Here is a 57,671-nt window from a genome sequence, read left to right as displayed (position 1 = left end):
AAAATAGCCCAGAGTCCAGAAGGGAAACTTTATATGTTAACCGATGAACCTAATGGGAAAATCTTAAGAATAAAAAATAATCAATAACTATAACATAAATAAAAAAACAAATGAAAACCTATTTTTGGATAACACTATTTTTAGTAAGTTGTAATATCACGATTGCACAATCAGAAGATGATCAGATACGATCTTCGATTAATAAATATATAGAAGGATCTTCATATAATAAACCAGAAACAATTAAAGAAGCTTTTTATGATGAAGCTAATTTGTTCCTCAGTCATAAGGAGAAAAAACTATGGATCGTACCTATTAAAGAATATGCTTCCTGGTTTGAAAAAGGAGAACAAGGGAAATTTAATGGTAGGAAAGGTAAAATACTATCTGTAGACAGAGAAAATGATATTGCTATGGCAAAAGCCGAAATTTTGATAGAAGATAAAGATATGCGATATATTGATATTTTTCTTCTAAAAAAGATTGATGGAGAATGGAAAATTATTAGCAAAGCTGCTACTACCAAAAAATAAAAACGGTTAGTTAGTTGGTGTGATAAGTTTTGTTCTTACTTCCCGGTTCAGAAAATACCCAGTAACAATGGTTGCTAATATGTCTGCAATCGGGAAAGAAATCCAAACTCCTAATTCACCATAAAACTTAGGAAGAATCAAAATCAAAGGAATAAAAAAGAAACCTTGTCTTGATAACGTAAGTAATAAAGCAGGTATGGCTTTTCCTACTGCTTGGAAATAGGCTGCTCCTATAAGCTGAAGCGCAATAATAGGAGTAGCTGCAAATACCCATCGCATGGGTTCTGCAGTGTGAGATAATACATATTGATTTAGTGCTAATTCTTTGGGAGCTAGATTAGGGTTATTACTTAGAAATAAAGTTGTTATTTCTGCAGGAAAGATCATTAGTCCAATAAAAACTAAGGTAGCTAGAATTGCAGCATATTTGATTGCGGTATTAATAGATTCTCTAACACGAGGATAGTGTTGTGCACCATAATTATACCCAGCAATAGGTAAAAATCCCTGGGTTACTCCAAAAACAGGAAATAAGGCAAACATTAACATTCGACCAATAATAGCATATACAGCTACCAGGCCTTCTTGGCCAAGGTCGAATAAAATATTATTCATTAATAAATAGGTAATGCTTACTACAGCTTGTCTGGCTAGAGTTACCCCGCCAAGTGAAGCAATTTCTGAAACAATCTCTTTTTGTAGTCCAAGATGACGAAAGCTGATTTTTAATTCGGAGTTTTTGGAACTGAAAAACCAAAAAATATATAAAAAACAAGCAAGATACGAGCCTGTTGTCGCCCATGCAGCACCGTGCATTCCCATATCCATTACGTTAATAAAAAGATAGTCCATCAGTAGATTACCAACTGTGGGAATGATCATAGCTGTCATAGCAAATTTAGGTTTTCCTTCTGCTCTGATCACAGTATTACCCATCATAGCAAAACCAAGGATGGGTACACCATATAAAATAATAGTATAGTAGATTTTTGCGGGTTCAAAAATATCTCCTTTCCCACCAAATTTTGGAATAATTTCATCGACAAAAACCAACCCTAAAACGACCAAAGAAACCATAAAAATTAGAGAAAGAGTAATCTGGTTTCCAAAGGTCTTGAGTGCTTTTTCCTTATTATTAGCACCTAATGCTCTAGAAATTATACTAGAACCTCCTACGCCAATAGACATTCCTAATGCAGCAATAAAAAAGGATACGGGAAGTACTACATTAATAGCCGCAATGGCAATTGAACCAATCCAGTTACCTACAAAGATAGAATCAATTAGAATATTAAGGGACATCACCAATATTCCTATAGATGCAGGGACTGCTTGTTTTATTAGCAATTTCCCTACAGGTTCTATTCCCAAAGCTTCGGCTGTTATTTTTGCCATTATACCGTTTGGGTTTTAACAGTAACCCATTCATTTACCCAATTAGCAAGTAGATCTGCCCAATCATCACGATCATTAAGACAAGGAATGGTTGTGAATTCTTTACCGCCAACTTCATGAAAAATTTCTTCTCCTTCCATGGCAATTTCTTCTAAAGTTTCTAAACAATCTGATACAAAAGCAGGAGTTACAATAGCCATTTTTTTAATCCCTTCTTTCCCCATGCGCTCTATAGTACGATCAGTATACGGTTGTAACCATGGATCGAAGCCTAAGCGAGATTGAAAAGAGGTAGAATAGGTTCCTTCTTTTAAATTTAGCTTCTTAGCTACTTGTTGTGTGGTCGAATAACATTGATGTCGATAGCAAAACTCATGAGCTGGAGAAGGAGTATTGCAACATGATTTATCAATTTTACAATGTGATTTGGTAATGTCACTTTTGCGAATATGTCTTTCTGGTACCCCATGATAAGAAAATAGAAGATGTTCATAATCTAATTTTTCTAACTTTTCGGCTATACTTTTGGATAAAATTTCGAGGTATTCAGATTTGTTATAAAAAGCAGGAACATCAATAAGTTTCATGTTAGGAAAATGCTCTTTTTGTAATTTTTCGGCAAGAACCAAAATGGTCTCTGTAGTTGCCATAGCAAATTGAGGATAAAGCGGAATAATCATGACTTCATTTACACCTTTATCCTGTAATTCCTGTAATCCTTTTTTGATATTCATTGAGCCATAGCGCATCGCTAAGCCGATAGGGATTGAGGTACGATCTGCTACTTTTTTTTGTAATTTTTCTGATAGTACAATTAAAGGAGAGCCTTCATCCCACCATATTTTTTTATAAGCTGCAGCCGATTTTTTTGGCCTGGTATTTAAGATGATTCCTTTCACCAATAAAATTCGTGCCCATAACGGAACATCTATTACTCTGGGATCCATCAAAAATTCACCAAGATATTTTTTTACATCCTTTGGATCAGTACTGTCAGGTGATCCAAGATTAACAAGGAGAATTCCTTTACTCATAAATTTTGTTTTTGCACACACAAAAATACAAACTATAAAGAGGAATGATACTAAAAGTGATAAGACTTTTTGATAGTAGTATTATAGAATTAATACATAATCTAAGTTAGAAATCAAACAGAACTTAAAATACGTTAAATTCTGGCAAACTGAAAGTTGAGTAGTTTTATTTTAGTATTTTTAGATGATTAAAAAAAGCAAAGATGAAACGTATAGTTGTAGATGTCGAAAAAGACAAACTGCCCTTTATTCTGGAGTTGTTAGAACAGTTTGATTTTGTATCAGTTGTAGCAGATGCTTCTGATGAGGATCAAGGGATGTATGATTCGATAGTATCCTTACAAAAAGGAGTAGGGATTCCCAGAGGGGAATCATTCGATTAAATGAGTTTTAGTTTAAGCTCATCACATATTTTTTTGGAGTAGTGCCAAATTTCTTTTTAAATGCAGCTATAAAATGGCTTGCAGTACTATATCCTACTTTTAGACCTACCTCATTTACATTATGACTTCCCGAGGCTAGTAATTGTCGGGCCACCTCCATTTTATAATCAAACAAAAACGTATATACTGGTTCGCCATAAATTTGCTTAAATCCGTCTTTAAGTTTTTTAAGAGGTAATCCAATCTCATTTGATAACTCTTGAAGCGTAGGAGGTTCTGCCATGCGAGCGATAATAATTTCTTTAGCTTTTCGGATTTTTAATACATTTTCTTCATCTACCAGAAATGGACATTGTTCTACATCTGCATCCCCAGGTCTATTAAAATAGAGACTTAATAATTCATACGCCTTTCCTTTAAAGTATAACAGCTTAACTGACTTATGCAGGTTGTAGTTCATAATTTGATTCAATACCACAGCCATTGAAGGAGAGATCTTGGCATCGGTATAATACTTCTTATCACGGTTTCCTTCCCCAAGAAAAGGAATATAATCTGCCTCTTTAGAAAATAAAGAATGGAATTTTTTTATAGAAATGAGGATAGTGATCAACCAGGAATCTTTTTCCATTTCGAGATTCATGGGGAGATCGCGCTGTGGATTATAGAGGAGCAGTGAATTTTCTTCAGAAAGATTTATAGCATAGCTTCCGTTATTAAAGTTAAATTTAATACCTCCTTTAATACAGAAGTGAAACTGGATAAAACTACTGTCGATGTCTCTTACAACTCGTTGATTTTCATTAGTTTCGTTTTGAAATTTTAAAATATGAAAACCATCTTCGATTTGAGTTTCTTCTAGAATCCCTGGAGCGTTATTTTTTAGTTCAATTTCCATAGTTGTAAAATTTTATTTATTTAGAATGAGTCTAAACTGTCGACATAAGAATCTCTGTCACCTATACAAAAATAAGGGTTTTTACTCATTTTTACACAAATAATGTCTTAAACAACGTTTTCCGACACTTAAAGTTCTTCTGGCGTTATTTTTTCTGACATATCTAAAATACTTTTGTTATGGAATATTATAGAATTGACTGCATGGAGTCTCACTTAAGAGCGAAAGGAACGAATTTTTACACTATTGGACTTAGTTATAAAAAAGCTGATGCAGAGATCAGAGGTCATTTTAGTGTAAACGATGAAGCCAAAGAAGGAATACTAGAACAAGCAAAAAAAGAAGGTATTGAAGCTTTGCTTGTTACCTCTACTTGTAACCGAACCGAATTACACGGTTTTGCTCAACACCCATTTCAATTAATCAAATTACTTTGCGAACATACTCATGGAACTGTAGAAGAGTTCGAAAAAGTGGCATATGTGCATAAAAATAGTAAAGCAGTATCACATTTATTTAAAGTTGGTACAGGTTTGGATAGCCAGATATTAGGTGATTTTGAAATCATAAGTCAACTAAAAAAAAGTTTTAAAGCTTCTAAAAAAGTAGAAGTTACTAATCCTTTTCTTGAAAGACTTGTCAATGCCGTAATTCAGGCAAGCAAACGCATCAAGAATGAGACTGAGATTTCATCAGGAGCAACTTCAGTTTCTTTTGCCTCAGTTCAATATATTCTTAAGAATGTAGAAAACATTTCAGACAAGAAAATAGTGCTTTTCGGGACTGGTAAAATAGGTAGAAATACCTGTGAAAATTTGGTAAAACATACCAAGAATGACCATATCACATTAATTAACCGAACAAAGGATAAAGCAGAAAAAATAGCAGGAAAATTTAATCTTATTGTAAAGGATTACGCTAATATTCAGTCAGAAATAACAAATACAGATGTTCTTATTGTGGCTACGGGAGCACAGAATCCAACAATTTCTAAACAATTAATTCATTCACAGAAACCATTATTGATTTTAGATCTGTCTATTCCAAAAAATGTATCAGATGATGTGATTGAGTTACCAAATGTAACTTTGGTACATCTGGATCATTTGTCAAAAATGACAGATGACACATTGCAAAGAAGGAAACAATACATCCCACAAGCCGAAGTTATTATAGAAGAAGTAAAAACAGAATTTGATAGTTGGTTAGAAACCAGAAAATTTGCTCCTACTATTAAGGCACTTAAAAATAAATTATCGACATTAAAAGACGCAGAAATTAATCTACAACGAAAAAAGTATGCAGATTTTGATGAAGAACAAGCAGATATTATTAGCAGTCGAATCATTCAGAAAATCACAAATCATTTTGCCAATCATCTTAAAGATGATAATACTTCGGCAGATGAAAGCATAGAACTGATTCAGAAAGTATTTCAATTACAAAACAAATAGCTTTGGCAAGAACGATTCGTATAGGTACCAGAGATAGTGAATTAGCACTTTGGCAAGCTAATACCGTGCAAAAAAACTTAGAAGAATTAGGATATAAAACCCACTTGATTCCAGTTAAATCAACAGGTGATATTATATTAGATAAACCATTGTATGAATTAGGGATTACCGGAATTTTCACCAAAACACTGGATATAGCCATGTTACATGGTGATATTGATATTGCTGTGCATTCGATGAAGGATGTTCCAACAATTCTACCAAAAGGCATTGTAGAAGCTGCCATTTTAAAACGAGCTAATGTAAATGATATTCTGGCCCATAAAGGGTTGGATTTTTTAGAAAATAAAGGAACAATTGCTACCGGAAGCCTTCGAAGAAAAGCACAATGGTTACATAAATACCCAACACATACAGTAGTTGATCTACGCGGAAATGTAAATACACGAATGCAAAAACTGACTGATAGTGATTGGAATGGTGCCATATTTGCTGCTGCAGGATTAGAACGTATTAATCTAAAACCCGATAATTATGTTGATCTGGATTGGATGATTCCCGCTCCAGCACAGGGAGCTATGTTGGTTGTTGCTAAAGAAGAAGATGAGTATTGTCGAGAGGCTTTATCAAATTTAAATGATAAACCATCTGAAATATGTGTACATATCGAACGAGAATTTTTACGAGAATTAGAAGGAGGTTGTACTGCACCAATAGGAGCGCTAGCAAAAATTAATACCGATAGTATTCACTTTACAGGAGCTTTATTTAGCCTTGACGGAAATGATAAGATTGAAGTGCATAAAGAAATAAAAATAAGTGACGTGGAAAATCTGGGTAAGATATGCGCTCAGGAAATATTGAGTAACGGAGGACGTGAATTGATGAAAGAGATAAAAGCAGAAATAGGATAGATTGGATACTTCACCAACAATACTCTCAACCAAAAAGCTTTCTGCAGCCCAAAAAGAGTTGTTGCTAAATACAGGTCTTGGATTTGTCGAGTATGAAGCCATAACTATTAAGCTTTTAGAAATTAATATTGAGGATACAGTCCAGAATGCAATTTTTACAAGCAAGAATGCAGTGAAGGCAATTAAAAATTCTGGAATGGTTGTTTCAAACTGTTTTTGTGTAGGTGATAATACTAAAAAACTGTTACAAGAAAATGGCCTAAATGTGGTAGAAACTGCTCAAAATGCATCAGATTTAGCTAAAATCATTATTAAAAAGTATAAAAATGACTCTTTTTTGTTTTTTTGCGGAAACTTGAGAAGAGATGAGTTACCTAATCTTTTAGAGCAAAATAATGTTGAGGTAAAAGAGCAAATAGTATATAAAACACATTTAAAATTTAATAAATTTAACCGAACGTTTGATGGAATATTGTTTTTTAGTCCATCCGGAATCCAAAGTTATGTTTCGGAAAACAAAATAGAAGAAAGTGTTTCATTTTGTATAGGAAATACAACTGCTTCTGAAGCTAAAAAATATACAGACAATATTATTGTGGCTAATAAACCTACAGTCGAGAATGTAATTGTTCAAGCTGTAAAATATTTTAATAAAAAATAAATTATGATTTTGGATACAAACCAGAATCATTTTGAATACTAAATAATAAAGCGATTTTCGCTTTTGCGAAAATTCACAACAACATATGACAGCACTAAAAAACGATCTATTTCTTAAAGCATTAAAAGGAGAAACTGTAGAACGCCCACCAGTTTGGATGATGCGTCAGGCAGGACGATATTTACCAGAGTTTCGCGCACTAAAAGCAAAATATGATTTTTTTACGCGTTGCAGAACACCAGAACTGGCAGCAGAGATAACCGTACAACCTATAGATATCATTGGCCCCGATGCCGCAATCTTGTTTAGTGATATTTTGGTGATCCCGCAAGCAATGAATATCGAAGTCGAAATGAAAGACGGGGTTGGACCCTGGCTTCCTAATCCAATTCGATCTTTGGCAGATGTAGAACAAGTAATTGTTCCCGATGTTTATGAAGAATTAGGATATGTAATGGATGCAATTAAACTAACAAAAGAACGATTAGATAACCGTGTTCCTTTAATTGGTTTTGCCGGTTCTCCATGGACGATTTTATGTTATGCTGTACAAGGGCAAGGATCTAAGAATTTTGATAAAGCCAAAGAATTGTGTTTTGCACAACCAGAAGCAGCACACCAATTGTTACAAAAGATTACCGATACTACTATTGCATATCTTAAAGCAAAGGTAGCAGCAGGAGTTAATGCAGTCCAGATATTTGATAGCTGGGGAGGGATGCTATCACCAGTGGATTACCAGGAATTCTCATGGAAATATATTCAGCAGATCATAGATGCATTAAAAGAAGAAACCGAAGTAATCGTTTTTGGAAAAGGATGTTGGTTTGCATTACAGGAAATGGCGCAATCAGGAGCTGCTGCTCTTGGTGTAGACTGGACCTGTTCTGCACGTAATGCTCGTTATCTTACCGGAGGAAATATAACATTACAAGGTAACTTTGATCCTTCGAGATTATTATCTCCACCTGCAGAAATCAAAAAAATGGTCAAACAAATGATAGATGCTTTTGGTAAAGATCGTTATATCGCTAATTTGGGACATGGGATTTTACCTAATATTCCTGTAGAGAATGCTCAAGCCTTTGTAGATGCAGTAAAAGAATATCAAGGATAAGAATGAGCATTAGGAGTCTGTTAAGACGATTGAGTTTTAGGCAAATCCTTAGATTGACAGGGATAATGCTTCAGAATCCTTTACTGATCTATCCAACGTTAAAAGCTACAAGGAGAACCATGATTATTTGTGATTTGCACTATGGAAAAGCACATCATAAAAATGGAAAAGCTAATGCTTTTCGACATGCGTTATGGAATATATTGATTTGTCAGACTACTTTTAGAATAACCAAAAATAAAGAAAAATCTATTGCCTGGACACAAAAGATAACCGATCTACACGAAAAACTAGCTCCAAATAAACCAATAGAAACTGAAATGGATTTGCATAATAATGAGATCGGTAGAAAATATTTTTTGAACCTGGCCATGAGTTTCGAAGAAGAAATGATCTCTTTTTTAAAGGAAAATACCCAAAAAGCTAAGAAAGTAACAGATATCAAAGAAATACTGGATCATAAAGATAAATTGGTTTATCTTTTGGAGATGTAGAAATAAGTAAAAGATAACTCTTCACAGGTTTTTAAAAACCTGCGAGATCTATACTAGATTTTGAAATATTTCAAAAATTGAAACAAAAATGATAAAATGACTACTTATATAAAGGAGTAAATCAATCAAAAAACAGTGACCAATGCTTAAAAATATCATTAACGGGATCAAAGCTTATTTCGGGACATTCAAACTTATTTCAAAATTAGGATTATGGAAATTTTTTGCTGTACCTATTTTGATAAGTGTAATCACAGGATTATTTTTTGTGGCATTAGTATATTTCTTTTCAGATAATTTGGGCGCTTTAATTGCTCGGATTTGGGTTTGGGAATGGGGGTCAGAAACATTTGCTACCATTAGTACATATATTGGTGGTTTATTGATCCTGGTGATAGGGTTAATATTATATAAGCATATTGTAATGGCATTATCTGCACCATTTATGAGTCCGGTTTCAGAAAAAGTAGAAACACATCTTCTGGGAGAAACAGATCATGCGCATCGCGACACATCATTTAACCAACAATTATCAAGAGGTATCCGTATTAATGTGCGAAATCTATTTAGAGAATTACTATTTATGATTCCGTTGATTATTTTAAGTTTCATTCCGGTTATTGGTATTGTAGCAACAATACTAATCTTTCTGATACAAGCATATTATGTAGGTTTTGGTAATATGGATTATACTATGGAACGCCATTTTAATTATAAAGAAAGTATTCAGTTTGTAAGAAAAAATAGAGGAACTGCTATTGGTAACGGAATTGTGTTTGTACTCATGTTATTTATACCAATTATAGGATTTATTATCACCTTACCTATATCTGTGGTTGCAGCTTCTACCGAAACTGTGAAAATTTTGAAAGAAAAAGGATTAATTGAACTAAAAAACGCATCCGAGGAGGTTTCCAAAATCGAAGCGTAAGTAGGGTGGCTAATTTCTATTAGATTTCTAAAATCCAGTAAGAATATTTACATAATTATAATGAAAGATAAGTTTTATCAATACATACAAGACTTGCAAGATACCATAACCTCTAAATTAGAGAAAATAGATGGTAAAGCTGAGTTTCGAGAGGATCTATGGAAGCGCCCCGAAGGGGGTGGTGGAAGAACCCGGGTGATCGAAAACGGAAATGTATTCGAAAAAGGAGGTGTAAATATCTCTGGAGTTCATGGGGCACTTCCTAAAGCCATGCAGAGCTATTTTAATGTAGGTGATGTTGACTTTTTTGCCTGTGGTTTGTCATTAGTATTACATCCTAAAAATCCAATGGTGCCGACAGTACATGCTAATTGGCGTTATTTTGAAATGTATGATGCAAACGGAACTATTGTAGATAGTTGGTTTGGTGGAGGACAGGATTTAACGCCTTACTATCTATTTGATGAGGATGCAAAACACTTTCACCAGATATGTAAAAACTCTTGTGATGTCCATCATCCGGATTTTTATACTACCTACAAGAAGAAATGTGACGAGTATTTCTACAATGCACATCGTGGAGAAGGTCGTGGAGTAGGAGGTTTGTTTTTTGATTATTGTAAAGCAAATGATACGATGTCGATGCAAAACTGGTATGATTTTGTAACCGAAGTCGGGAATAGTTTTTTAGAAGCATATACTCCAATTGTAGAGAGAAGAAAAAACCTTCCGTATACCGAAAAGCAAAGAGATTGGCAGGAAATTCGACGTGGACGCTATGTAGAATTTAATTTGGTACACGATAAAGGAACTCTATTTGGACTAAAAACCAATGGAAGAATAGAAAGCATTTTAATGAGTCTTCCTCCTCATGTGCAGTGGCGATATGATTACCATCCAGAAGCGGGTAGTGAAGAAGCACGATTAGTAGAAGTACTAACAAACCCAATAGATTGGGTATAATACCACTTACAATAATTTATGTTGAAAATAATTAGAAGGATAGGTCTTATCATTAACTATAAGACATTTATCATTACTTTTCTAGCCCTGATATCCAGCTATGGATGTAGATATTTTGATTTTACGGCTAATTTCCCATTAACTTTAATTGCTACAGCTATTGTTTTTCCAATCGTTTTTTCTATTGGAGGCGCATATAAGCGTAGAGAAACTGCATTAGATGAATATGGTAGTATCAAAGCGCATGGCAGAGCATTGTATTTTGCAACAATACACTGGTTAGAAAATCCTCCAATAGCTCTTAAAGAAGATTTAAAAATTCATTTAGAGGGATTATTGAACGCCTGTAAGCATATGTTTACAAAGCCTGTAGCCGAATTAGAAAATCATGAAAAGGAGGTGTACAGAAATTTTACAGAACTATCTTCTTTTATAAAAGAAATGAGAAAACACGGATTACCCTCGGGAGAAGCTTCACGTTCAAATCAGTTTTTAAGTAAAATGATGATTTCTTTCGAAAAAATTAAACATATCTATCAATATCGTACTCCCAGAACACTAAGAACGTATAGTGATATTTTTATAGTCATTCTTCCAATATTATACGGGCCATACTTTGCTTATAAAGCACAAGAATACGCAATAGGATTAGAATTTGCAATGCCAATTTTGTATAGTGTTATTTTAGTAGCCTTGGATAATATTCAATCTCATTTAGAAAACCCCTTTGATCAACAAGGAGAAGATGATGTTAATTTTAACGTAGAAAAGTTTATTTCTAATTTAGAATAGAAAACGGGATAATAGGCCTGTTATCACAATACATAATGCCATATAATACTTACTTAAAAACCAAGAATAGAAATAAAAAACCAGTTAAAGTGCTTAAAAATTCGGCTGAATGACAATTATGTGGTTTTTTTTTATTAACTTGCAAGACAATCATTTAGGGCTTATCTATAATAATGTTATATTAATTAACACAAATGCCTTATGAAAAAAATTCTACTATTGCTAATCGTTATCCTTATTGTAGGGTGCGAATTTTTACCCAAAGAATCTAAATTTTCTAACTTCTCTAAGTTTTCTAAAAACACAATCGAATTTAGAAATAATACTATTGTGCTTACAAGTGGTTATTCTAAAACATCTCCTGAAGAATTTAAAAATAGATTGGATTCATTAGAAAATAAGCCGAAATTTAAAAAGGTTGCTTTACATGAATTGAAAAAAATAGAAGATAAAAAAGTAGATTTCGAACTATTTGTTGATGAGAACAATGTAGAGAATTATGTATTTATCTATACTTGTGATTTTTATCAGTTTGATGAGCATAGAGCTGCTAGAGTTGTAGCCGCGCTTAATGATCAATTGCAAGATGAATCTAATGTTCAGGAAGTAAAGTATAAAAGAATTCATGGTCGATTTTTCTTTACTCCAACTTCGAAAGTAGTTAAGCTTAAATATTTAAAAGCCTATAAAAAAGATAGAAAATTTCAGACAGAGTATATAGTTGCATCAAAATCCGGAGGAATTGGATTGTTGATTAGTAATCTGGAAGATATTGATTTTGAAAGCTCTATAAAACGATTTGCATCAAAATAAGATTGTAGATAGTAATATTTTTTATCTTTATTCTTTTCATAGATCATGCAAAGAGTAAAGATAATTTTTGTTGTTATTTTCATTGCGAGTTGTGCTCGTAGTGTAGAACCAACTGTAGAAAATATTAATAAAATATTTACGTCTAAAGATTTTACTTTTGAGTTTAATAGCCATACTGGAGATAAAAAATCTCTTAGTTTTAGGAATGATTATCTAGTTTATAAAAGTGATAAACCTACATATCGCAGAGAGATAAATTATGATGAGGTACTTTTGATCAATGACTTTATTCAAAAGATTGTTAATCATCATTCTAAAATATTAGATCCAGAAACATCATCACATTATATTATAAAAAACACAGCGTATAAAGTAGTAATCATACCAGATCAGGAAGATTACTACTTTGATGCTTTGCTTAAAACATTAAAACTTGATAAGGTAAAATAAGGAATAAACTTTTATTCAAAAAGTAATGAGAATGAGGTCTCCTTATTAGGTATAGAATGAACGGTTAGACTTCCCCCATGCATATGCATGATTTGTTTAGAAAGACTTAAACCAATGCCAGTACCCTCTTTTTTTGTAGTATAAAAAGGTATAAATATCTGACTCATGATATCTGGATGGATACCTGGGCCATTATCTTTAACTGTTATATATTTTTTTCCTTCGGGTGTAATTCCCAGAATAAACATAAGAGTTGCTCTTTCGGTCTCTTTTAAAGCCTGAATTGCATTTTTACACAAGTTTACCAATATCTGGGTAATTTGCTTTTCGTCTGCATAAATTTCGAGATCTTCTGTAGTATTAAGAATATCAAAAGAGATGATATTAAAATCAATTTCCTGGCTCATTAAAACTTTTACCTTCTCTAATAATTCATCTACCTTGATTATTTTCTTATCGGGTACAGGTACATTTAGAAAACTACGATACGATTGTACAAAACTCATTAAATCATTTCCCTGATTTTTGATTACTTCTAACCCTTTTGCAGTATTGTGAATTTTGTTTTCATCTATCTCTGTAACCGGTATGATTCCACTTTTGTCTTTATAATAACCCAAAATAGATTCTGATATTGAAGTAATAGGAGTGACAGAATTCATTATCTCATGAGTCAAAACCCTAATGAGTTTTATCCACGAATCTGTTTCTTTTTCGTCTAATTCGTTATGTATATCTTGTATGGTTATTAACCTTAGAACCTCATTGTTTAATACTATTTCTGAAGATTTAATAGCAAGTTGTATAGTCTCTCGCTCATTGGTGAGTTGAAAAAGTTTTCGTTCGAATGGTTTGATATTATTAAATAATTCATATAATTTTTTATCAACCTGTGCTAGTTGTTTTATATGATTTAGTGGGGTATAATTTAACAGTTTTTCGACTTTAGGATTATTAAAAAGAATATGCCCTTTATGATTAAAAGTTAAAATGCCAATTTCTGCTTGTTTTAGTATTTCCTGATAATACTGTTCTTGTCTTTGGTTTTTTAAGTGTACTTCTCGAATTACATCATTAAGACTATTAAGACTTTGATTTAATTCGTTAAGTGATTTTGGACCTCCTTTTTCTGGAAATCGAAGTGTAAAATCTTCATTCTTAATTGAATTAAAAAAATAGGCAATCTTTCTATTATTATGGTTTAGATATTTGATTAAAAATATGGTTTGTAACAAAAATAATAATAGAACTAGAAATGAAAAAACATATAATTCTTTAAAAAATGCAAAGGCTAACATTAGTGAGGTTAAGGAAAGCATTACGACTCTTAGGATTAGTTGTGTATAGAGATTTCTACTTACCATTAGTTTTATGATTTTTTTATTTTGTTATATAAAGTCTGTCTTGAAATACCAAGTTGATTCGCTGCAGCACTATAGTTTCCATTATGTTTGTCAAGTGCTTTAGCAATCATAAGTCGTTCCATTTCATCAAGAGTTTCTGGGCCTTTATCCAAAGAAATTCCTGGACTGGTACTTAATAAAAAATCTGTTGGTTTCAATACATTTCCTTCGCATAAAATTACTGCTCTTTCTATGGTATGTTGTAGTTCTCTTACATTTCCTGGCCAATGATATCCCATTAGTTTTTCTTCGGCGGTAGTATTTATTCGAAGAGATGGTTTACCATATTTTGATGCGAATTTTTTCAAGTAAAAATCTGCCAGTATCAAGATGTCATTATCTCGTTCTCGCAGTGGAGGTACTTCTATATGAATTGTATTAATTCTATATAATAAATCTTCGCGAAATATACCATCATCTACCATTTGATTAAGGTTACAATTAGTAGCACAAATCAGGCGTATGTTTACAGAAATAGATTTATTAGAACCAACCCTTACTACAGTTCTGTTTTGTATTGCAGATAATAGTTTTGCCTGAGTTTGTAGCGATAAGTTTCCGATTTCATCTAGAAACAAGGAGCCGTTATTTGCTGCTTCAAACTTTCCTGCTCGATCTTCTTTGGCATCTGTAAAAGCTCCTTTGGTATGACCAAAAAGCTCACTTTCAAACAATGTTTCTGATATAGAACCCATATCTACACCAATAAAAACTTCATCTTTACGAGGAGACATCCTATGTAATTCACGAGCTATTAGTTCTTTTCCTGTTCCATTTTCACCTGTGATCAAAACATTGACATCTGTTTTTGCTACTTTTCTAACTAAGTTCAAGACAGCGGTAAGTGCTTTAGAATTACCAATAATATAATTACTGTTCTGATTAATTACTCGTTTCAGATGATTTTCTTTCTGTTTTAGTTCTTGTACTTCTTTTCTGGATTTGCGAAGTAAAAAAGCTGACTTTATTGTAGCCAATAGCTTTTCATTATTCCAGGGCTTTAATATAAAATCGGTAGCTCCTTCTTTTAATGCTTTTACAGCAAGATCAACAGCACCATAAGCTGTCATCATAATTACCGAAGTATGAGGAGCTTTTTTCTTTATTTCTCTTAGCCAAAATAAACCTTCATTTCCTGTATTTACACCAGCAGAAAAATTCATGTCTAATGCAACAATATCAAAATCACTTAAATTTTGTAATGAAGAGATTTGATTTGGATTAGAAATCGTCTTAATATGTTTGTACTCAAACTGCAATAAGATTTCTAGTGCGCTTAAGACACTCTTATTATCATCGATGATTAAAATTTTTCCATCCTGCATCATTTGATATTTATGTTAACATAGTAAAACTACAAATTTGAAATAGGACTTATATAAGAGTGTAAAATTATTTGACACTATTTGTATAATAATTTTACATTTCTAAAATTCAATTTTGATTTTTATATATTTAAGTATTTGATATACAATTGTTTATGTTTTTGGCATGAGATTAGGTTAGGGTTTGGTATCAAAATATTATTTAAGTGTTTAATAAATGATAAATTCTAAAAACAAAATCTTATATTTTCTCTTGATCTTGATATCAAATACGATGTATTCTCAAGAATCATGGTCATTAGATGATTGTGTAGCCTATGCTGTAGGCCATAATCTACAGCTCAAGGATTTTAAATACAACCAAGATGCTAACAAAGAAACATATCGGCAGTCGGTAAGAAATTTGTTGCCAAATATTAATGCATTTTCAGACTATAATATTAGATATGGAAGATCGGTAGATCCTAATAATAACAATATTGTAAACACGGATTTTTTCTCAAATAATTATAGGTTGAATGCAGAGATTGATTTGTTTAGAGGTTTTCAAAAATTAAATACGATAAAAGCTTCGAAGTTTTTGCATAAAGCAGCAAATGAAGAAGTGCTGCATCAAAAATATCTATTAGCATTTAGAGTGATGTCTGCTTTTTATGATATTCAGTTTATGGAAGGGCTTTTAACCATTTCTAAAGAACAAGAAGGGGTATCTGATACTAATTATAAACTTGTAAAAAGACAAGTAGAACTTGGCCAAAAAGCAAAAGCTGATTTGTATGAAGCAGAATCTGCTTTATTAGCTGATCAATTATTGGTTACTCAAAATGAGAATAATGTAGCAGCGGCAAAACTTAAACTTATACAAGAAATGAACTTAGAAGATGTCACTACTATTTCTATTCAATCTTCTCTTATAGAAGCTGATGAGAATGTAGACATTCTTCGAGCAAATAAAGATTCTATTTACAGTAATGCCACAACTTTTGTTCCTATCATAAAAGCACAGGAGTTAAAAGCAAAAGCAGCCAAAAAGCGATTAGCCATAGCCAGAGGGGGCTTGTACCCCTCTCTGTCTTTTTTTGCTGGGTATCAAACGGGATATTATGAAACTAATGTCAATGAAAATACAGGAGAAGTTATCTCTTTTAAAAACCAGATTAAGGATAATGTCTCAAAATATGTTGGAGTTTCGCTTAGCATTCCTATCAGCAACGGATGGTCAAATCGTTCGCGTGTAAAACAACAAAAGGTAGAAATGATGAGGGCAGACAATAATTTTGATATTCAAAAACAAGAAATGTTTAAATTGATTCAACAACTTGTTCAAGAGGGAGATGCATTACGTACAGAATACCTACAGAGTTCACAAAAAATGAAAGCACAGGTTTTAACTTTTGAGATAGCACAAAAGAAATATGAAAAAGGATTGATAAGTGCTATAGAACTCAACCAATCTAAAAACTTATTAGCGAACTCACAAAACGAAAACCTACAGGTGCAATTACGTTTAAAAGTAAATGAAAGTACATTGGATTTTTATAACGGATTACCTGTTTTTAATATAAATAGAGCACAATAAAATGGATATAAAAATTGAAAAGAAAAAAGGATTAAGACCTAAACATTATGGATACATTGTTATAGGTATAGTGTTGTTTTTTGTAGGTTGGAAAATGGTATCCGGAAATTCGGCAGCTACATTTAGAACAGAAAAAGAAAAATTGTCGATAGCAGAAGTTTCTTTTGGGAAATTTGATGATTATATTACCATTAATGGTGCAGTAGCTCCAATAAGTACAATTTACATGGATGCTTATGAAGGAGGTAGAGTAACAGAAAAGCTTATTGAAGAAGGAGCGATGGTAAAAAAAGGAGATATTATATTAAAGCTTGAAAACAGTGCTCTTTATGAACAGATTTTGGCGAGTGAAAGTAATTTAGCTCTGAAACAGAATGACCTTCGTTCGACAAAGTTGACTTTTGATTCTAGACAAGTAGAAGGTCAAAAAGACTTAGTGAGTTCAGAATATGAATTACAAAAATTGAAGCGAAATTATGAACAGAGTAAGGCTCTCTTTGAAGATGAATTGATTTCTCGGGAAGAATATTTAATTTCAAAAGAAAACTATGAGCTATCCAAAAAACGACATGAAATAATTAAACTACAAACAGAACAAGATAAATCCCTTCGAGCTACTTCTTTGTCGGGATTAGATACCGATCTGGAGCGTATGCAAAAAACACTTTCTATGGTGTATGAACGTCTGGATCATTTAAATGTAAGGGCTCCAGCCGATGGTCAATTAGGATTTCTGGATGCAGAAATAGGGCAAAATATAAGACAAGGACAACGAATAGGGCAGATAAATGTTTTAACAGATTATAAAATAGAAGCAACAATAGACGAACATTATATCGATAGGGTAAAAAGAGATTTGGTTGCAGTGTTGGATCGTAATGGTACAGAGTATCAACTTCGTCTTCGTAAAGTATATCCCGAAGTACGTAACGGGAAGTTTAAAGTAGATCTGGTTTTTGCAGATCAAAAACCCGAAACCATACGAACTGGGCAGAGCTATAATATAAAACTGCAGCTAGGAGCATCAAATGATGCACTTTTACTACCTCGGGGAAGTTTTTTCCAGAGTACAGGAGGTCAATGGATTTTTGTTGTAGATGCTTCGGGTGAAGTAGCATGGAAAAGAGCCATACGTATAGGAAAACAAAACTCAAGATATTATGAGTTACTAGAAGGATTAGAAGCAGGAGAAAAAGTAATTACTTCAAACTATGATAGTTTTGGAGACGCCGAAAAAATAATTTTAAAATAAATAGCATTTAGAAAATAAAAATCAATCAAAAAATGATACAGATAGAGAACATAAAAAAGAGTTTTAGAACCGAGGAAGTCGAAACTCTGGCATTAAATAATGTAAATCTAAAAGTTGAAGCAGGAGAATTTGTGGCCATAATGGGACCATCGGGTTGTGGGAAATCTACTTTACTCAACATCATTGGTATGTTGGATAATCCTAATGAAGGGTATTATCACTTTAACGGTCATGAAGTAGGCGGATTAAAAGAAAATCAACGTACCAAAATTAGAAAAGGAAATCTTGGATTTGTATTTCAGAGCTTTAATTTGATTGATGAACTTACCGTTTTTGAAAACGTAGAGCTTCCTCTGATTTACCTTAATATAAAAAAGAGCGAGCGGGAGCAAAAAGTAAGACAGGTGCTGGAGCGAATGAAAATCGCACATCGCGAAAAGCATTTCCCACAGCAATTATCAGGAGGACAACAACAGCGAGTAGCTATTGCCAGAGCTGTAGTAACTAATGCTAAGTTAATTCTGGCAGATGAGCCAACAGGAAATCTGGACTCTAAAAATGGTATCGAAGTGATGAACTTACTTACCGAACTTAACCAGGAAGGAACTACCATTGTTATGGTAACACACTCAGACAGAGATTCTCATTATGCTCACAGGGTTATTAATCTGTTTGATGGACAAATTGTGACCGAAAGCCAAAATAAGCCTTTCAAGGTCAATGTGTAATACGCATCAAATAAACTTATTAAAATTAAAGTCATGATAAAATATTTGTACCACTTAGCAATCGCAATATTATTTTTTTGTATCAATCTATGTCAAGGTCAATCAGAAACTATTGCCGTAAAACACTTTGATAAAGTAATTATAAGTCCGCATATCCAAGTAACCTTTGTTCAGGGAGAGAAAGAAAACGTTATGATCAAAAATGCACGTTTGCCGCAAGAAAAGATCAATATCGAAGTTTCAGGAAACACACTTCGTATGTATTTGGATGGAGCTAAAACAACAACCAAAACAGTGAAAACAAACGAAAATGGGTGGGAAAGAAAGAAACCTATTTATAAAGGAACCATGGTAACTGCTGTCATAACATATACCCAGCTCAGAGAACTTTCAATACGAGGAGAAGAAATTATTGAATGTAAAAGTCCAATAGAAAGAGATGATTTTAGATTAAAAATCTATGGAGAATCTAAAATGACAATGAATTCAGTAAAAGTAAACTCATTACGTGTTTCTATTTATGGAGAAAGTTACCTGGAAATTAAAGAGGGTAGTGTAAACGATCAAAAATATACAGTGTATGGTGAAGGAGAGGTAAATACTTTGGGAATGAATAATGAAAATACTAAGATCACTGCATATGGCGAAAGTAATTTTAGAGTAAGAGTTTCAGATCATTTAAAAGTTACTGCTTACGGAGAGGCAACTGTGGCTTATAACGGAAACCCCTCTATAAATAAAGGAATAATTTTAGGAGAAGCAATCATTCAAAAAATGAACTAAGAATTCATCATTCTAATCAAATCCTGAAAATCAAAAAACGACAGTTATGTTTAAAAATCATTTAAAAATTGCCTGGAGAACTCTTCGTAAACGAAAAGTATTTACCTCTATCAATATTTTGGGATTGACCCTTGGTTTTGGATGTGCTATTTTAATTTTTTTATTTGTAACCCACCACCTTCAATATGATAATTTTCATAACAATTCAGATCGAATTTACAGAGTAGTAACTGAAGAGCATCGAGATGATGTTGATTATGAGTCAAGTGTGCCTCCTGGTTTTGCCGGTAGTTTTGAAACAGATTATGATTATGCAGAAAAAGTTTCCAAAATAACGATAAGAGAGCATTGGCAGGTTAATGGTACAGATCATAGATCCAATCAGAGTTTTCACGAAGATATAGTTTTTGCTCAATCTGATTTTTTCGAGATATTAAATTTCCCATTAGTCGAAAAATTAGGAGATCATACGCTGGAAGAACCAAATACAGCTTATATCACTGAAAGCTTTTCTAAAAAAATGTTTGGTAACGAAAGTGCTTTGGGGAAAACATTTGTTTTAGAAAATGAAGAAACTATTCAAGTAATAGGGATATTAAAAGAATTGCCAAAAACAACGGTAATTCAAGGAACAATCTTTCCTTCATTTAAAACTTTAAAGAGTTATGATAACTTTTTATCCAGTAATTCCTGGGGAGGAATTAGTGATGCATTAAAATGTTTTGTGTTACTTCGTCCTAATCAGAATATTGCTGAGATCGAAAATACATTGATCTCATTGGTATCAAAACATCGTCCTAAAAGTAAAAATGTACATCGCTACAAACTACAAGCATTAAGTGACATCCATTTTAATAATAAATATGGAGGAATCAACGTAAGTTTACTTTGGATTTTTGGGTTAATAGGGTTTTTTATCATCGCAGTAGCTTGCATTAATTTTATCAATATTTCTACAGCGCAAGCCTTTACTCGTTCTAAGGAAATAGGGATTAGAAAAGTACTGGGAAGTTTCAGACAACATCTTTTTTGGCAATTCATTTCAGAGACATTTATTATCAGTTTTTTTGCGATGATACTAGGTTTAGTATTTGCTATATTGGTATTGCCAGCATTTAATGAACTTTTTGAATTAGATCTTTCTATATCCTCTTTACTTAATGTTAAAGTAGTTGGATTTGTATTGATGTTGCTGATAGGTGTTTCAATTTTTGCAGGCAGTTATCCCGGAATTATACTGGCACGTATCCTTCCAACTTTGGCGTTAAAAGGAAAACTTACCCAGAAAGATACTGGTGGAAAATTAACTCGAAAAGTATTGGTGACTTCTCAGTTTGCAATTTCTATCATATTTATTGTCGCAACAATTATTATCAGAGAACAAATTAACTATGCAGTAAATGCAGATTTAGGCTTTGATACAGAATCAATAGTAATTGTAGAAATTCCTGAAGATATAGAAACCGTAAAATTAGAAGGTTTAAAAGAACGAATCAATAATCTTTCTGGGGTAAAAAATAATACGGCTTGTTTAACGAGTCCCGGAGCCTCAAGTAATTATTGGGGTACAGGAGTACGATATAATAATAGACCTGAACTTGAAGAATTCTCGATTTCAGCAAAATTAGCGGATAAAGATTACCTTAATACATTTAATCTTAAACTGGTTGCTGGGCGTAATTTTTACCGCACTGATTCGATCTCAGAAGTCGTGGTAAACGAAAAACTTGCTCAGAAATTAGGTCTTGCAAATTCCCAAGAATTAATAGGTAAGCAAGTAGAGTTTAATGGGGCTACAATTAAAGCATCAATTGTAGGAGTAGTTGCCGATTTTCATGATAAGAATTTTCATGAAACAAAGAACCCTATATTCATTGCTCCACAATCTAATGCATATAACGAATTAGCAATTAAAGTTTATAGCCAAAATGCTAAAACTACTTTAGAAGGAATTGAAAGGCTTTGGAAAGAGATTTTTCCAAAATATATCTATGAGTTTGATTTTATGGATGAGCGTGTAGCCCAACAATATCAGGAAGAACAACGCTTTTTACTAATGTCAAAATTATTTTCAGGATTAGCTATTTTTATTAGTTGCCTGGGACTTTATGGATTGATTTCCTTTTTCGTGGCACAAAAAACAAGAGAAATAGGGATTAGAAAAGTATTAGGAGGAAATGTAAGCGATATTTTGTTATTGGTTACACAAGATTTTTTTAAACTTATTTTAATTGCCGGGGCAATTGCTTCTCCTTTAGCATGGTATTTCATGAATAATTGGCTACAAAACTATACATATCGTATAGAAATAAATTGGGGGGTATTTGTCTTATCAATAGCAGGATTACTAGTTATCACTTTAGTTACAATAAGCTATCAGGCTATTAAAGCCGCAACAGCCAATCCGATAAAAAGCTTGCGAACAGAATAAATCATCAAAAAACGACAGGTATGTTAAAAAACTATCTAAAAATCGCTTGGCGAAATTTACTCAGAAATAAGAGTTTCTCGGTATTGAATATTGTTGGACTATCCATAGGTTTGGCTGTTACCGCACTCATTGTAATCTGGATTAATTTTGAAATTGGTATTGATCAATTTCATGATAATAAAGACCGTACTTATCAGGTGTATAATCAATATCCGGTAGATGGTGAAATATGGACTTGGAATTCTACTCCTAAAATTATGGCATCTGTCATAGAAAAAGATTATCCCGAAGTAGAACATATTACAAGAGTAAATTGGGATTCTGAATTTTTATTTGCAAAAGGTAATAAAAGAATAAACGGCATAGGTAAAATTGTTGATCCTGATTTTTTAAAGATATTTAGTTTTCCACTATTAGAGGGTAGTATAGAAACCGTTTTGGATGATGTTAATTCTGTGATTATTACCGAATCTTTTGCCAAAAAAGTATTTGGTGATGAGCAAGCAGTAGGTAAAACGGTTAAGGTAGATAATGCTGATAGTTTTATGGTTACAGGTATTCTAAAGGATTTACCTTCAAATACAGCCTTTGAATTTGATTTTTTAATGCCTTGGGCTTATTTAAAACAACGTGGCTCAGACGATAAATATTGGGGTAATAATTCTGTAGCTACCTATGTGATGCTTAAAAAAGGAGTGGATTACACCTTATTCTCAAAAAAGATAAAAAATTTGAGAAAAAAATATGATAAAGATTCTCCAGAAATGGTCACTTATTTATACCCATTTACACGTTCCTGGTTGTATTCAAATTTCGAAAATGGTGAAGAGATAGGGGGTAGAATCGATATAATTCGAATGTTTGGTATCATAGCTATTATTATTTTGATAATAGCATGTATCAACTTTATGAACCTGAGTACAGCACGCAGCGAAAAACGAGCAAAAGAAGTAGGGGTACGTAAAGTAGTTGGAGCAAGAAGATTAACTCTTGTATGTCAGTTTTTGGGAGAGTCTGTACTGATATCATTCATTGCAGCAGTATTAGCGTTCATATTGGTTTTGGTTGTATTGCCCACCTTTAGCACATTAGTAGAAAAGCCATTATCATTAGATTTGACTAATATTTGGTTCTGGGGATCGACTTTAGGAGTAATATGTTTTACAGGCCTTTTGGCAGGTAGTTATCCCGCATTGTTTCTTTCTGGATTTATGCCTTCTACAGTATTAAAAGGGACTTTTATAAAGTCAAATACAGCCGTTACTCCAAGAAAAATTTTAGTAATTCTTCAATTTTCTGCTGCCATTATACTAATCACCTCTAGTATTATTGTTTCACAACAGCTGAAAAAAGTTCAAGACAGGCAAATGGGTTATGCAAAAAACAATCTGATTTACTCGGTAATACAAGGTGATACAGAAAAAAATTATTCTCTTATAAAAGAAGAACTTCTTGCATCCAATGCTGTTACTTCTATCACAAGAACTAGTTCACCTGTGACAGAGGGTTGGAGTAATAGCTGGAATTTTGAATGGAAGGGGAAAAATGAAGAAAACAAGACTCTTGTTCAAAGATTCTCATCAGATGAGAATATTCAGGAAACTTTAGGAATTGAACTTGTTATTGGGCGTGACTTTGATTTACATAAGTATCCAACAGATTCTACCGCAGCACTCATTAATGAATCTGCAGTAGCACTTATGAATTTTGATGAACCTATTGGTCAGATTGTTAAGGATAATGGAATAGAATGGCACATTGTAGGGGTTGTAAAAGATTTTGTATTGCAATCTCCTTTTCAAAAGATTCAACCAATGGTTATAGAAGGGACTAAGGCTGGGTTTAGTGTAATGCATATAAAACTGAATAAAACTAGCAGTACCTCAGAAAGTCTTGCTATGGTAGAAACTATTTTTAAGAAGTACAATCCAGAATACCCTTTTGAATACGAATTTGTAGACCAGCAATATGCTAAAAAGTTCAATAGCGAGAAAAGAACAGGTCAGCTTGTAAGTATGTTTACATTACTCACTATTTTCATTTCTTGCTTAGGCTTATTTGGTCTTGCCAGTTATATGGCAGAAAACAGAATTAAAGAGATCGGAATTCGTAAAGTTTTAGGAGCATCAGTTAGAAGTATCACTACACTTCTTTCATTAGATTTCATAAAACTAGTTTTAGTTTCTATCGTTTTGGCTGTACCTATTTCCTGGTATTTCATAAATGATTGGTTAGAGGGTTTTGACTACAGAGTAAACATCTCGTGGCAGACATTTGTTTTAGCCGGAATTTTAGCTCTTGTAATAGCATTTGTAACGGTGAGCTATCAAGCTATTAAAGCCGCGACAACCAATCCAATCAAAAGCTTGCGAACAGAATAAATCATCATCAAAAAACCACAGTTATGCTAAAAAATCACTTAAAAATAGCCTGGAGAAGTCTAAAAAAGCAACCTTTTTTTACTTTCCTAAATACATTTGGTCTTGCTATTGGTATGGTAGGAGGACTACTGATTTCATTGTATATCTACGATGAATTGAGTTTTGATAAGATGTTTGCAGATGCTGATCGTATTTATAGGATAAATGTTGATGTAAAATTTGGAGGAAATGCCGAAGAATATGCAGAAGTATCTGCTCCTATGGCCGAAGCCATGAAAAGAGATTATCCACAAGTAGAACTGGCCACCCGATTTAGGAATTTGGGGAGTATGTTTGTAAGAAAAAGTGATACCCAGTTAAATGTAAAAGAAGTTGGAGCAGCTTATGTAGATACAACTTTTTTCGAGATGTTTGGCCTTGATCTGTTGGTAGGAAACCCCAAGACAGCCCTAAAAGAACCTAATACTTTGATCCTAACCAAAACAGCAGCAGAAAAACACTTTGGGATAAATGAAGCTTTAGGGCAAAATGTGATATTAGATAATAGGGATACATATACAGTAGTAGGTGTTATAGATGATATGCCAAAGAACTCTTTCATTAGAAACCACAATGTTTTTATTGCAATGGCAGGAAATGAAGATGCTGCCTCTACCGAATGGGGAAACCATAATTATCCAACTTTTATTAAACTGAGATCGGGAGCAGATATCAAAGATTTTGATACTTTTTTAGAATCTGCATTAAGAGATTATGTAATTCCTGGAGTACAAAAGTATGCACCAGGGATAACAGAAGAACAATTTTTGGCTTCTGGGAATTATCTTAATTTTAGTACTATAGCCTTAACAGATATTCATCTATATTCTAGTAGATATCCAGAATTAAGTGCAAATGGCGATATTCAAAACGTTTATATTCTTTCTTTTATCGCATTATTTTTGATCATTCTGGCAAGTGTTAATTTCATGAACCTATCCACTGCGCACTCTCTTAAGAGGGCAAAAGAAGTAGGGGTTCGTAAAACATTAGGTTCTAATAAATCAGAGCTTATCAGACAGTTTTTGATAGAATCTGGTTTGATTTCTTTTATGTCATTAGTACTAGCCATTATAGCGGCTTCAATTGCAGTTCCTTTTTTTAATGAACTTGCGGGAAAAGAAATTTCCATACCATTTACCAATCCTTTTTTCTGGTTAATTTTGGTGGCTTCGGTACTATTATTAAGTCTTTTTTCGGGTAGTTATCCTGCATTCTTTATGTCAAAATTCAAGCCTATCCAAGCATTGAAAGGTATAACCGAAAATGGTATTGGAGGAGGAAAAATCAGAAATTCCTTGGTTGTTTTTCAGTTTGCTATTTCTGTGTTTTTGATTATAAGTACTCTAGTTGTTTTTCAACAATTAAAATTTATTCAAAACAAGGATTTGGGATTTATAAAAGATCAGGTTTTAATTATAAATGATGTGTATGCTGCCGAAAACAAAATAGCATCTTTTAAAGAAGAAGTACAGCAATTAGCTCAGGTAAAAAAGACATCGGTAAGTGGCTTTTTACCAACACCTTCATTTCGAAGTAATAGTACATTTTATAGAGAAGGGTTAAAAGATGATCATGAAAAAGCAATCAATATGAATGATTGGGATGTTGATTTTGATTATGTATCAACTCTAAATTTAGAAATCATTGCAGGACGTGATTTTAATCGACAATTTAGTACAGATTCAACAGCTATGATCTTGAACGAATCTGCTGTAGCTATCTTAGGAGTAAGACCAGAAGAAGCACTTGGTATGCGATTATCATCGGATTATGATGGAGGTGATGTTATATTTAGAACTGTAGTGGGAGTTGTTAAGGATTTTCATTATGAATCTTTAAGAAGAGATATTGATGCGTTGAGTCTTTCGTTGAACAATAGTCTTGGATCAATGGCAGTAAAGCTTAATGCCGGAGATTTCTCTAATACTATAGCGCAAATTGAAACTATCTGGAATAGAATATCTCCAGGTCAGCCTTTCGATTACTATTTCATGGACGAATCTTTCAATACCACCTATCAGGCAGAACAACGATTAGGGCGAATTTTTATCATATTTACCATTCTATCGATCCTAATTGCTTGCCTTGGGTTATTTGGCCTGGCTGCATTTAATGCAGAAAAACGAACCAAGGAGATAGGTGTTAGAAAGGTGATGGGAGCGAGTGTAAGTCAGATTACATATAGACTTACCATTGATTTTCTTAAACTCGTTGGGATAGCAATATTGGTATCTCTACCATTAGGATGGTTTGCTATGAGTAAATGGTTAGAAGATTTTTCATACCGAATAGAAATTAGTTGGTGGGTATTGATCCTTGCAGCTTTTCTCGCCGTTGGGATTTCGATATTGACTGTGAGCTATCAAAGTATTAAAGCAGCAATTGCCAACCCGGTAAAAAGTTTACGAACAGAATAAATCATCATCAAAAAACGACAGTTATGCTAAAAAATCATTTAAAAATAGCTTGGAGAAATCTCACAAAAAATAAACTTCAGACATGTATAAACCTACTGGGTTTAACTGTGGGTACTGTTTGCTGTTTAAGTATAATAGTATATGTATTTGCTCAATTGGGTTATGATACACATCATGAAGATGCTGAATCTCTTTATAGAATAAGAACTGTAATTACTGGTAACGGTAATGGTGGTGCTGATTTTAATGCAGCTACAAGTTCTCCTCCCATAGCTTTTGCCTTAAAAGAAGATTTTCCAGAAGTAACAGAAGCTTGTCGTATAGTATATTTTGGTGAGGGTAATGATGCGTTATTGAGAGTTCAGGATAGTAAAGAAAGCTATTATGAGTCTCGTGGTTATTTGGCAGATCCTACTTTTTTTAACCTATTTGGCTATTCTTTTAAAGAGGGTAATGCTACAGGTGCACTAACAGACCCTAATACTGTTGTCCTTTCTTCTACATTAGCCAAAAAATTATTCGGAGCTGGAGAAGCCTTACACAAAAATCTGGTTTTAGGCAGTGGTGAGAATGAATTAATTTTGACTATAACAGGAGTTTTTGAGGATAATTCTGCAAAATCTCACCTTAATCCAAATTATATTTTAAGCATGAATTCTCCTGGATTGGGAGAGTTTGTAAGAAATGAACAAAATTTTGCAACCCAGAATTTTGTACATAGTTATGTAAAACTTCTTCCTGGGTCTAATGAGAAGCAACTGCAAGAAAAATTACCTGCATTTTTGCAAAATCGTGGTGCACAAAATTTGGCAGCAGTAGGTTTTGATAAAGCCTTACTATTGCAAAAGGTTAAAGATATTCACCTTTACTCTAAGGGGATCTCTAATCAGATTGATACCGTTTCGAATATTCAATATCTATATTTACTACTTATTCTTGCTCTATTTATCCAGGTAGTAGCATGTATTAACTTCATTAATCTTAGTACGGCACGGGCAAATAAACGTGCCAAAGAAATTGGGGTGAGAAAAGCAGTAGGTGCAAATAGAGGATCCCTAATACGTCAATTTTTAGGAGAATCAATATTACTATCTCTATTTGCTTTGGTGGTAAGTATTCCTATTACAGCTTTAGTATTACCTTTTGTGAATATACTTACCAAGGGAAATATAGACTATACTGCTTTATTTGATTTGAAAATTTTAATGCCTTTACTGGCATTAAGTATACTTAGCGGGTTATTCGCTGGAGCATATCCAGCTTTGATCTTATCTGCTATCAAACCGGTTAAGGTACTTAAAGGCACTATTAATGTATCAAGTGGGAGTGGAAACTTCCGTAAAGCATTAGTTGTCTTTCAGTTTATTGTATCTATTGCCTTAATAGCAGCAGTAATAATAGTGAATAAGCAAGTAGAGTATTCACAAACCAAAGATATGGGATTTGATAAAGAAAATCTTATTGCAATTCGTTTAGGAACCGATGAAGCGATAGGAAAATTTGATGCATTACGATCTCAAGTATCAACAGTATCGGGAGTTACCGATGTTGCAGGTAGTAATCACTATCCATCAGAATATATAATGAATGATTTAGGACTACATCTCCCAGGAGAAAACCCTGTAAATCAGACATTGGTTAAATACAATGGTGTTAGTGATAATTATTTTGAAACTGTAGGAACACCTCTGCTTGTTGGTCGTGATTTACGTACTAATGATAGTACTCAGGTTATCGTTAATAAAGCTACTATTGATGCTTTTAATATTGATATAGATAATGCATTAAGTTCTAAATTGATACAAACGTATGAAGGAGAAACTTCGGTATATGAGATTGTAGGAGTTGTAGCCGATTACCATTTTGCCTCTCTAAAAGAATCAATAGCTCCTATCATGCTTTTCAATGATAATGAACCAGGATGGCTTATCGTTAAAACAGAAACTACAGATTTTAAAACCTTGCTAGCTAATCTTGATCGTAGCTGGACATCAATAAACCCTAGTACACCCTTTGTATACACTTTTGTTGATAAAGAAGTTGGAAAATTATTTGTTGAAGAAAAAAGACTAAGTCGAATATCAATTGTATTTACTTGCTTGGCTATTTTAATTAGTTGTTTAGGTTTATTTGGATTGATTTCTTTTATGGCAGAGCAGAAGAAAAAAGAAATAGGAATTCGAAAAGTATTAGGTGCCAGCGTAGGAACTGTGATCAATATGCTTACCAAAGATTTTGTAAAACTGGTACTCATAGCTTTACTTATAGCTACTCCTCTTGCATATTACTATATGGAAGACTGGTTACAGGGTTTTGCATACAGAATTTCGATTAGTTGGTGGGTTTTTGCCTTAGCTGGCGCTATTACTATGGGTATTACAATATTAACTGTATGCGTACAGGCATTTAAAGCAGCAACCGCTAACCCGGTAAAAAGTTTGCGAACAGAATAAATAATCAAAAAAACGATAGTTATGTTTAAAAACTATATCAAAATCGCTTGGCGAAATCTAAAAAGAAACAAAGGATATTCGGCCGTAAATATCGGTGGACTTACCATAGGTTTATCGGCTGTGATTTTCATGCTTTTTTATATCAATTATGAAAATAGTTATGATGTATTTCATACTGATTATGATAGGGTTTTTAGTGTAGAAAGAACATATGTTAGTGATATCCAAAGTGATATTTGGGATAATACACCGTACTCATTATCAGATGAATTACAAAACTCTATTCCAGAAATTACTAATGCCACAAGTATAAGAACTACCGCAAACTATCTAAGTGTTAATGATGCAATGTATCATGAGAAGAATGGACTATTTGCAGATAATGAGTTTTTAAAACTTTTTAGCCTAAAGTTCGTTGAAGGTGATCAACACAGCTCACTAGAAAATCCAATGAGTATAGTGCTTTCAGAATCATTAGCCAAAAAACTTTCTCCTGATAATAATAGTATAGGAAAAACAGTACGTATTGATAAAAAATATGATTGTGTAGTTACTGGCATATTTGCTGACTATCCTGATAATTCTCATTTAAGGGTTGATTATCTACTTTCTTTTAGCTCGTATGAGACTATTACAAAAAATAAACTCGATGCTGGGTGGGGTGTAAATAATGCATCTGTTTATGTTCAATTAGACAATAATGCAGAAATTGACAAGGTATCAGAAAAAGTAAAAGGATTTTTAACAAATCACCTTACGTTAGAAGATGGAATTCAAGAACTACTTAGTTTAAGACCCATCAGAGATATTTATATGAAAACTTCTAAAGTAAGGGGAGGCGGGGGAAATAGAAGTGAGATTACTATACTATATCTTTTTCTTGCAGTTGTAATTTTCACTGCTTTAATCACCTTGCTAAATTATGTAAATTCATCTACTGCCCAAGTTATGAAGAGAGAATTAGAAATAGGAATCAAAAAGGTTATGGGTAGTACAAAAAGTGATTTAAGATATCAGTTTATTACCGAATCATTGGTTATGGTATCTATTTCTTTTATTATTGCTATAGGTCTGGTACTATTGTTTCTACCACTCTTTAATAAAATTGTCGGAAAGAATTTATCTATTGTTTTTAGTCAGGATTGGCCATTTTTTATATATGCTGCGCTTGGTTCACTTTTTGCAGGTATTTTGGCTGGTCTATACCCTGTTTTCTTTCTTACGTCCTTAAAAATCTCCTCTTTTCTTCAAGGTAATTCATCTATTAAACGGCGTACAGGTTTAAGAAAAACTCTAGTTGTTTTTCAATTGGTTTTAGTGATACCGTTGGTATTTACTTCAATACTTATTATAGAACAGTTTAAATATATAGAGCAACGAGATATTGGGTTTGTAAAAGAAGATTTATTGGTATCGCAGATAGAAGTTACAAACGTTGAAGACAGGGAGGTAATTAAAACGATAGGAGAGCAATTACTACAAAACCCTAATATTCTTAATTATTCTATATCAGATTCAGCTCCATTTGGTGGAGGGAGTCACCAAAGTATGGACTGGGAAGGGAATACATCTAATGGTAAGGCTGTGATTAGGTCGCACAGGGTAGATTATGATTTTTTGAAAACCTACCAAATGACACTAACAGAAGGAAGAGATTTTTCTGAAGAGTATGCTACAGATATCCAAAGTGCATGCATCATAAACCAAACTGCTTTAGAATTGTTCGGATGGGACAATGCCTTGGGTAAGAAAATTGATAATGGGCGTTTAAAAGTAATCGGTGTAGTAAAAGATTTTAATGACTATACAGCATTCAAGAAAATCCCGCCTATGATCCTTTTTATGGATGAAGGTTCTGGTAGTTCATATGTTACCATAAAAGTAGCTCCGGATAAAAGAGCAGAAGCTCGGGTATTGGTCAATACACTTTTTAATAATAATTTTCCAGAAAGCCCTATTGAGTTCAGTTTTTTGGATCATGAACTTGATAGTAGTTTTTTGAATTCACTAAAAGGTACGATCAATATTTTTATTTTTTTCTCGGTGTTGGCTATACTATTGGCAGTACTTGGGTTATATAGTCTGGTATCTTTTTCGTTAAGAACACAGCAGAAAATGATAGCAATACGAAAAGTCCTGGGGGCAAATGTGGAAAGTATTTTTCTAATACTGCTTAAAGAGTATATGATATTATTTTGCATAGCTGCAACACTAGGGCTTATTACAGTTTATTTCATTGCGAATAAAGTGATACATGTTTTTGCATATCATGAAGGCGTCAAATTCATCTATCTAGTTATGGCAGGTTTACTAGCCTTATTTGTGGTGCTTTTTTCGGTGAGCAGCAAAATAATTTCAGCAGTATTGCAGAATCCAATAAAAAGCTTGCGAACAGAATAAAGCATTAACTCGGACTTTATTTGTTTTCATCATCAAAAAATGACAATTATGTTTAAGAACCATTTAAAAATTGCCCAGAGAAGTATCTTAAAAGATAAGATGTTTACTTTCATCAAAATAGGAGGTTTTGCTGTTGGGATTATGGCATGTGTATTAATTGCACTTTTTATCAAAGATGAATTAAGCTATGACAAGCATTATGTTCATGAAAAACAAATTTATAGGGTATATACAGAAGTAATACATAAGGGCGAACTTATTAAATGGACTCATTACCCGGCACCTTTTGCCAAAGCCTTAAAAGAAGATTTTCCTGAAATACAAAAGTCAGGGAGATTTCTTACCAGTGAGCTTTTTGGTACAGGAAACAAAGAGCTTCGAATAGAAGGGGAGTCAGAAAATATTTTTGAAAATGGATTTATTTTTGCAGATCAGGAGTTATTAGAAATCTTAGAAATACCTCTTGCACAAGGAAGTACTAAAAGTGCTTTATCTCAACCAGGAACTATAGTAATCTCTCAAGCCAAAGCTGATAAATATTTTCCTAACGGAGATGCTATTGGCAAAACACTGATTTTAGATAATAATACAGAGAAACCTTATAAAATAACTGGTGTAATGAAAGATTCACCAGAAAACACACATTTTGAGTATAACTTTCTAATGACAATGGTAGGAAGAGGTTTTTATCCTTATGAAAAACATAACTGGGGTGCGCAGAACTATCATACCTATATTTTGGTAAATGATAATACTAACATACAAGAATTAGAACAAAAAATGTTCTCCATTGTTGAAGACTATATGATCCCTACCGCTAGAGAATCTAACAGGCTTGATAAAGTTGATTTTTTAAAAAGCTATAAATTCAAACTACAGCCCGTAAGCGATATCCATTTAAAATCAATAGATATTAGTGATGGATTAAAACATGGTGATATTCGTTTTGTATGGTTGTTTGGTGCCATTGCAGTATTTATTCTGCTATTGGCATGTGTTAACTTTATCAACCTATCTACAGCCAAATCAGCGAATCGCGCTAAAGAAGTGGGGTTACGAAAAACCGTGGGAGCTTTTAGGAGTAATTTAATTACTCAATTTATAACAGAATCAGTCCTGTTTAGTATCGTCTCATTTGTTTTGGGGGTGTTACTGGCATGGGTATTACTCCCATATTTTAATACAATTGCTTCAAAAGCATTGGTCGTACCATGGGGGCAATGGTGGTTTTTACCCATACTATTACTTTCGGCATTATGTATTGGGATTCTAGCCGGACTATACCCTGCCTTTTACCTCTCTGCTTTTAAGCCAGTGAGCGTATTGAAAGGAAGTTTGAGTACAGGTAGTAAAAGTGGTAAACTAAGAAGTGGCCTGGTTATTTTTCAATTTACTACATCTATTATCCTTATCATCGGAACACTAATCATATACCAACAGGTGAATTATATTTTGAACAAAAAACTAGGTTATGATAAAGAACAGGTTCTGATTGTTCAAGGCACGAAAAGTTTAGGGAATAAGACACAAAACTTTAAAGATCGACTATTAAAATTATCCGAAGTAAAACAAGTTTCTGTTAGTGATTATTTACCTATCGAAGGAACCAAACGAAACGGAAATACCTTTAAAGAAAAAGGCAAAGAAAATGATGGAATAGCCGTTCCTTCACAAATTTGGGAAGTAGACCATGATTACATCAACACTTTGGATATACGTATAAAAAAAGGACGAGATTTTTCTAGAGAATTAGCTTCAGATTCTACCGATGCTATAGTCATTAATGAGATCATGGCTAGGGATTTTGGTTTTGAGAATCCTTTAGGGAAAGAAATAACTAATGGAAGACAATCCTGGACTGTAATTGGGGTAGTAGAAGATTTTCATTTTGAAACCTTAAAAGATGACATTCAACCTTTGGCAATGACTATAAGTAATAGCCCAGGGATGATTTCTGTACGTTTAGGCACAGATAATATAAATCAAGTATTAAAATCAATTACCTCGATTTGGGATGAAAGCGTTCCTAATCAATCTTTTAGATATAGCTTTCTAAATCAGGATTTTTCTAAAATGCATGAAGATGTACAACGTATGGGTAAAATCTTCATCAGTTTTGCTTTGTTTGCAATCCTTGTAGCGTGCTTAGGTTTATTTGCTCTTTCAGCTTTTATGGTAGAGCAACGTAAAAAAGAGATTAGTATCCGCCTGGTTTTAGGAGCTCCTTTTAAAAGTATATATAAATTATTGACATTAGATTTTTTAAAACTGATTATAATTTCAATAGCTATTGCCATTCCTATTGGTTGGTATATGATGAGCCGATGGCTAGAGGATTTTGCATATCGTATTAACATTGGTTGGGGAATATTTTTAGTAGCAGGAACCCTGGCAATAGCAGTAGCGATTCTAACCATAAGCTATCAATCTATCGGGGCAGCATTTATTAAACCGTTAAAAAGCTTACGAACAGAATAATCATAAAATCTTGCAGAGTTGCTGAATCAAATGTGGCACATACCTGCGAGATCTAAATAGAAATATATATCATGCACACTTTATATTTTAAAATAGCAATTAGATATCTTTTAAAGAATAAACTCTATTCCTTTATTAATATTTTGGGATTAGCCATTGGAGTTGCTTCTTTTATTTTGATTATGGTTTATGTGAATTATGAACGTAGCTATGACACTTTTGAGGGATCAGAAAATGTATACCGAGTATATATGGATGCTCTGGAAGGTGATGTTTTTGAAGCTTCGGATGCGCAAACCGCCAATCTTATTGGCCCTACCTTAAAACAAGAATTCCCTGAAGTGATAGAACAGGTACGTCTTTATCGTTTTGATAAGGTGACTTTTAAATATGATGGAAAAATCATTGAAGAATCCAAAGGTGCCATGGCAGATGAAACCTATTTTGAAGTATTTAATTATCCCCTTTTAAAAGGAGATAAAAAAAATGTGCTAAAAGAACCCAATACTATTGTACTTACAGAATCTTTTGCTAAAAAAATATTTGGAGCGCAAAACCCAATACAAAAGACATTATTAGGCTTTCATGTAGGAGAAGAAGTATTATTAACGGTAACTGGAGTTTTAAAAGATATTCCCGAAAATACTCATATGAAAACCAATTTCCTGATTTCTTTGGATACTTATGCGACCTGGTTTGCATCAGATGCAGAAAAAAAATTAAACTGGGGACATTGTAATTTTTATACGTATCTAAAAATAGATGAAAATGTAGATAAGGATCTTCTGAAAAGTAAAGTGATTGCTAGTGACTTTGAGGACGATGAAGATGAAAGGTACAATATAGAACCTCTAGAAGATATCCACCTGTATTCTAATAAACCTTATGAAGCCGAAACTAATGGTAGTATCAGCAGGATAAAGTTTCTAACGACCATAGCTTTTATAGTACTGTTATTATCATGGCTTAATTATATCAATTTATCCACCACCAAATCCTTGGAGCGTGCCAAGGAAGTTGGTGTTCGTAAGGTTGCCGGGGCACAACGTATACAACTTATTTTGCAATCGTTAACAGAATCGATTGTTCTAAACGGTATCGCAATTGCCATAGCAATTATACTTGCCCTAAGTATGCTTTCAATCTATAACAATGTTACAGGTAAAGAATTGGTTATACAGAATTCTACTATTATAGAGCTATTGCCTATTATTAGTTTTATTGTAATTGGGATGATCCTAACAGGACTATATCCTGCTATTTTACTAAGCGGATATTCACCTTCAAAAGCATTAAAAGGAAAGATACGTGCTTCTGCTAGTGGATTGAATATTAGAAAAGGATTGATCGTTATGCAATTTCTAGCCACTATTGTTTTGCTTATTGGTACGATAGTCATTACCAAACAAATAGATTTTATGCAAAAACAACCGATCGGTGTAGAATTGAATCAAACTATTTCTTTTCATGGTGAATTTTTAAGCAATATATCAGATTCCCTGGCTAGAAATAAATGTAAAATCCTTGAAACAGAGCTGCAAAAATTCCCTTTTGTAGAGAGTACAGCAAGAACTCAGACGTATCCTGGGGACGGTTATCATAATTTATCAGGATTCATAGGACTGAAATACCCCAACGGAACAGAGGATAGCAAAAAAGTATTTTACAAATATGCAGCAGACAGTAATTATCTTGATGTATTAGACATTCAATTTCTTGCCGGAAACAATTTTATAAACAATCCCAAAGGAAATAGCAATACTGTTATAATTAATGAAGCTTGTATGCGCGAAATAGAAGTTTTTAACCCAAATGAAGCTATCAATAAAACCATAAACTTTTTTGGAAGAGACTGGGTGATTTCTGGGGTTATTGAAAATTACCATCATTTCGGATTAAAAAAAGAGATACATCCTATGATTATTCTACATGGCAATAGCAGTGATAATTTATTAGTAAAATTTGATGAGACTATTGCTTCTGCTTCAGGATACAACAAAGCGATTACCCAGATAGAAGAAAAATGGAAGCAAATACTGCCACAAAGAACTTTTGATTATACATTTTTGGACAAAAAGTTTGAAGCCCAATATAATGATGATAAAGAATTTAGTGCTGCTTTTAGGATATTTACTCTTCTGGCAATATTTATTGCCGCGTTAGGCTTATTTGGGTTAACATCTTATACCTGTGTACAGCGTAAAAAAGAAATTGGGATTAGAAAAGTAAACGGAGCAAGTATTTTCAAGATTCTAAAACTACTAAACATTGATTTTATCAAATGGGTAGGGATTGCGTTTATAATTGCGATTCCCATAGCCTGGTATACGATGAATTCCTGGTTAGAAAACTTTGCGTTAAAGACAAATCTTAGCTGGTGGATATTTGTACTCGCAGGAATAATGGCACTTGGTATTACATTACTTACAGTAAGTTGGCAAAGTTTTATGGCGGCCAATGGAAATCCTGTTGATGTACTAAGAGATGAATAGTAAATGATTCTGAATCAATCAAGAAATAAATTAATATGTTAAAAAACCATATAAAAGTAGCGTGGAGAACACTTTTGAAACACAAAAGCTTGTTTACAATTAATATTTTGGGTCTAGCTATAGGAATTGCTACCGCCCTTATTATATTCCTTTTTGTAGTAGACGAATTAAGTTATGATCGCTACCATAAAAAAGCAGATCAGATTGTTAGAGTTGTGCTAAAAGGCAAGATGAATGGTGAATTAATAAAAGAAGCCGTTACACCCGGTCCTGTTGCATATACATTACAAGAGGAATTTCCAGAAGTTTTACAGGCAACTCGTATTAAATCAAACGGAACCCCACAGATTACCCATAAAAACAACACATTTAGAGATCAAAAGTTTGCGTATGTAGATCCTAATTTTTTTCAGGTATTTACATTACCACTCATTAAAGGAGATCCTGCTACAGCACTACTAGAACCTAATACTATTGTTATTACTCAAAAATTAGCATCAAAGTATTTTGGAAATGAAAACCCTCTGGGAAAAATATTAGAGTTTAAAGAATGGGATCAACACTATAAGGTCACAGGAGTAATTAACGAGATTCCTGCAAATTCTCACTTTCATTTTGACGCTTTTGGATCTATGAAGGGATTTGCAGATGCAAAAGAACTTAAATGGATAGAATCTGGTTACCATAGTTATCTTCTTCTTGATAAACGTGTGGATTATAGAAATGTAGAAGAAAAATTACCAAAAATTGTTCATAAATACATGGGTCCGCAGATAAAAAAATCTATGGGGATGACTTTCGAAGAGTTTAATGGAAAAGGTAATGATATTGGACTATTTCTACAACCTTTGACCGATATTCATCTTCATTCTGATTTTGCAGATGCTACCAATCTCAAACCTGGAGGTGACATCAAAACAGTATATATTTTTGGTGCAATAGCGATATTTATATTAATAATAGGGTGTATAAACTTTATGAACCTTTCTACCGCTGCAGCATCAAAAAGAGCTAAAGAAGTAGGAGTGAAAAAAGTACTTGGATCACCAAAAAGCCAATTAATTAAACAGTTTTTGATAGAATCTTTTATCGCAACGATGATTGCTATGGTATTGGCATTAATTCTGGTTATGATTTCATTACCATTATTTAATGACCTATCCGGAAAAACATTAGAAGTAACTTATATTCTTGACCCTAAGGTTTTGATGTACTTGTTACTATTAGGAATCGGTATTAGTTTTCTGGCAGGAAGCTATCCAGCTTTTTTTCTCTCTTCATTTACCCCAATAGCTGCTCTAAAAAGCAAATTTACCAATACTGGTAATAGTAAAGGATTAAGAAGTGGACTGGTCATTTTTCAGTTTACTATATCGGTGGGTCTTATCTTGGCTACCATAGTGGTAGATCAACAGATGTCTTTCATTCAAAATAAAGATATAGGTTATGAAAAAGATCAAATATTGGTATTAAGGGATTCCTGGATGTTAGGAAATAATGAAGCAGTATTTAAGGAACAATTATTTAAAGACCCCAGAGTATCCAATATTACAATGTCTGGTCATATCCCTGCGGGACCGTCTTATAATCATATGTCAAGCATTTATCCAGGTCAGGATTCTGATGCGATTAGAAGAACTGTTGTGTATAATATTGATGAACACTATATCCCGACAATGGGAATGCAGTTAATTGCTGGAAGAAATTTTGCCAAAGGAGAAGGATCAGAAACCACCGATTTGATTATTAATGAAACGTCTGCACGGATTTTGGGCTTTACTGGCAATGCGATTGGTCAGGCCGTAACGATGTCTATTGATAATGAGGGAGGTACAAGACAGTATTCGGTGATTGGGGTAGTAAAAGATTTTCATTTTAAATCATTACATAAAACTATAGATCCTCTTATTATGATTAATGAACCGAGTTCGGGGCTAATTGTCAGGGCAAAGACTTCAGATATAGAAGGATTAATTGCTAATGCAGAAGATATGTGGGACGATTTTAAAGTAAACGAACCTTTTAATTATGGTTTACTCGATGAATTATACAATCAAACCTATCTAAAAGAACAAAAAATGGGAACCATTCTTAGAGTATTTGCTCTACTTACCATTTTTGTAGCATGTTTGGGATTATTTGGTCTGGTAACCTTTACTGCCGAACAACGATTTAAAGAGATCGGAATCCGTAAGGTGTTGGGCTCTACCGTGCCTCAAATCATAAAAATGCTTTCGGCCGATTTTATGAAACTGGTATGTATATCATTTTTGATAGCATTTCCTCTTGGGTTTTATGTCATGAATACATGGCTTCAGGATTTTGCATATCGTATTCAAATACAGTGGTGGATATTTGTTCTGGCAGGCTGCTTAACGCTGTTAATTGCATTTATGACCATAGGTTGGAAAAGCTTTAGGGCAGCATCAATGAACCCTATAAAAAGTTTAAGAACTGAATAAATAAAAAGTAATGATCAAAAACTATATCAAAATAGCATGGAGAAATGCTATTCGACAAAAACAATTTACTATTCTTAATATACTTGGGCTTAGTATCGGGATAGGAACATGTTTTATCATTGGATTATATATTCATAGTGAAATGACCTATGATACTTTTCATGACAAAGCAGATCGTATTTATAGAGTTAACCAGCCTAATATTTGGGGTGATTGGAATGAGATATCTTCGGCTACAGGCCCCAATGTGGCTATCGCATTAAGAGAAGATGCTCCAGAGTTTGAAGAAGTAACCAGACTTTTAAGGACGGGTACACAGATCGTACGATCCAAACATAATGAAGAAGCAAGTTTATATAGCGAAGAACAATACTTTGCTGCCGAAGAAAACTTTTTTAACGTATTTTCTTTTAAATTTTTACAAGGTGATTCTAATACAGCGCTTAGTGAACCTATGAGTATGGTGATGACAAAAAAAACAGCAGAACGTTATTTTGGCACAGAAAACCCAATAGGAAAAACAATAGAAGTAAAAGATTATGATAACTCCTGGAAAACCTATACCGTAAAAGGAGTACTTGATGATGTTCCTTATAAATCACATATTCAATTTGATATGTTGGTTTCTTTAAAAAGCCATTCCGAAATGATGCAAATGAATGGTTGGAAATGGATTTGGACAGCATTTTCGACTTATGGATTAGTGAAAGAAGGAACAAATATAGCAGCGTTTTCCGAAAAAATTCAGGCTATCCCACCAAAATGGGCACCGCCTACAACAGAACGTATTTTTAATCAAACGTTTAAAGAATTTACTGCGGGACACGACTGGACATTATACCTGCAACCTCTTAGAGAAATATACCTATCTGAAGCGCCTTCTGCTCATTCCTTTGGACCAACAGGAAACCCAATGTTTGTTAGAATATTCGGAGCCATAGGTGTTCTGGTACTTATCTTATCCAGTATCAATTTCATGAACCTCTCCACAGCAAGATCATCAAAGAGAGCAAAAGAAATAGGTGTGAGAAAAGTTTTAGGATCCAAACGAAAAGCACTAATCAAACAGTTTGTTTTAGAATCTACACTCTTCGTTTTGATAGGTACTGTTTTTGCCTTAATACTCGTACAACTTTCTTTGGGGGTATTTAGCACTATGGCAGATGTGCAACTCGAACTGATTCCGTATTTAGGGAACCCAATATTTCTGGCAATTGTACTATTATTTATATTAGGATTGGGCTTAATCTCAGGAAGCTACCCTGCGTTTTATCTTTCAATGTTTCAACCCATAGAAACCCTTAAAGGAAAAGTAAGCACAAAATTTAAAGGAAAAGGAATTAGAAATGGATTAGTTGTCTTTCAGTTTACTATTTCTATTGCTCTGGTGATTTGTACTTTATTCGTACAAAAGCAATTGGCATATACTTCCTCTTTACATTTAGGATTCGAGAAAGATAATATTCTACAAATTCATAATATCGAGCAGATCGGTTTTGATACCGAAGCACTTAAAACAAAACTGATATCAAATCCAGCTTTCTCAAAAGTCGGAAAATCATTTGGGCTTCCGCCAAATATATGGTCTGGAGACCGATACAAAACGTTGGGAGCTAATGACCAGGTAGCTCAACTTAGAAATGTAAGAACAGAAGAAGATTATCTCGATGTATTGGGAGTAGAATTTGTTGCCGGGAGAAATTTTGATTCGTCCCGACCTACAGATAAATACAAAGTAATATTAAATGAAAAAGCGGTTAAAACCTTGGGGTGGGGAAATAAGGAGTCTTATAATGCAGATTCCCCTATTGGAAAAATACTGGCTTTAGCCTCTGGAAGTGAAGATCAATTTGAAGTCATGGGCGTAGTTAAAGATTTTAATATTAATAGTGTACAAGAAGAAATAGCACCATTGGTCATTATCCATCATCAAAACGATAAGGTTTGGGATTATGGGGCTGGATTATCCTATTATTCGATGAGACTTAATCCTGTAGTGGTTAAAAACCCTGATGACCTTCAAATGTTGATCGAAAGTATTAAAGAAGATATAGCACAGATAGATCCTTCGGTGCCATTTGAATATAGTTTTATGGATCAGGATTTTGAAAACACTTTTGTATCAGAACATAGAATGGGTATCATACTTAGTGTATTTACCATTATGGCATTACTTATAGCTTGTCTTGGATTATTTGGCCTGGCTGCTTTTACTGCAGAGCAACGTATCAAAGAATTAAGTATTAGAAAAGTATTAGGTGCCAAGGTATCAGAGTTAGCTTTTTTATTCTCTTCAGAATTTACAAAACTGGTTCTTATTTCTGTTATCCTTGCTTCGCCCATAGCTTATTTTTTGGTAAATGAGTGGCTCAAAGATTTTGCATATAGAACCCCAATAGATAGTTGGGTGTTTATAGTGGCAGCGATAAGTGCATTTATAATTACGTTGGCAACAGTAAGTTTTCAAACGATTAAAGCAGCATCATCTAATCCAGTTAAAAATTTAAGAGCAGAATAAAATTATTTCGGATCTCATCGGTTTTAAAAACCGAGATCTATTTTAAAAATTGATAAATAGAAAATAAATCTGATTAAAAAACTGGGTATCTAAAAAGAATAATTAAAACGTCATGGTAAACAAAACAAAGTATTCTATCGACTGATTCTTAAAAATATAGATTACTTTGTATGTTGTAAAAACGAAAAACGAGATTTTTTTGGATACCCATTTTAAACCCGGATTAACATATAACAAAAACTGAAAAAATAAAATATGCTATTACAACTAAAAAATGTATCAAAATGGGTACACTCAGGAGGACAGAAAGTCTTTTTGTTAAAAGACATTAATTTTTGGGTAAATGAAGGGGATTTTATCTCTATCATGGGACCTTCTGGGTCCGGAAAATCTACTTTACTCAATATCATCGGAATGTTGGATGATTTTAATGAAGGAGAATATACGTTTCTGGAAGAAAAGGTACATTCATTAAAAGAAAAACACCGCGCTAATCTGTATAAAGAATATATAGGATTTGTGTTTCAGGCATATCATTTGATCGATGAATTAACGGTAAAAGAAAATCTGGAGATGCCATTATTATATAAAAAACATAGTTCATCAGAGCGAAAATCTTTGGTGGCCGATATGTTGGATCGCTTTAATATTGTGGGTAAAAAAGATCTTTTTCCTTCTCAGTTAAGTGGAGGACAGCAACAATTGGTTGGTGTTGCCAGAGCACTTATTGCTAGTCCAAAATTAATTCTGGCAGATGAGCCTACTGGGAATCTTAATTCTAAACAGGGAGAAGAAATCATGGAAATTTTTACACAATTAAATAAAGAAGGGGTGACCATTATACAAGTGACACATTCTGAAAAGAATATGGCATATGGCTCTCGGGTTATCAACTTATTGGACGGTAAAATGGAGTAAAAAAACGTATTAAAAGCGTCAATTTGAGTGGTTTTTCATAGTGAAACGAAGAAAAATTGTATCGACCCTTCGACGAAGCTCAGGATGACAAGGCTTTTGATTAAAAACGTACTTGTCTTAGATCGCTCTGCTGAGCTTGATCGAAGTACAATTTTCTGCCGAAAATCACTCAAAATGAGGCAAATTGTCTTACATGGAACTCACGTTAAATTATAGTAGAGTATCGAGTTGTCTATGGATTTCAGCGTATGCTGAGTCTATAAACAACTTGAACCCTTCGATAGGTTTAGACAGGATTTATTGAAGTGCTGGAATGACTTATCATTCTGAACTTGATCCAGAATCTACTTCGGGAGTTACTGTAAATTGTCGTATTGCAGAATTTGGCTCTATGATATTATATCCTTTCCAGAATTCTGGATTGTATTTAGATAGATATTGAGGTTTAATACTTTTGTTTTCGGTACTGGACTTATAATCAGCTTCTGATAGTTGTTTGGAGTCAAAAACGACGATCTCAAACTTACTTATGTTAGTCATAATAACATCCAGGGCTAACGATAACTCGTTTTGTTTACGTCGTCCTTTAACAAATTTATTTTTCTCAATTACTTTTAGAGGGCGATCAAAGCCAAATAGATTCCCTCTACGCATTTCGAGGTATTTAAGATCATATTTATTATTTTGTCCTTTAGAAAAAATCACTTTGTTACGATACAGATTATCTCGAAACATAACACCTAGAAGTTTAAAGCTTTTGAGGTTTTTTACATTCTCATAATCTGCTCTAACAATAGCAAAATCTTCGGTATTAACATATAATGTACCTTTAAAGTCTGCTCTCCATTTTGGCGAAAAATTAATAATATATACACTATTATCATCCATATAAGTATAATCGATAAGTTCGAAATTATACCTGCCTGATTTGTTCAAAAAATTAGACATCGCATCTTCGTTAAAGAAAAGACTCGACATCAAACTTTCCAATCCGGATTTTCGATGGTTTAAAAATTCACTCTTGTCGTCTTTTTTCTTTTGATTATCAATTTCATCCTTAACAATTGATGCTTCTTCTGTATTTTCCAGCAGAGAATCTACCTGTACCTTGGTGCCAAATAAACCGGATTTTATTTTCAGATAGGAATTGGGTTTTACATTTTTCTTAAATATAGTCTCCATACGTTCGGCTACAGCCTCCATAGACACTTTATTGTTTTTGTCATAGAGTTCTGCGGCTTTGATGATATGAAGTTTCTGCTTGTCAAAATTACCGTATAGATCACATAAAACTTCTGTATAAAACTCAGCTTTTCTTGGTAAAATAGAAATAACGCTATCAATCAATTTCTTGTTGAGCTCTTTGATCGTCGATTTTTTAAATTTGACATCGAATTTTTTTACAGCATTAAACTCAGATTCTCTAAAAAATAATCGTCTTTTGGATAGATCAAAATTATAATTTTGATCTACTCGTTCTTTAACGTTATCAATAATCTCATCTACGGTTAGATTTTTATTTGAAATAAAAACACCTTTTAGCTCTATAGCTTTGGGTTGAATATAAATGATACTATCGGTTGCATTCTTTACCGATACACCTACTTTTTCATACCCCATAGAGGAAATATAAATAGAGTCAATTTTAGCGAAATCACCATTTAGATTTAAGCTAAATCTCCCTTCTTCATTAGTGATAACTCCATGATTTTCTGATAATTGTATAGTTGCATATGGAATAGGCTCATTAGTTTTTTTATCCACCACCTTTGAAGTAATGGTTTGAGCAGTTACCATAGTACCTATGGATATGAATAAAAGTAAAGCTAATACTACCTGATTATGGTTCATAATTTGATATTTAGATCAGTAAAGTTCCTATATGTATAAGACGCAATATAAATGTATAAAGTTGCCTGATACAATCATAAAAGGAAGACTGAAACAAGAACTAATTGTTACAAAGGAATTTACAAATTAAAAAAATCACAATCAAGATAATAGTATCTTGATTGTGATTTTTTAAGTATAGAAATATTCCTAGTGAGAGCATTAGTTGTATAGCCCTAAAAGCTTGTATAGTAAGGATTAGGTTGTTCAACCTATGATTTTGAATATGATATCTCTTAAAAAAATGTTAAGCGTAATTTGCATATATTACGGTAAAACCGTAGATTTATGATGTCAAAATTGCAAAGTCAACGAAGGACTTAGAGTAAACACAAAAATGATGCAGTATATACTGCATCATTTTTTTATGTAGAAAATAAAAAAATCACGATAAAGACAGCGCTTCTCGATCGTGATTTTAAATGAGCAGATATACCAAAGATCACTCTTCTTCTATCGGCCTTAAGTTATCTCCAGAATTTCTGTCGATTAATTTATTATAAGGATCGATACCTGCTTTTAATGGCTTTTTATCGGTAACAATAGTAAACGTATTTTCGCCGGGTTTCAACCATTTTCGTTCTAAGTAATATGGAGTTTTAAGAGGAACTTCCTGCTTGTCAACACTATCTTCACCAAATAATCCGATCTCGATATAATTCGTGGTGTCATCGGTACGTTCTTCTTTGCCAGTATCATCATAGTAGATTTTTTTTGAATCTACAGTAAAAGAGGTTTCATATCTACCGTTATCTAAAGCTTTGGTCTTAGCGCTAGTAACACGATTTTCATAGAGTACTATTTTTGTAAATCCATCTTCTACAGCATATTTTAAGGAATCCGGAGCTATTTTATAAATGGCATCATATAGATTTTCTGAAGTAGGATAAACTCCTTTTTCATACTCTCTATACTCATTAAGAAAACCTTTAAGAGCTTCATTTACGTTGTCTTCACCAAGAAGATCCTGAAGCTCATACATCACCATAGATCCTTTTTCATACCAGATATGTGGTCCTGTTTCTACATTTATTAGAGATCGTTCTGGCTTAAAACTAAAAGCTCTACTTTGTAAATATCGATCTAAGGAATATTTAAGGAAATTTTTAATTCCGTTTTCGCCATATTCATGCTTCATGGTCATAAGCGAGGAATATTCTGCCAAGGTTTCAGAAATAATATTAGCACCAGATGTTTTACTAGGAGTAACAATGTGCCCCCACCACTGGTGTGCTACCTCGTGAGTAGTAACTCTAAATGCATAGTTAAAATCTTCGGCCTTATCAAAATTAGCAGCAAACCCAAAATCTTCAGAATAGGGGATGGTAGTAACAAAAGATTGTGCAAAATTCGAATGTGCAGGAAATTCTACAATCCTGATCACCGAGTTGGGATACTCGTAAAAATTGGTTGAGCAGTAATCTAGAGCTACTTTAACTCCTTTGATAAAATACTCTAGATTACGTTTGTGTTTTGGAGAGTGGTAAATCTCAATATCCACTTTTTTTCCGCTTGGTGCAGTCCAACTGGATTTTTCTACATCATATCGTGCAGATACGACATTAAAAAACAGATCGGTCTTTGATTCTAAGGCATAATGATAATAGGCTCTGTTATTTTCTTTCCATTGTTTTACCAATTTACCTGGAGCCAAAGCAGTTTGATCTGCAGACGTACTTAGTATAGCTTCAAAATTAATATAATTAGCATCTTCATTAAACAGATTTTTCTTTAGTGCCAGACTATCTGTTCGGGGAGGGAGTAGATAATCGAGTTTTTCTAGCCCATGTTTTACACGCACGCCATTTTCGACCAGGCTACGTTCATAATGAAACCTTGGAAATATAGAATTATTAAGAAAGGATCCATTATATAATATTTCGGCCTCCATGTGATTGGCAAAACCTTTGGTTTCTGCAAATACTTCTATGGTAAGATCAGCTTTCTCATCGGGTTGCATTGCTTTGGGTAGCTTATAAAAGTACATTCTGTATACAGAATCTGTAACCACAGGTGTAAGTGTAGTACCATTATAAATCACTTTTTGTAGATTGGTATGTGCACCGGGATATTGTACTTCGAGCAATAAGGTGTCTATAGGAGTATCGTAATTGTTTATGATTTTATAATCTCCTTTGGCTTTTATATTACGGTCTTCTGGAAAAATATCGATATAAGCTTTTAGATCAGTTACCTGTGGGTGAGCCTGGCCCATATATTTTGCATATTTTTTTTCGGCATCTGCATTTATCTTTTCCGAGTGGTTCCCGTCGATCATCTTATTAAGGACTTTAAGGTTATAATAATTATACCCTGCAATAGATATAAATACTAATATCGTAACTACAAATATCCCTATGGTTTTGGGAGTGAATCTTTGTTTTGCCAGTGATAACCGTTCTTTGGCCGTGGCAAAGAATCCACGGGTCCAGAATACCTTTCCTATAATCATCAAGATCGTAGTACAGAGAATCCAGTACATATTTAACCAAGTGATTCCTGTAAGATAATGACCAAAACCATTAAGGTCACTTAGAAAAATTGGTGTAGTACCAGAAAACATATACATAGGATTGGTACTTTTAAAAGCAAGTGCTACAAAAAGAGGCAATCCAAAATAAATGATAATAACTATAAAATGACCCAAAAATTTATTATTCACCAGTACATGGACAAAGAAAGAGAGTAAGATGGTCATTAAAAAACCAGGGAATACAAGAGCAAAATTATAGATAAAATACATACCCAGATCATACTGAAAATAACCATTAAAGGTTTGGAACAAAATACCAATGATGATATTTGCTATCGTAAGGGCTAATGCAATACCAATAAGCGATATTATTTTTGAAAAATACAAACTGGAATCACTAATAGGTAACGCATCATAAAAAACAAAGGTTTTATTTTTTCTTGTTCTATGAACAGCTTCTCCCGAATAGATAACTAATATTATTATAGAAAAGAATGAAATAACCCCATTAATATACATTACTACATATCGGGTTAGTGGTAAATTCGGCGTTCCGTAGGTTTCGTTAAGATTATAAATACTGAATACAGAAAAGATAACTCCTATAATCAGTAGAATAATAAAAACAGGGCTTTTAAAAATAGATAGAAATTCAATTTTACTAAGAGAAAAAAGATTGTTCCACTCTGTTTTTTTGGTAAAATTTTGCGTTATAGAACTAATCAGTGAAGGCGTATACTCCCCTTTTTCTATTTTATTTCCTTTTTTACCAGAAAGTAAAAACTTCTTATAATCGAACCTGAAAAGGGTAATAAGAAAGAATAGTGAGCCTATAGCTAACCAGAACATTCTATTCAGTAAAAATTCACCGTATATAGGAAGTTGATTGATGTTTAATTCATTAATCGACCAATACTTTTTGACAAAAGTAAAGGCTCTGTTTCCAAAAGGATCAAGGTAAGGTGTTAACCATTGGTTATCCAGACTTGTTACAAAATCACCCGAAATACTATATAACAAAAACAAGCAAATTCCACCCAGATAGATGATAGGCATTTTCTTAAAAAAGGCCATTAGACAGAAGAATAACGATCCTATTAAAAATGAATTGATTTGCAATAAAAATATGAAAGGCAAAAGATAAGATGATAGATTAAAGCTGGTATAAGTGCCATAATCAGGGCGATCTAAAAATATACCAATGCCAAATCCGATTATTGCTCCTAATACGATAAAGAGGTTGAGTAGGGTAACAATAGCATAACTACCCAAAAACCGACCTAAAACATATGATTTTTGAGTAATCGGAAATGTAAAATAGGTTTGCGCTGTCTTATGATCTTTATCTCTGAAGATAGGAACCCCCATGATCGCAGCATAAAAGAAAATACAGATAATGGATATAGATCCCATGATTTCTGCGATGGTACTGGGGCTGTTTACAAATTGAGCTGTAGAGGATCGTATTAAAGCACCCCAGCAACCTGCGATTATAATTCCTAGAGCCACATAAATCCAAGTAGCAGGTCGTTTTAAACGGTACCTTAGTTCGAATAAGAATATTTCTATCATATTGCTGCCTCCTGTTTTTTTCTATTAATACAGTAGAAATAGAAATCTTCTAAATCATTATTTACCGCTTCAAATCCTTCTCCAGGATTAGAGTCACTATACACATTTATATAAAATTCTCCTCCTCTTAAGTAATTAGACAGTACCGTAAATTCGTTTTCAAAAGTTTCTAATTCAGATTTATCAATATGTTTTCTATATACTTTTCCGTTTAGAGTGTCAGACAATGTCTGTGGATTACCTTGTACCAGAATTTTACCTTCATTAAATACAGCCATATTTTGGCATAAATTGGTTACATCATCTACAATATGAGTACTCAAAATAACAACAGCATTCTCACCCAACTCGCTTAATAAGTTATGAAAACGGTTACGCTCCAGGGGATCCAGTCCAGCTGTAGGCTCATCAACAATAATTAGTTTTGGATTCCCTAAAAGAGCTTGAGCAATACCAAAACGTTGTCTCATTCCTCCCGAAAAATCACCTAGATTGCGATTTCTAAACTTATATAGATTTACTTTATTTAGTAAGTCTGCAACATAACCTTTACGTTCCTGGCTATTGGTAATACCTTTTACCTTTGCAATATGATTAAGCATCATCTCTGCAGAGACCTTTGGGTATACTCCAAAATCCTGTGGTAGATATCCTAATATTTTTCTTAATTCTCTCGGTTGTTTAAAAACATCAATCCCATCAAAATCAATCGTTCCCGAATCTGCTAATTGTAATGTAGCGATGGTTCTCATCAATGTAGATTTTCCTGCACCATTTGGCCCTAACAGACCAAACATTCCTTTTTCCAAAGTGAGATTAACATCATTTAATGCTTGTGTCCCATTGGGATATATTTTATTAAGATTCTTTATGGTAAGCATACTTATATATTTCCTAGTTAAATTTTTAAACTCTTTCTGCGCTGCTTTATTGGTTGCAAATTTATCATTTTACTACCTAAGTATTTTATGCCCTCTTTATTAAGAGGTTATGATTATTCTACTTAAAAATAAAGAACAAAAGTCAGGATGAATTCATTTCAATATTAGTAAGATTTGTTAAGGTTTTGTTACATGATTTGATATATTTTTAAGTAAAATTACCTTTAGGTACTTAATAATTAATGATCAGATGGTAATAGATATATGAGTATCTTTACAAGATTAAATTTTACAGTTAAGAATGCAACAAATTCGTAGAAACAGAAGATTAAGGACAAATGATGCCATTCGTTCTTTGGTAAGAGAAAACATAATTACTCCTCATGATTTTTTGGTTCCCCTTTTTATCGTGGAAGGAAAAGGTATAAAAGAAGAAATATCTTCTATGCCTGATTACTATAGGTATAGTTTAGATTTACTGGGTAACGAAGTTAAAGAACTATGGTCTTTAGGATTAAAATCGGTATTACTTTTTGTAAAAGTACCCGATCATCTTAAAGACAATAAGGGTACAGAGGCATTAAATTCGGATGGATTAATGCAACGCGCAATAAAAACTGTTAAAGAAGCGGTTCCCGAAATGTTAGTGATGACCGACGTAGCACTGGATCCTTATTCATCATATGGCCATGATGGTATTGTAGAAGATGGGCAGATTCTTAATGATGAAACCTGTAAAGTTTTGGCAGAAATGTCATTATCACATGCACAGGCAGGTGCGGATTTTGTTGCACCAAGTGATATGATGGATGGACGAATCTTAAGTATGCGGGAACTACTCGAAAAAGAAAACTATAAGAATACTGGTATTATGAGCTATAGTGCCAAGTATGCTTCTGCTTTTTATGGCCCTTTTAGAGATGCCTTGGATTCTGCTCCTGGATTTGGAGATAAAAAGACATACCAGATGGACTTTGCTAATCGAGATGAGGCAATCAAAGAAACACTTATGGATATCGAAGAAGGAGCAGATATAGTGATGGTAAAACCAGGATTGTGTTACCTTGATCTGGTAAGAGATATCAGAGATGTTGTAGATGTACCTGTTGCGGTATACCAGGTGAGTGGTGAATATGCTATGTTAAAAGCTGCTGCAGAAAAAGGATGGTTAGATCATGATGCTGTCATGCTAGAACAAATAATGGCTTTTAAAAGAGCAGGAGCACAAATTATTGCTAGTTATTTTGCTAAAGATGTGGTGAAGCTTTTGGGTTAATTATATAAACTCAATATGGATGTCTTTTGAGTAAAGTATATTCTTAGTATAACACTAATTTAATTAAACAGTTAAATTCAAAAAATCATAAGTTATGGTCAGTAGGGATAGAATATATCAGACGTTTGGAGAGTTACTTTATGTAATTGCAATGAGTGATGGAGTTATACAAAAGAAAGAAGTCGAAACACTTGAGGATATTTTAAAAGGGCATCCAAAAGGAAAAGATATTAAGTGGTCTTTTGATTACGAAAATGAGAATCAAAATGATGTCGAAACGTTATATAAAAAGATAATCGAAGTGTTTTCTGATAACGGTCCTGATGAAGAATATGAATTTATGATGTATGCACTAGCCAAAATTGCAGATGCCAGTGAAGGGATGGATCCAAAAGAAGAAAAAGTGATTACCAATTTCTCGAGAGATTTGTTGGAGCGTTTTAAAAAAGATATTGAGAAAATAAAAGAAAAATATAAGTAGTCTTTTCTAACCAAAGACTAGTAACACTATTCATTATTTATATGCAAAAAATAGCCTTATTCCTCATGGCAGCAGTTTTGTTATGTGCAAGCTGTCAATCTGAAAAAAAGGAAAATTCTAATATTAAAATAGGAACAAAAAAAGAGAAATCCTCTCCTTATGATCTGGGAAAGAAAATATTTAATGGTAAAGGAAAATGTTATACTTGCCATAAGATTGATAAAAAGTCTATCGGCCCTGGAGTTATTGAAATTATGAAGGTTTATAAAGCTCAAAATAAAGATTTGATCTCATTTTTAAAACAAGAATCAGATCCAATTGTAGATCCAGAAACTTTTGTAGTGATGAAGACGAATTTTGCAATTATCAAAACATTTACCGAAGAAGAACTCAAAGCCGTAGAAATATATATGACAGAAGTAAATACCAATAAAGCAGAATGATATACAGACTCTTAGTATTTGTTTTTTTGATTTCTGGTACCATTACGGGTCAACAAGACACCCCAAAAAACGCTTTTCTCGAAAAGTGGAAAAACTCTAAAGATTATCTTTTAAAAATTGCAGAGCAAATGCCAGAAGATAAATTTGGATTTAAACCTACCGAACGGGAAATGAGTTTTAAAGAACAATTATTTCACATTCGTGGAAATATGCTCTGGTTAGGAACTACATATTTTTCTTCAGAAGAATTTGACAGAGAGAAATTAAAAGAAAACCTGCCAGAAACCAAAACTGAAATCATCGCTTTACTCACCAAGGCATTTGATAAAGTATATACTCATGTCCAGGAAACCGATGAAGATGATCTGAAGTTTGAGGTTGATTTTTTTGCAGGCCGAAAATCAAAACTTCAAATTCTTAACCTATTACAAGATCATGTTACTCATCATCGTGGGCAGCTCATTGTTTATCTTAATCTAAACGATATTGAACCACCACGGTATGTGGGATGGTAGTTATGTCATTCCTGCCCTTTGACTTAACTCAGTATAAACTAGAAGGCTGAATCCACATTACATAATGCTTTTTTTATATTTCTGTTAATGCTTAGATCTATACCTAATATTTATATAGTAGTTTAGTCTAAAAATACATTTCAAAATCCTTACTTTAGCAACATACATAAGATAAGATGACTCTATTAATTATTTACGCCGTACTTTCTATTTTCTTTTCGTTTTTATGTTCGATCCTAGAAGCGGTTTTGCTTAGCATAACCCCAACCTTTATAAATGTCAAGAAAAAGGAAGGAAAAGCATATGCTACTACATTAGAAAATTTAAAAAAAGATGTAGATAAACCATTAATCGCAATTCTTACGATTAATACCATTGCCCATACCGTAGGAGCAATTCTGGTGGGAGTACAGGCAGAGCAATTACCCTATAAATTTGAAATATTGGGCGTTAATATGGTGGGTATCGTATCTACAATTATGACGCTGTTAATTTTGGTATTGTCAGAGATTATTCCAAAAACAATAGGAGCTACCTATTGGAGGCAATTAGCTAATTTCACTTCCAAAATGCTCAAAATTTTGATATGGCCATTGAAATGGACAGGTATACTTTGGCTATTACAATTGACTACCAAGCTTATCGGTGGTAAAGGACATCATGGCTCTGTATTAAGTAGAGAAGATTTTACGGCTATGGCAGATATTGCCCACGAGGAGGGTGTTTTTGAAGAGTCGGAGTCTAAGGTTATTAAAAACTTATTATCTTTTAAAGAGGTTTTTACTAAAGATGTGATGACTCCCAGAACGGTAATGAAAATTGCTTCGGAAGATACAACACTTGAAGAGTTTTTTAATGAAAACCAAAATCTTCGTTTTTCTAGAATACCTGTCTATAAAGAGAATGCAGACAATATAACGGGTCAGGTATTAAAGGATGATATTTTTAAAGAAATGGCAAATCAGAATGGTCATAAAAAAATTGGAGAAATAAAAAGACCTATACTTTTTACAACAAGAAATTTACCAATACCGGATTTGTTTAATGAACTGATTCAGTCCAAAAATCATTTAGCTTTGGTAGTTGATGAATATGGTTCTGTAAATGGACTGGTAACCATGGAAGACGTTATAGAAACATTACTAGGCTTGGAGATAGTAGATGAAAGCGATACTGAAACTGATATGCAAATTCTAGCTCGAAAGAATTGGGAAAACCGCGCAAAACGACTTGGAATTTTAGACGATAAAAAAGAAGAGTAATGGATGAAGTGTATATAGAAACCCCTTTAGGTATTGCAACTATATCAGGAGATGAAGATGGTATTGCAAGCGTTTCTGTTACCAAAGAGTCTACTAACACTCCTTCAAAAGATATTCCTTTATATTTACAAAAAGCAGTCTCCCAACTCGAAGAATATTTTGAAGGTCAACGCACCGATTTTGACCTTATTTTGAACCCAACTGGTACTGATTTTCAGAAGAAAGTTTGGGATGAATTACTTAAAATTCCTTTTGGCAAAACAGTATCCTATCTTGATATTGCAAAGAGACTTGGGGATCCAAAATCTATACGAGCTGCAGCAAGTGCTAATGGTAAAAATCCATTATGGATCATTGTGCCTTGTCATCGAGTTATTGGTAGCGATGGATCACTTACAGGCTATGCAGGTGGATTATGGAGGAAAAAATGGTTGCTCGATCATGAAAACCCTGTAAAACAACAATCGTTATTTTAATTACATAAAATTACTTAGTTATTGTTTTAAAAATTTCCAGTTTCAAAAAATGAAACTGAGATATCTTATTATTGTTTTCTGAATGATTGCGATGATAATAAATATAGAATCACCAAATTTTGGCACCCTTTATTTATCTGTAATTAATTTTCATACATTAGCTAAACAAGTCACTTGTTTTTAATATTATCATATTAACTCAAACTTACATTGAAATGGTAAAACGGATACTCAAATTTTTCTTAAAAAGTTTACTTATTGTTATTGTACTCTGTGTAGCACTGTTGTATATTTTTGATTATGATTATATACTCAAAGGGGTTAGAGTGGTTTATATGACCGGTCACACAACTGCGTATCTGGATGATTATTCATATTTTGATAACCGTACTGTAGAAAAAGGAAATGGTACCACAGCCTGGGCTACTCATCCAGGATATAATAAAGTGCAAAGTACAGATAGGCTTAATGCAATTAATGAGGAGCTAGGTACTGTCGCTTTTATGATTATTAAGAATGATAGTATTTGGTATGAAAACTATGCCGAAGGATTTGGGATTGATTCTAAAACCAATTCTTTTTCTATGGCAAAAAGTATGGTGACAGGTATGTTAGGAAAAGCAATCATGGATGGTCATATTAAAAGCTTGGATCAGCCTGTTGGAGATTTTTTCCCTGAGTTTTCTCAAGGTCTTGCAGCAAAAACGACTGTAGGAGACCTTTCTTCAATGTCTTCTGGTCTTAACTGGACCGAGCATTATACCAGTCCGTTTTCTATTACAGCCAGAGCGTATTATGATCCCAATATCAGAGATATAATGTTAGGATTAGATGTTGTTAAAGAACCAGGGCAAAGATTCGAATATTTAAGCGGCAATACTCAATTATTAGGTATGGTTATTGAAAAAGCTACCGGAAAAAAGCTTTCGACATATTTAAGTGAGAGTTTTTGGAAACCTTTGGGGATGGAGCATGAAGCCATGTGGCAATTAGATGGAGAGGAGAGTGGTATGGAAAAAGCATATTGCTGTATAGCAAGTAATGCTAGAGATTTTGCTCGTTTTGGAATGCTGTTTAAAAACAAAGGAATGTTCGCTGGTGAACAAATATTACCAGCAGAGTTTACAGAATTGGCAACAAAACCAAGATTTGAAGATGGACAAATGTATGGATATGGTTTTTGGCTATCAGATCACTTGGATAAGAAAATTTTTGCCATGCGAGGTATTTTAGGACAATATGTAATTTGTATTCCCGAGGATAATATTATGATTGTACGATTGGGGCATAATCGTGGTCAGTTTGTTCCAGGAGAATCATTTACAGAAGATTTCTTTGTTTTTATTGAAGAAGCCTATAAAATGCTAAAGAATGCTTCATAAACTCAATCTAGAACATATCTTGTTTCTGGATATAGAAACTGTTCCTGAACATGAGAATTTTGAAAATCTTAGTGAAGAAACCAAATACCTGTGGGCCGATAAAACCAAATATCAACGTAAAGAAGAGTTCTCTCCCGAAGAGTTCTATGAAAGGGCAGGGATATGGGCAGAATTTGGCAAAATTGTATGTATATCTGTTGGATATTTTACATTTAAAGGGGAAACAAGATTCTTTAGAACCAAATCCTTTTATGGAGAGGAAAAACAATTACTAATCGATTTTAAAAACTTAATTGAAACCCATTTTGGGAGACCACATCATTTACTTTGTGCCCATAACGGAAAAGAGTTTGATTTTCCTTATATCGCCCGTAGAATGATCATTCATAATATAGGATTACCATATAAGTTGAATCTATTTGGCAAAAAACCCTGGGAAGTGTCTCATTTAGATACTTTGGATTTATGGAAATTCGGTGACTATAAACACTATACTTCTTTAAAATTACTTACAAATATTCTGGGCATTCCATCACCAAAAGATGATATTGATGGGAGTCAGGTACGACAAGTCTTTTATGAAGAACAGGATATTGATCGTATCATTATTTATTGTGAAAAAGATACAGTTGCTGTTGCTCAGATCCTGCTTCGATTGCGACAAGAAGAATTATTAGATGAAGATGAGGTAATATCTGTATGATTTCAATAAAAACTTAACCTTTTATAGTAATTTGTTTTTTGATATGGAAAAGAAAGGAAACAAGTCCTTTCTTATTCCATAATACTACTAATTTTGACGAAACGTTTACAAAGTCGAGCCGAAAACAGGAGTAACAACTCATTATTTTAATCAGGGTTTGAATTTTTTATTCTTTCTGTAGCCTACAGAATTAGTTTTAAAACATAAAAAAAGTAAATATCCTTTATGTTATTATTTCTCTCTAATTATGACGTGGTGAAAAGAGTGTTTACGAAGTAAGTATCTAAGATACAGATTCTATTAATATGTACAAATCTTTTTTGGGATAAAATTTTCTTATGATATTTTTTGAATTTATAATTGATCATATAAGAAGTAATTCTAAATAGTAAACAAAAAACCACCTTTTACAAGGTGGTTTTGTGCAATATATTTGATTTTATTTATTTTAAAATAAGTTTTTTGGTTATGGTTTTAGTGTCTGATTTAACCGACACAAAATACATTCCAGATGGTAAATTGTTCAGTTCTATTCTATTTTCAGACATTTTACCATTTCTTACTATTTGGCCCGCTTTATTAACGATTCTGTATGTAGAACCATTAAAATTATTCATTCTGATTATAATGAAATCTTTTGCAGGAACTGGGTGAATAACAATGTCAGAACTTTCTACATCTGTTTTCACATCTGTATTAGAGTTATGTATTGCAGCATTTCCTACACAAAAGTTTTTAGTATCTTCAGAAGTAAACGATGCGCCAGAAGCTAGTACAGCACCAGAAGTGCTATTGGTTAGTTCATAGGAACCATTACCATAACTACAGCAAATACCATCACCATAAGAATCTTTAAGTACTAATGTATAACATCCGACATCCAGAGTTTTAGTTATATTAAGAGTTGACCCATCAGGTTGAGAAGGATAAGTTCCTCCCGAGTGTACTACTTGATTATTCGCATCTTTGATTTCCCAACTGGTTTCTTCAGGATAATTATCAAAGGTAATACGCAGCTTTACATCATAAGTAGAAGACGTTCCAGCAGTAGTTATATTTAGAGTACTACTTGCTACAGATTGATTTCCTGCAGCATCTTTAGCTTTTACAGTAAACTGGTATGCTGTGTTAGCAGTTAATCCAGTAATGTTTCTTGTTGTTGCAGTTACCGATCCAAGATTAGTAGCTCCTTGATATACATCATATCCCGTAACTCCTACATTATCAGTAGCAGCATTCCAAGATAAGGTTAATGTAGTTTGAGCAACATTAGAAGCTGTTAATCCAGCAGGAGTAGAAGGAGCTTGAGTATCTGCACTAGGCCCACCTATAGCAACAGTGTAATCTTCTACTTCTCCATAACCAAATGATTCACATGGAGTTGGTATTCCGTTGTATTTCATAGATACCCTCATTCTGGTGT

General features: G+C 33.3%; 44 protein-coding genes (1 of these 44 running past the window's edge). 35 read left to right on the top strand and 9 right to left on the bottom strand.

Features of this window, described 5'->3' with window-relative positions:
- Positions 1–87: the final stretch of a PQQ-dependent sugar dehydrogenase gene (locus Z054_RS0108535; RefSeq protein WP_024769658.1), read on the top strand. It extends 1,074 nt beyond the left edge of the window; only the last 87 of its 1,161 coding nucleotides appear in the window; the start codon falls outside the window, past its left edge; the stop codon is at positions 85–87.
- Positions 88–110: 23 nt separating this feature from the next.
- On the top strand, positions 111–533 hold the full coding sequence (locus Z054_RS0108530) for a nuclear transport factor 2 family protein (protein ID WP_024769657.1): 423 nt from the start codon (positions 111–113) through the stop codon (positions 531–533).
- Between the two features lie 6 nt (positions 534–539).
- On the opposite strand, the gene Z054_RS0108525 is transcribed toward Z054_RS0108530, so the two are convergent.
- Positions 540–1,928 (bottom strand): MATE family efflux transporter, encoded by a 1,389-nt coding sequence (locus Z054_RS0108525; protein ID WP_024769656.1) that lies wholly within the window; start codon positions 1,926–1,928, stop codon positions 540–542.
- Positions 1,928–2,962: a ferrochelatase gene (gene hemH, locus Z054_RS0108520; protein ID WP_024769655.1), complete on the bottom strand. Its 1,035-nt coding sequence runs from the start codon at positions 2,960–2,962 to the stop codon at positions 1,928–1,930. The genes Z054_RS0108525 and hemH overlap by 1 nt, the downstream gene beginning before the upstream one ends.
- 203 nt (positions 2,963–3,165) lie before the next feature.
- Here hemH and Z054_RS0108515 point away from each other — a divergent pair, with 203 nt between their 5' ends.
- On the top strand, positions 3,166–3,345 hold the full coding sequence (locus Z054_RS0108515; protein WP_024769654.1) for a hypothetical protein: 180 nt from the start codon (positions 3,166–3,168) through the stop codon (positions 3,343–3,345).
- A 7-nt stretch (positions 3,346–3,352) separates the two neighbouring features.
- Here Z054_RS0108515 and Z054_RS0108510 read toward each other — a convergent pair whose 3' ends face one another.
- Positions 3,353–4,243, bottom strand: coding sequence for an AraC family transcriptional regulator (locus Z054_RS0108510; RefSeq protein ID WP_024769653.1), 891 nt, complete (start codon positions 4,241–4,243; stop codon positions 3,353–3,355).
- A 203-nt stretch (positions 4,244–4,446) separates the two neighbouring features.
- Here Z054_RS0108510 and hemA point away from each other — a divergent pair, with 203 nt between their 5' ends.
- From hemA to Z054_RS0108460, 10 genes are all read left to right on the top strand, one after another.
- Positions 4,447–5,697: a glutamyl-tRNA reductase gene (gene hemA, locus Z054_RS0108505; RefSeq protein WP_024769652.1), complete on the top strand. Its 1,251-nt coding sequence runs from the start codon at positions 4,447–4,449 to the stop codon at positions 5,695–5,697.
- Between the two features lie 2 nt (positions 5,698–5,699).
- Complete coding sequence (gene hemC, locus Z054_RS0108500) at positions 5,700–6,611, top strand: hydroxymethylbilane synthase (RefSeq protein WP_024769651.1); 912 nt, start codon at positions 5,700–5,702, stop codon at positions 6,609–6,611.
- Position 6,612: 1 nt separating this feature from the next.
- Positions 6,613–7,272 (top strand): uroporphyrinogen-III synthase, encoded by a 660-nt coding sequence (locus tag Z054_RS0108495; RefSeq protein WP_024769650.1) that lies wholly within the window; start codon positions 6,613–6,615, stop codon positions 7,270–7,272.
- An 85-nt stretch (positions 7,273–7,357) separates the two neighbouring features.
- On the top strand, positions 7,358–8,389 hold the full coding sequence (gene hemE / locus Z054_RS0108490; protein ID WP_024769649.1) for a uroporphyrinogen decarboxylase: 1,032 nt from the start codon (positions 7,358–7,360) through the stop codon (positions 8,387–8,389).
- Between the two features lie 2 nt (positions 8,390–8,391).
- Positions 8,392–8,883 carry a DUF6973 domain-containing protein gene (locus Z054_RS0108485; protein WP_024769648.1) on the top strand — a complete coding sequence of 164 codons (492 nt, stop codon included), beginning with the start codon at positions 8,392–8,394 and terminating at the stop codon, positions 8,881–8,883.
- A gap of 142 nt (positions 8,884–9,025) precedes the next feature.
- Positions 9,026–9,814, top strand: a complete 789-nt coding sequence (locus Z054_RS0108480; protein WP_024769647.1) for an EI24 domain-containing protein — start codon at positions 9,026–9,028, stop codon at positions 9,812–9,814.
- 60 nt (positions 9,815–9,874) lie between these two features.
- Entirely contained in the window at positions 9,875–10,777 is a 903-nt protein-coding gene (gene hemF / locus Z054_RS0108475; protein ID WP_024769646.1) for an oxygen-dependent coproporphyrinogen oxidase, read from the top strand.
- Between the two features lie 18 nt (positions 10,778–10,795).
- Positions 10,796–11,569: a hypothetical protein gene (locus Z054_RS0108470; RefSeq protein ID WP_241461401.1), complete on the top strand. Its 774-nt coding sequence runs from the start codon at positions 10,796–10,798 to the stop codon at positions 11,567–11,569.
- Positions 11,570–11,770: 201 nt separating this feature from the next.
- A complete protein-coding gene (locus Z054_RS0108465) occupies positions 11,771–12,382 on the top strand; it encodes a hypothetical protein (protein ID WP_024769644.1) in 612 nt (203 codons plus the stop codon).
- A 45-nt stretch (positions 12,383–12,427) separates the two neighbouring features.
- Positions 12,428–12,832 (top strand): hypothetical protein, encoded by a 405-nt coding sequence (locus Z054_RS0108460; RefSeq protein ID WP_024769643.1) that lies wholly within the window; start codon positions 12,428–12,430, stop codon positions 12,830–12,832.
- An 11-nt stretch (positions 12,833–12,843) separates the two neighbouring features.
- On the opposite strand, the gene Z054_RS0108455 is transcribed toward Z054_RS0108460, so the two are convergent.
- Together Z054_RS0108455 and Z054_RS0108450 are read right to left on the bottom strand one after the other, a co-directional pair.
- The gene (locus Z054_RS0108455; protein ID WP_024769642.1) at positions 12,844–14,196 is read right to left on the bottom strand and encodes a sensor histidine kinase; all 1,353 of its coding nucleotides are present in this window, start codon (positions 14,194–14,196) and stop codon (positions 12,844–12,846) included.
- Positions 14,197–14,201: 5 nt separating this feature from the next.
- A complete protein-coding gene (locus Z054_RS0108450) occupies positions 14,202–15,560 on the bottom strand; it encodes a sigma-54-dependent transcriptional regulator (RefSeq protein ID WP_024769641.1) in 1,359 nt (452 codons plus the stop codon).
- Between the two features lie 274 nt (positions 15,561–15,834).
- Between Z054_RS0108450 and Z054_RS0108445 the strand changes: the two genes are divergently transcribed.
- The 14 genes from Z054_RS0108445 to Z054_RS0108380 all read left to right on the top strand — a co-directional run bounded on the left by Z054_RS0108445 (position 15,835) and on the right by Z054_RS0108380 (position 42,894).
- Complete coding sequence (locus tag Z054_RS0108445) at positions 15,835–17,139, top strand: TolC family protein (RefSeq protein WP_051473710.1); 1,305 nt, start codon at positions 15,835–15,837, stop codon at positions 17,137–17,139.
- A 1-nt stretch (position 17,140) separates the two neighbouring features.
- Positions 17,141–18,391 (top strand): efflux RND transporter periplasmic adaptor subunit, encoded by a 1,251-nt coding sequence (locus Z054_RS0108440; RefSeq protein WP_024769639.1) that lies wholly within the window; start codon positions 17,141–17,143, stop codon positions 18,389–18,391.
- Between the two features lie 32 nt (positions 18,392–18,423).
- On the top strand, positions 18,424–19,119 hold the full coding sequence (locus Z054_RS0108435) for an ABC transporter ATP-binding protein (RefSeq protein ID WP_024769638.1): 696 nt from the start codon (positions 18,424–18,426) through the stop codon (positions 19,117–19,119).
- A 33-nt stretch (positions 19,120–19,152) separates the two neighbouring features.
- Positions 19,153–19,902 (top strand): head GIN domain-containing protein, encoded by a 750-nt coding sequence (locus tag Z054_RS0108430; RefSeq protein ID WP_035091144.1) that lies wholly within the window; start codon positions 19,153–19,155, stop codon positions 19,900–19,902.
- Positions 19,903–19,948: 46 nt separating this feature from the next.
- On the top strand, positions 19,949–22,333 hold the full coding sequence (locus Z054_RS0108425; protein ID WP_024769636.1) for an ABC transporter permease: 2,385 nt from the start codon (positions 19,949–19,951) through the stop codon (positions 22,331–22,333).
- Between the two features lie 20 nt (positions 22,334–22,353).
- Positions 22,354–24,714, top strand: coding sequence for an ABC transporter permease (locus Z054_RS0108420; protein WP_024769635.1), 2,361 nt, complete (start codon positions 22,354–22,356; stop codon positions 24,712–24,714).
- 23 nt (positions 24,715–24,737) lie between these two features.
- Entirely contained in the window at positions 24,738–27,173 is a 2,436-nt protein-coding gene (locus tag Z054_RS0108415) for an ABC transporter permease (protein ID WP_024769634.1), read from the top strand.
- Positions 27,174–27,196: 23 nt separating this feature from the next.
- Positions 27,197–29,626, top strand: a complete 2,430-nt coding sequence (locus tag Z054_RS0108410) for an FtsX-like permease family protein (protein ID WP_024769633.1) — start codon at positions 27,197–27,199, stop codon at positions 29,624–29,626.
- 21 nt (positions 29,627–29,647) lie between these two features.
- Positions 29,648–32,026: an ABC transporter permease gene (locus tag Z054_RS0108405; RefSeq protein WP_024769632.1), complete on the top strand. Its 2,379-nt coding sequence runs from the start codon at positions 29,648–29,650 to the stop codon at positions 32,024–32,026.
- A 48-nt stretch (positions 32,027–32,074) separates the two neighbouring features.
- On the top strand, positions 32,075–34,504 hold the full coding sequence (locus Z054_RS0108400) for an ABC transporter permease (RefSeq protein WP_024769631.1): 2,430 nt from the start codon (positions 32,075–32,077) through the stop codon (positions 34,502–34,504).
- Between the two features lie 71 nt (positions 34,505–34,575).
- Positions 34,576–36,996: an ABC transporter permease gene (locus tag Z054_RS0108395; RefSeq protein ID WP_024769630.1), complete on the top strand. Its 2,421-nt coding sequence runs from the start codon at positions 34,576–34,578 to the stop codon at positions 36,994–36,996.
- A gap of 35 nt (positions 36,997–37,031) precedes the next feature.
- Positions 37,032–39,458, top strand: coding sequence for an ABC transporter permease (locus tag Z054_RS0108390; RefSeq protein ID WP_024769629.1), 2,427 nt, complete (start codon positions 37,032–37,034; stop codon positions 39,456–39,458).
- A 10-nt stretch (positions 39,459–39,468) separates the two neighbouring features.
- Positions 39,469–41,976 carry an ABC transporter permease gene (locus Z054_RS0108385; RefSeq protein ID WP_024769628.1) on the top strand — a complete coding sequence of 836 codons (2,508 nt, stop codon included), beginning with the start codon at positions 39,469–39,471 and terminating at the stop codon, positions 41,974–41,976.
- Positions 41,977–42,231: 255 nt separating this feature from the next.
- Positions 42,232–42,894, top strand: a complete 663-nt coding sequence (locus Z054_RS0108380; RefSeq protein ID WP_024769627.1) for an ABC transporter ATP-binding protein — start codon at positions 42,232–42,234, stop codon at positions 42,892–42,894.
- Between the two features lie 321 nt (positions 42,895–43,215).
- On the opposite strand, the gene Z054_RS0108375 is transcribed toward Z054_RS0108380, so the two are convergent.
- From Z054_RS0108375 to Z054_RS0108365, 3 genes are all read right to left on the bottom strand, one after another.
- Complete coding sequence (locus Z054_RS0108375) at positions 43,216–44,745, bottom strand: carboxypeptidase-like regulatory domain-containing protein (RefSeq protein WP_024769626.1); 1,530 nt, start codon at positions 44,743–44,745, stop codon at positions 43,216–43,218.
- Positions 44,746–45,226: 481 nt separating this feature from the next.
- Positions 45,227–48,829, bottom strand: a complete 3,603-nt coding sequence (locus Z054_RS0108370) for a M1 family aminopeptidase (RefSeq protein ID WP_024769625.1) — start codon at positions 48,827–48,829, stop codon at positions 45,227–45,229.
- A complete protein-coding gene (locus Z054_RS0108365; protein WP_024769624.1) occupies positions 48,826–49,710 on the bottom strand; it encodes an ABC transporter ATP-binding protein in 885 nt (294 codons plus the stop codon). Before Z054_RS0108365 ends, Z054_RS0108370 begins: the two co-directional genes overlap by 4 nt.
- A 301-nt stretch (positions 49,711–50,011) precedes the next feature.
- On the opposite strand from Z054_RS0108365, the gene hemB reads away from it, so the two are divergent.
- From hemB to Z054_RS0108325, 8 genes are all read left to right on the top strand, one after another.
- On the top strand, positions 50,012–50,986 hold the full coding sequence (gene hemB / locus Z054_RS0108360) for a porphobilinogen synthase (protein WP_024769623.1): 975 nt from the start codon (positions 50,012–50,014) through the stop codon (positions 50,984–50,986).
- Positions 50,987–51,080: 94 nt separating this feature from the next.
- Positions 51,081–51,467: a tellurite resistance TerB family protein gene (locus tag Z054_RS0108355; protein WP_024769622.1), complete on the top strand. Its 387-nt coding sequence runs from the start codon at positions 51,081–51,083 to the stop codon at positions 51,465–51,467.
- A gap of 41 nt (positions 51,468–51,508) precedes the next feature.
- Positions 51,509–51,910 (top strand): c-type cytochrome, encoded by a 402-nt coding sequence (locus tag Z054_RS0108350; protein ID WP_024769621.1) that lies wholly within the window; start codon positions 51,509–51,511, stop codon positions 51,908–51,910.
- Complete coding sequence (locus tag Z054_RS0108345; RefSeq protein ID WP_035091141.1) at positions 51,907–52,425, top strand: DinB family protein; 519 nt, start codon at positions 51,907–51,909, stop codon at positions 52,423–52,425. The genes Z054_RS0108350 and Z054_RS0108345 overlap by 4 nt, the downstream gene beginning before the upstream one ends.
- Before the next feature lie 176 nt (positions 52,426–52,601).
- On the top strand, positions 52,602–53,687 hold the full coding sequence (locus Z054_RS0108340; protein WP_024769619.1) for a hemolysin family protein: 1,086 nt from the start codon (positions 52,602–52,604) through the stop codon (positions 53,685–53,687).
- Positions 53,687–54,163, top strand: a complete 477-nt coding sequence (locus Z054_RS0108335; RefSeq protein ID WP_024769618.1) for a methylated-DNA--[protein]-cysteine S-methyltransferase — start codon at positions 53,687–53,689, stop codon at positions 54,161–54,163. The genes Z054_RS0108340 and Z054_RS0108335 overlap by 1 nt, the downstream gene beginning before the upstream one ends.
- 215 nt (positions 54,164–54,378) lie before the next feature.
- Positions 54,379–55,545 carry a serine hydrolase domain-containing protein gene (locus Z054_RS0108330; protein WP_024769617.1) on the top strand — a complete coding sequence of 389 codons (1,167 nt, stop codon included), beginning with the start codon at positions 54,379–54,381 and terminating at the stop codon, positions 55,543–55,545.
- Positions 55,535–56,248: a 3'-5' exonuclease gene (locus Z054_RS0108325; RefSeq protein WP_024769616.1), complete on the top strand. Its 714-nt coding sequence runs from the start codon at positions 55,535–55,537 to the stop codon at positions 56,246–56,248. Before Z054_RS0108330 ends, Z054_RS0108325 begins: the two co-directional genes overlap by 11 nt.
- 443 nt (positions 56,249–56,691) lie before the next feature.
- Here the strand turns inward: Z054_RS0108325 and Z054_RS0108320 are convergent.
- On the bottom strand, positions 56,692–57,671 hold a 980-nt coding region (locus Z054_RS0108320; RefSeq protein WP_024769615.1), incomplete at its 5' end, for a T9SS type A sorting domain-containing protein.

Origin of the sequence: Aquimarina macrocephali JAMB N27 (genome assembly GCF_000520995.1) — a bacterium.
GTDB lineage: Bacteria > Bacteroidota > Bacteroidia > Flavobacteriales > Flavobacteriaceae > Aquimarina > Aquimarina macrocephali.
Note: the sequence above shows the minus strand (reverse complement) of the source record. Positions and strands in the feature narration are given on the sequence as shown.

Bases quoted from the DNA above. Each gene is read 5' to 3' on its own strand.
- Z054_RS0108530 (WP_024769657.1), top strand. From the start codon at position 111: ATGAAAACCTATTTTTGGATAACACTATTTTTAGTAAGTTGTAATATC.
- Z054_RS0108525 (WP_024769656.1), bottom strand. From the start codon at position 1,928: ATGGCAAAAATAACAGCCGAAGCTTTGGGAATAGAACCTGTAGGGAAA.
- hemH (WP_024769655.1), bottom strand. From the start codon at position 2,962: ATGAGTAAAGGAATTCTCCTTGTTAATCTTGGATCACCTGACAGTACT.
- Z054_RS0108515 (WP_024769654.1), top strand. From the start codon at position 3,166: ATGAAACGTATAGTTGTAGATGTCGAAAAAGACAAACTGCCCTTTATT.
- Z054_RS0108510 (WP_024769653.1), bottom strand. From the start codon at position 4,243: ATGGAAATTGAACTAAAAAATAACGCTCCAGGGATTCTAGAAGAAACT.
- hemA (WP_024769652.1), top strand. From the start codon at position 4,447: ATGGAGTCTCACTTAAGAGCGAAAGGAACGAATTTTTACACTATTGGA.
- hemE (WP_024769649.1), top strand. From the start codon at position 7,358: ATGACAGCACTAAAAAACGATCTATTTCTTAAAGCATTAAAAGGAGAA.
- Z054_RS0108485 (WP_024769648.1), top strand. From the start codon at position 8,392: ATGAGCATTAGGAGTCTGTTAAGACGATTGAGTTTTAGGCAAATCCTT.
- Z054_RS0108480 (WP_024769647.1), top strand. From the start codon at position 9,026: ATGCTTAAAAATATCATTAACGGGATCAAAGCTTATTTCGGGACATTC.
- hemF (WP_024769646.1), top strand. From the start codon at position 9,875: ATGAAAGATAAGTTTTATCAATACATACAAGACTTGCAAGATACCATA.
- Z054_RS0108470 (WP_241461401.1), top strand. From the start codon at position 10,796: ATGTTGAAAATAATTAGAAGGATAGGTCTTATCATTAACTATAAGACA.
- Z054_RS0108465 (WP_024769644.1), top strand. From the start codon at position 11,771: ATGAAAAAAATTCTACTATTGCTAATCGTTATCCTTATTGTAGGGTGC.
- Z054_RS0108460 (WP_024769643.1), top strand. From the start codon at position 12,428: ATGCAAAGAGTAAAGATAATTTTTGTTGTTATTTTCATTGCGAGTTGT.
- Z054_RS0108455 (WP_024769642.1), bottom strand. From the start codon at position 14,196: ATGGTAAGTAGAAATCTCTATACACAACTAATCCTAAGAGTCGTAATG.
- Z054_RS0108450 (WP_024769641.1), bottom strand. From the start codon at position 15,560: ATGCAGGATGGAAAAATTTTAATCATCGATGATAATAAGAGTGTCTTA.
- Z054_RS0108445 (WP_051473710.1), top strand. From the start codon at position 15,835: ATGTATTCTCAAGAATCATGGTCATTAGATGATTGTGTAGCCTATGCT.
- Z054_RS0108440 (WP_024769639.1), top strand. From the start codon at position 17,141: ATGGATATAAAAATTGAAAAGAAAAAAGGATTAAGACCTAAACATTAT.
- Z054_RS0108435 (WP_024769638.1), top strand. From the start codon at position 18,424: ATGATACAGATAGAGAACATAAAAAAGAGTTTTAGAACCGAGGAAGTC.
- Z054_RS0108430 (WP_035091144.1), top strand. From the start codon at position 19,153: ATGATAAAATATTTGTACCACTTAGCAATCGCAATATTATTTTTTTGT.
- Z054_RS0108425 (WP_024769636.1), top strand. From the start codon at position 19,949: ATGTTTAAAAATCATTTAAAAATTGCCTGGAGAACTCTTCGTAAACGA.
- Z054_RS0108420 (WP_024769635.1), top strand. From the start codon at position 22,354: ATGTTAAAAAACTATCTAAAAATCGCTTGGCGAAATTTACTCAGAAAT.
- Z054_RS0108415 (WP_024769634.1), top strand. From the start codon at position 24,738: ATGCTAAAAAATCACTTAAAAATAGCCTGGAGAAGTCTAAAAAAGCAA.
- Z054_RS0108410 (WP_024769633.1), top strand. From the start codon at position 27,197: ATGCTAAAAAATCATTTAAAAATAGCTTGGAGAAATCTCACAAAAAAT.
- Z054_RS0108405 (WP_024769632.1), top strand. From the start codon at position 29,648: ATGTTTAAAAACTATATCAAAATCGCTTGGCGAAATCTAAAAAGAAAC.
- Z054_RS0108400 (WP_024769631.1), top strand. From the start codon at position 32,075: ATGTTTAAGAACCATTTAAAAATTGCCCAGAGAAGTATCTTAAAAGAT.
- Z054_RS0108395 (WP_024769630.1), top strand. From the start codon at position 34,576: ATGCACACTTTATATTTTAAAATAGCAATTAGATATCTTTTAAAGAAT.
- Z054_RS0108390 (WP_024769629.1), top strand. From the start codon at position 37,032: ATGTTAAAAAACCATATAAAAGTAGCGTGGAGAACACTTTTGAAACAC.
- Z054_RS0108385 (WP_024769628.1), top strand. From the start codon at position 39,469: ATGATCAAAAACTATATCAAAATAGCATGGAGAAATGCTATTCGACAA.
- Z054_RS0108380 (WP_024769627.1), top strand. From the start codon at position 42,232: ATGCTATTACAACTAAAAAATGTATCAAAATGGGTACACTCAGGAGGA.
- Z054_RS0108375 (WP_024769626.1), bottom strand. From the start codon at position 44,745: ATGAACCATAATCAGGTAGTATTAGCTTTACTTTTATTCATATCCATA.
- Z054_RS0108370 (WP_024769625.1), bottom strand. From the start codon at position 48,829: ATGATAGAAATATTCTTATTCGAACTAAGGTACCGTTTAAAACGACCT.
- Z054_RS0108365 (WP_024769624.1), bottom strand. From the start codon at position 49,710: ATGCTTACCATAAAGAATCTTAATAAAATATATCCCAATGGGACACAA.
- hemB (WP_024769623.1), top strand. From the start codon at position 50,012: ATGCAACAAATTCGTAGAAACAGAAGATTAAGGACAAATGATGCCATT.
- Z054_RS0108355 (WP_024769622.1), top strand. From the start codon at position 51,081: ATGGTCAGTAGGGATAGAATATATCAGACGTTTGGAGAGTTACTTTAT.
- Z054_RS0108350 (WP_024769621.1), top strand. From the start codon at position 51,509: ATGCAAAAAATAGCCTTATTCCTCATGGCAGCAGTTTTGTTATGTGCA.
- Z054_RS0108345 (WP_035091141.1), top strand. From the start codon at position 51,907: ATGATATACAGACTCTTAGTATTTGTTTTTTTGATTTCTGGTACCATT.
- Z054_RS0108340 (WP_024769619.1), top strand. From the start codon at position 52,602: ATGACTCTATTAATTATTTACGCCGTACTTTCTATTTTCTTTTCGTTT.
- Z054_RS0108335 (WP_024769618.1), top strand. From the start codon at position 53,687: ATGGATGAAGTGTATATAGAAACCCCTTTAGGTATTGCAACTATATCA.
- Z054_RS0108330 (WP_024769617.1), top strand. From the start codon at position 54,379: ATGGTAAAACGGATACTCAAATTTTTCTTAAAAAGTTTACTTATTGTT.
- Z054_RS0108325 (WP_024769616.1), top strand. From the start codon at position 55,535: ATGCTTCATAAACTCAATCTAGAACATATCTTGTTTCTGGATATAGAA.